This window comes from Streptomyces sp. JLYT201 (assembly GCF_059448825.1).
Genome location: NZ_CM182551.1, coordinates 4,510,249 through 4,567,919 on the forward strand (window position 1 = coordinate 4,510,249; position 57,671 = coordinate 4,567,919).

The 57,671-nt window shown below is 74.4% G+C and carries 45 protein-coding genes and 1 tRNA gene (2 of these 46 only partly in view); 12 read left to right on the plus strand and 34 right to left on the minus strand.

Annotation, left to right across the window (positions count from 1 at the left end; translation table 11 throughout):
• Positions 1-918, minus strand: partial view of a DedA family protein gene (locus AC5WAM_RS18445; protein ID WP_495523184.1) — the 5' portion only. Its footprint begins 327 nt before the window's first position; the window shows 918 of its 1,245 coding nt (coding positions 1-918); its start codon is at positions 916-918; the stop codon falls past the left edge of the window.
• A gap of 183 nt (positions 919-1,101) precedes the next feature.
• Positions 1,102-1,869, minus strand: a complete 768-nt coding sequence (locus AC5WAM_RS18450; protein WP_366792228.1) for a MerR family transcriptional regulator — start codon at positions 1,867-1,869, stop codon at positions 1,102-1,104.
• 167 nt (positions 1,870-2,036) lie between these two features.
• Between AC5WAM_RS18450 and gad the strand changes: the two genes are divergently transcribed.
• The gene (gene gad, locus AC5WAM_RS18455) at positions 2,037-3,449 is read left to right on the plus strand and encodes a glutamate decarboxylase (RefSeq protein WP_495523185.1); all 1,413 of its coding nucleotides are present in this window, start codon (positions 2,037-2,039) and stop codon (positions 3,447-3,449) included.
• 192 nt (positions 3,450-3,641) lie between these two features.
• On the opposite strand, the gene AC5WAM_RS18460 is transcribed toward gad, so the two are convergent.
• The 6 genes from AC5WAM_RS18460 to AC5WAM_RS18485 form a co-directional block, all read right to left on the minus strand.
• A complete protein-coding gene (locus AC5WAM_RS18460) occupies positions 3,642-4,487 on the minus strand; it encodes an ABC transporter permease (protein ID WP_495523186.1) in 846 nt (281 codons plus the stop codon).
• Positions 4,484-5,446 carry an ATP-binding cassette domain-containing protein gene (locus AC5WAM_RS18465; protein ID WP_495523187.1) on the minus strand — a complete coding sequence of 321 codons (963 nt, stop codon included), beginning with the start codon at positions 5,444-5,446 and terminating at the stop codon, positions 4,484-4,486. Before AC5WAM_RS18465 ends, AC5WAM_RS18460 begins: the two co-directional genes overlap by 4 nt.
• 139 nt (positions 5,447-5,585) lie before the next feature.
• A complete protein-coding gene (locus AC5WAM_RS18470; RefSeq protein ID WP_495523188.1) occupies positions 5,586-6,233 on the minus strand; it encodes a PadR family transcriptional regulator in 648 nt (215 codons plus the stop codon).
• A 67-nt stretch (positions 6,234-6,300) separates the two neighbouring features.
• Positions 6,301-6,849, minus strand: coding sequence for a DinB family protein (locus AC5WAM_RS18475; RefSeq protein WP_495523189.1), 549 nt, complete (start codon positions 6,847-6,849; stop codon positions 6,301-6,303).
• A gap of 169 nt (positions 6,850-7,018) precedes the next feature.
• Positions 7,019-8,476 carry an aldehyde dehydrogenase family protein gene (locus tag AC5WAM_RS18480; RefSeq protein WP_495523190.1) on the minus strand — a complete coding sequence of 486 codons (1,458 nt, stop codon included), beginning with the start codon at positions 8,474-8,476 and terminating at the stop codon, positions 7,019-7,021.
• 61 nt (positions 8,477-8,537) lie between these two features.
• Positions 8,538-9,449, minus strand: a complete 912-nt coding sequence (locus AC5WAM_RS18485) for a Sco1979 family transcriptional regulator (RefSeq protein WP_495523191.1) — start codon at positions 9,447-9,449, stop codon at positions 8,538-8,540.
• A 316-nt stretch (positions 9,450-9,765) separates the two neighbouring features.
• Here AC5WAM_RS18485 and AC5WAM_RS18490 point away from each other — a divergent pair, with 316 nt between their 5' ends.
• Positions 9,766-10,281, plus strand: a complete 516-nt coding sequence (locus tag AC5WAM_RS18490; protein WP_138961084.1) for an ATP-binding protein — start codon at positions 9,766-9,768, stop codon at positions 10,279-10,281.
• A 201-nt stretch (positions 10,282-10,482) separates the two neighbouring features.
• On the opposite strand, the gene AC5WAM_RS18495 is transcribed toward AC5WAM_RS18490, so the two are convergent.
• The 5 genes from AC5WAM_RS18495 to rpmG all read right to left on the minus strand — a co-directional run bounded on the left by AC5WAM_RS18495 (position 10,483) and on the right by rpmG (position 13,233).
• The gene (locus tag AC5WAM_RS18495; RefSeq protein WP_171075823.1) at positions 10,483-10,722 is read right to left on the minus strand and encodes a DUF397 domain-containing protein; all 240 of its coding nucleotides are present in this window, start codon (positions 10,720-10,722) and stop codon (positions 10,483-10,485) included.
• A gap of 342 nt (positions 10,723-11,064) precedes the next feature.
• Complete coding sequence (locus AC5WAM_RS18500; protein WP_495523192.1) at positions 11,065-11,400, minus strand: ArsR/SmtB family transcription factor; 336 nt, start codon at positions 11,398-11,400, stop codon at positions 11,065-11,067.
• Positions 11,401-11,642: 242 nt separating this feature from the next.
• Entirely contained in the window at positions 11,643-12,785 is a 1,143-nt protein-coding gene (locus AC5WAM_RS18505; protein WP_495523193.1) for a CobW family GTP-binding protein, read from the minus strand.
• The gene (locus AC5WAM_RS18510; protein ID WP_172386092.1) at positions 12,785-13,063 is read right to left on the minus strand and encodes a type B 50S ribosomal protein L31; all 279 of its coding nucleotides are present in this window, start codon (positions 13,061-13,063) and stop codon (positions 12,785-12,787) included. The genes AC5WAM_RS18505 and AC5WAM_RS18510 overlap by 1 nt, the downstream gene beginning before the upstream one ends.
• Positions 13,064-13,068: 5 nt before the next feature.
• Positions 13,069-13,233, minus strand: coding sequence for a 50S ribosomal protein L33 (rpmG, locus tag AC5WAM_RS18515; protein WP_030361075.1), 165 nt, complete (start codon positions 13,231-13,233; stop codon positions 13,069-13,071).
• Positions 13,234-13,305: 72 nt separating this feature from the next.
• Between rpmG and rpmB the strand changes: the two genes are divergently transcribed.
• Positions 13,306-13,542, plus strand: a complete 237-nt coding sequence (rpmB, locus tag AC5WAM_RS18520) for a 50S ribosomal protein L28 (RefSeq protein WP_366792218.1) — start codon at positions 13,306-13,308, stop codon at positions 13,540-13,542.
• On the plus strand, positions 13,542-13,847 hold the full coding sequence (rpsN, locus tag AC5WAM_RS18525; RefSeq protein ID WP_366792217.1) for a 30S ribosomal protein S14: 306 nt from the start codon (positions 13,542-13,544) through the stop codon (positions 13,845-13,847). Before rpmB ends, rpsN begins: the two co-directional genes overlap by 1 nt.
• A 133-nt stretch (positions 13,848-13,980) precedes the next feature.
• Here rpsN and AC5WAM_RS18530 read toward each other — a convergent pair whose 3' ends face one another.
• From AC5WAM_RS18530 to AC5WAM_RS18540, 3 genes are all read right to left on the minus strand, one after another.
• Positions 13,981-16,101 (minus strand): FUSC family protein, encoded by a 2,121-nt coding sequence (locus AC5WAM_RS18530; RefSeq protein ID WP_495523194.1) that lies wholly within the window; start codon positions 16,099-16,101, stop codon positions 13,981-13,983.
• Between the two features lie 218 nt (positions 16,102-16,319).
• Positions 16,320-16,697: a MerR family transcriptional regulator gene (locus AC5WAM_RS18535; protein ID WP_366792214.1), complete on the minus strand. Its 378-nt coding sequence runs from the start codon at positions 16,695-16,697 to the stop codon at positions 16,320-16,322.
• A gap of 1 nt (position 16,698) precedes the next feature.
• Positions 16,699-17,955: a DUF2786 domain-containing protein gene (locus tag AC5WAM_RS18540; protein WP_495523195.1), complete on the minus strand. Its 1,257-nt coding sequence runs from the start codon at positions 17,953-17,955 to the stop codon at positions 16,699-16,701.
• An 84-nt stretch (positions 17,956-18,039) separates the two neighbouring features.
• Between AC5WAM_RS18540 and AC5WAM_RS18545 the strand changes: the two genes are divergently transcribed.
• Complete coding sequence (locus AC5WAM_RS18545; protein ID WP_495523196.1) at positions 18,040-20,232, plus strand: FtsX-like permease family protein; 2,193 nt, start codon at positions 18,040-18,042, stop codon at positions 20,230-20,232.
• Between the two features lie 162 nt (positions 20,233-20,394).
• Here AC5WAM_RS18545 and AC5WAM_RS18550 read toward each other — a convergent pair whose 3' ends face one another.
• Positions 20,395-21,234: a nitrilase-related carbon-nitrogen hydrolase gene (locus AC5WAM_RS18550; protein WP_366792209.1), complete on the minus strand. Its 840-nt coding sequence runs from the start codon at positions 21,232-21,234 to the stop codon at positions 20,395-20,397.
• A gap of 119 nt (positions 21,235-21,353) precedes the next feature.
• Between AC5WAM_RS18550 and AC5WAM_RS18555 the strand changes: the two genes are divergently transcribed.
• Positions 21,354-23,057: a bifunctional 3'-5' exonuclease/DNA polymerase gene (locus tag AC5WAM_RS18555; protein ID WP_366792208.1), complete on the plus strand. Its 1,704-nt coding sequence runs from the start codon at positions 21,354-21,356 to the stop codon at positions 23,055-23,057.
• Between the two features lie 50 nt (positions 23,058-23,107).
• On the opposite strand, the gene AC5WAM_RS18560 is transcribed toward AC5WAM_RS18555, so the two are convergent.
• From AC5WAM_RS18560 to AC5WAM_RS18580, 5 genes are all read right to left on the minus strand, one after another.
• A complete protein-coding gene (locus tag AC5WAM_RS18560; RefSeq protein ID WP_495523197.1) occupies positions 23,108-26,119 on the minus strand; it encodes an AfsR/SARP family transcriptional regulator in 3,012 nt (1,003 codons plus the stop codon).
• Between the two features lie 811 nt (positions 26,120-26,930).
• Complete coding sequence (locus AC5WAM_RS18565) at positions 26,931-28,886, minus strand: sensor histidine kinase (protein ID WP_495523198.1); 1,956 nt, start codon at positions 28,884-28,886, stop codon at positions 26,931-26,933.
• Between the two features lie 64 nt (positions 28,887-28,950).
• Entirely contained in the window at positions 28,951-29,769 is an 819-nt protein-coding gene (locus AC5WAM_RS18570) for a response regulator transcription factor (protein ID WP_366792205.1), read from the minus strand.
• Positions 29,770-29,933: 164 nt separating this feature from the next.
• A complete protein-coding gene (locus AC5WAM_RS18575; RefSeq protein WP_495523199.1) occupies positions 29,934-30,320 on the minus strand; it encodes a hypothetical protein in 387 nt (128 codons plus the stop codon).
• Positions 30,310-33,804, minus strand: coding sequence for an ATP-binding protein (locus AC5WAM_RS18580; protein WP_495523200.1), 3,495 nt, complete (start codon positions 33,802-33,804; stop codon positions 30,310-30,312). The genes AC5WAM_RS18575 and AC5WAM_RS18580 overlap by 11 nt, the downstream gene beginning before the upstream one ends.
• A 139-nt stretch (positions 33,805-33,943) precedes the next feature.
• Between AC5WAM_RS18580 and AC5WAM_RS18585 the strand changes: the two genes are divergently transcribed.
• The 4 genes from AC5WAM_RS18585 to AC5WAM_RS18600 all read left to right on the plus strand — a co-directional run bounded on the left by AC5WAM_RS18585 (position 33,944) and on the right by AC5WAM_RS18600 (position 38,599).
• On the plus strand, positions 33,944-34,879 hold the full coding sequence (locus AC5WAM_RS18585; protein ID WP_495523201.1) for an alpha/beta fold hydrolase: 936 nt from the start codon (positions 33,944-33,946) through the stop codon (positions 34,877-34,879).
• A 177-nt stretch (positions 34,880-35,056) separates the two neighbouring features.
• Positions 35,057-36,310, plus strand: coding sequence for a sensor histidine kinase (locus AC5WAM_RS18590; protein WP_366792201.1), 1,254 nt, complete (start codon positions 35,057-35,059; stop codon positions 36,308-36,310).
• Positions 36,274-36,918, plus strand: coding sequence for a LuxR C-terminal-related transcriptional regulator (locus AC5WAM_RS18595; RefSeq protein ID WP_366792200.1), 645 nt, complete (start codon positions 36,274-36,276; stop codon positions 36,916-36,918). The genes AC5WAM_RS18590 and AC5WAM_RS18595 overlap by 37 nt, the downstream gene beginning before the upstream one ends.
• A 466-nt stretch (positions 36,919-37,384) precedes the next feature.
• The gene (locus AC5WAM_RS18600; RefSeq protein ID WP_495523202.1) at positions 37,385-38,599 is read left to right on the plus strand and encodes an RICIN domain-containing protein; all 1,215 of its coding nucleotides are present in this window, start codon (positions 37,385-37,387) and stop codon (positions 38,597-38,599) included.
• Here AC5WAM_RS18600 and AC5WAM_RS18605 read toward each other — a convergent pair.
• Both AC5WAM_RS18605 and AC5WAM_RS18610 read right to left on the minus strand, forming a co-directional pair.
• On the minus strand, positions 38,569-39,273 hold the full coding sequence (locus tag AC5WAM_RS18605) for a class I SAM-dependent DNA methyltransferase (protein WP_366792198.1): 705 nt from the start codon (positions 39,271-39,273) through the stop codon (positions 38,569-38,571). The two genes, AC5WAM_RS18600 and AC5WAM_RS18605, sit on opposite strands and share 31 nt — an antisense overlap.
• A gap of 56 nt (positions 39,274-39,329) precedes the next feature.
• Entirely contained in the window at positions 39,330-40,094 is a 765-nt protein-coding gene (locus AC5WAM_RS18610; RefSeq protein ID WP_495523203.1) for a hypothetical protein, read from the minus strand.
• A gap of 129 nt (positions 40,095-40,223) precedes the next feature.
• On the opposite strand from AC5WAM_RS18610, the gene AC5WAM_RS18615 reads away from it, so the two are divergent.
• On the plus strand, positions 40,224-41,069 hold the full coding sequence (locus tag AC5WAM_RS18615) for a TetR/AcrR family transcriptional regulator (RefSeq protein WP_495523204.1): 846 nt from the start codon (positions 40,224-40,226) through the stop codon (positions 41,067-41,069).
• A 69-nt stretch (positions 41,070-41,138) separates the two neighbouring features.
• Here AC5WAM_RS18615 and AC5WAM_RS18620 read toward each other — a convergent pair whose 3' ends face one another.
• The 9 genes from AC5WAM_RS18620 to AC5WAM_RS18660 form a co-directional block, all read right to left on the minus strand.
• A complete protein-coding gene (locus tag AC5WAM_RS18620) occupies positions 41,139-42,710 on the minus strand; it encodes an AMP-binding protein (RefSeq protein ID WP_495523205.1) in 1,572 nt (523 codons plus the stop codon).
• Positions 42,711-42,930: 220 nt separating this feature from the next.
• A tRNA-Thr gene (locus AC5WAM_RS18625) sits at positions 42,931-43,007 on the minus strand.
• Between the two features lie 109 nt (positions 43,008-43,116).
• A complete protein-coding gene (locus tag AC5WAM_RS18630) occupies positions 43,117-44,724 on the minus strand; it encodes an alpha/beta hydrolase (RefSeq protein ID WP_495523206.1) in 1,608 nt (535 codons plus the stop codon).
• Positions 44,725-45,089: 365 nt separating this feature from the next.
• Complete coding sequence (locus AC5WAM_RS18635) at positions 45,090-46,295, minus strand: DNA polymerase III subunit delta' (protein ID WP_138961059.1); 1,206 nt, start codon at positions 46,293-46,295, stop codon at positions 45,090-45,092.
• Between the two features lie 249 nt (positions 46,296-46,544).
• The gene (gene tmk, locus AC5WAM_RS18640) at positions 46,545-49,886 is read right to left on the minus strand and encodes a dTMP kinase (RefSeq protein ID WP_495523207.1); all 3,342 of its coding nucleotides are present in this window, start codon (positions 49,884-49,886) and stop codon (positions 46,545-46,547) included.
• A 153-nt stretch (positions 49,887-50,039) separates the two neighbouring features.
• The gene (gene topA / locus AC5WAM_RS18645; protein WP_366792190.1) at positions 50,040-52,862 is read right to left on the minus strand and encodes a type I DNA topoisomerase; all 2,823 of its coding nucleotides are present in this window, start codon (positions 52,860-52,862) and stop codon (positions 50,040-50,042) included.
• A 430-nt stretch (positions 52,863-53,292) separates the two neighbouring features.
• Positions 53,293-53,490: a hypothetical protein gene (locus tag AC5WAM_RS18650; protein ID WP_138961056.1), complete on the minus strand. Its 198-nt coding sequence runs from the start codon at positions 53,488-53,490 to the stop codon at positions 53,293-53,295.
• A gap of 385 nt (positions 53,491-53,875) precedes the next feature.
• Positions 53,876-55,384, minus strand: a complete 1,509-nt coding sequence (locus AC5WAM_RS18655) for a DUF7059 domain-containing protein (RefSeq protein WP_366792232.1) — start codon at positions 55,382-55,384, stop codon at positions 53,876-53,878.
• A gap of 32 nt (positions 55,385-55,416) precedes the next feature.
• The gene (locus tag AC5WAM_RS18660) at positions 55,417-56,016 is read right to left on the minus strand and encodes a TetR/AcrR family transcriptional regulator (protein ID WP_366792189.1); all 600 of its coding nucleotides are present in this window, start codon (positions 56,014-56,016) and stop codon (positions 55,417-55,419) included.
• 197 nt (positions 56,017-56,213) lie between these two features.
• On the opposite strand from AC5WAM_RS18660, the gene AC5WAM_RS18665 reads away from it, so the two are divergent.
• Positions 56,214-57,041, plus strand: a complete 828-nt coding sequence (locus AC5WAM_RS18665) for a class I SAM-dependent methyltransferase (RefSeq protein ID WP_495523208.1) — start codon at positions 56,214-56,216, stop codon at positions 57,039-57,041.
• Positions 57,042-57,252: 211 nt separating this feature from the next.
• On the opposite strand, the gene AC5WAM_RS18670 is transcribed toward AC5WAM_RS18665, so the two are convergent.
• Positions 57,253-57,671, minus strand: the 3' portion of a protein-coding gene (locus tag AC5WAM_RS18670) for a small secreted protein (protein ID WP_366792187.1). It continues 166 nt past the right edge of the window; 419 of the gene's 585 nt are visible here — the last part of the coding sequence; its start codon lies off the right edge, out of view; its stop codon occupies positions 57,253-57,255.

The following is a 57,671-nucleotide window of genomic DNA, read 5'->3' on the forward strand; positions in this document are numbered from 1 at the left end:
GCCGTACTGCTGGTGCTGGGGCTGCTGGCCGGAGTGCTGGCCGGGGTGCTGGTACTGCTGCTGGTACTGGCCGCCGGGGTACTGGGGCTGCTGGGCCTGGTACTGGGACTGGTCGGGGTACTGGCCCGGGTACGAGGACTGCTGGTGCTGGTGCTGCTGGTGCTGCTGCGACTGCTGGCCCGGGTACTGCGGCTGCTGCGGCTGGTACTGGCGCGCGGCCTCGGGGGTGCTCGCGGAGGTGTCGTCCTGGGCCGCCGGGGAGGCCGGGGCCGCTGCCGGGGCCTGGGCGGCCGCCTTCTTCTTCTGCGAGCGGGCCCGCAGGAACTCGATGATGATCGGGACCACCGAGATGAGGACGATCAGGATGAGGATCGCCTCGATGTTCTTGTGCACGAACTCGTGCTTGCCCAGCCACGCGCCGAGCAGCGTGACCCCCGCGCCCCACAGGATGCCGCCGATGACGTTGAACGTGATGAACGAGCGGTAGCGCATGCCGCTGACGCCCGCGATGATCGGCGTGAACGTGCGCACGATCGGCACGAAGCGGGCCAGGACCAGGGACTTCGGACCGTGCTTCTCGAAGAACTCGTGGGCCTTGACCACGTTCTCCTGTTTGAAGAGCTTGGAGTCCGGGCGGTTGAACAGGGACGGGCCGACCTTCTTGCCGAAGAGATAGCCGGCCTGGTCACCGGCGATCGCGGCGATGCAGATCAGGATGCAGGCCAGCCACAGCGGAGTGTCCAGCTTGTCCGTCGTGATCAGCAGGCCCGTGGTGAACAGGAGCGAGTCGCCCGGCAGGAAGAAGCCGATGAGCAGCCCCGACTCGGCGAACACGATGAGGAGCAGGCCCCACAGACCGAACTGGTTCAGCAGGTAGTCCGGATCCAACCAGGTTGGTCCGAGCGCAAGCGTCTGCACGGTTCCGGGCTCCTGTGGGTGTGAGGGGTATGGAGGAGGGGGTGCGGGGCGGGCCGTGCGTGGTGATGGCTTCGGCCACGCCGCTCAAAGCTATCAACGCGGGCCGGGAGCGACAGGTTCCACCGCTCGAATCCCGCTGGGCGCACGGCCCGCACACTCCTCGCCCCTCGGCCCCCGCGCCCCTCAGGCGCGCTGTCCGTGCCGCTCCGCGTTCGCCGCGATCGCGTCGCGCAGGTAGACCGCGAGACCCGGCCGGATCGCCTCGTACGTGGCCGTGAAGCGCGGGTCGTCCACGTACATGGCGCCCAGGCACGCGTGCATCTCGTGCGAGCAGTCGTAGTAGCTGTCGCTGATCAGCAGCCGGTGGTCCTCGGCCACGTCCATGGCCTGTGTGGACGCGGCGGGCGTGCCGGCGCCGAGGAGGTCCGCCATGCGCGCGTGCAGGGCGTCCATGCTGTCGTTGATCCGCTTCCAGTCCTCCTTCGTGTACGCGGCCGTGCGGCGGCGCGATTCGGCGTACGCCTCCGTGGCGCCCCAGCGCTCCTTGACCTCGTCCTCGTACTGGTCGGGATCGAAGTCTCCGAAGACCTCGAACTTCTCCTCGGGCGTGAGGTTGATCCCCATGCGTCTCGCCTCCATGGCGGTCTCGACAGCGGCGGCCATCTCCTGGAGCTTGGTGATGCGCTCGGTGAGCAGCCCGTGCTGGCGCCGCAGCTGTTCCTGCGGGTCGGCGTCGGGGTCGTCGAGCAGCGCGGCGACCTCGTCCAGCGGGAAGCCCAGCTCGCGGTAGAACCGGATCTGCTGGAGCCGGTCGAGGTCGGCGTCGCTGTAGCGCCGGTGGCCCGCGTGGCTGCGCTCTCCGGGCACGAGCAGGCCGATCTCGTCGTAGTGGTGCAGGGTGCGCACCGTGACCTTGGCGACGGCCGCCACCTGTCCGACGGAGTAGCTCACCGCTGTCTCCTTTCCTTCTGACACCGACCAGCCTGGATCCTCACGTCGCGTGAGGTGCAAGCCCAGGATGCCTCCGGATGTTGCGCCCGTTCTGTCCGCTTACAGTGGCGGCAAGGGCCGGGGTGGGCGTGGAGGAGCCCGGAAGCCGACCTCCGGGAGGCACCGCCATGCCGCTGCACCGTGGCGCCGACGAGGGCGACGCGCGCCCGCTGTCCGTGAACCCGTTCTTCGGCGAGGCGAACCCCGTAGGGGGCATGACCGAGGCCCCGCCCAAGCACCGCCTCCCCCAGGACCCGCTGCCGCCCTCCACGGCGTACCAGCTGGTCCACGACGAGCTGATGCTCGACGGCAACGCGCGGCTCAACCTCGCCACCTTCGTCACCACCTGGATGGAGCCGCAGGCGAGCGTGCTCATGGCGGAGTGCCGGGACAAGAACATGATCGACAAGGACGAGTACCCGCGCACCGCCGAGCTGGAGCGGCGCTGTGTGGCGATGCTCGCCGACCTGTGGAACGCGCCGGACCCGGCGGCCGCCGTGGGCTGTTCGACGACCGGGTCCAGCGAGGCGTGCATGCTCGCGGGCATGGCGCTCAAGCGGCGCTGGATGCGGCGCAACGCCGACCGGTACCCGTCCCGGGCGGCCCGGCCCAACCTCGTCATGGGCGTGAACGTGCAGGTGTGCTGGGAGAAGTTCTGCACCTTCTGGGAAGTGGAGGCGCGGCAGGTGCCCATGGAGGGCGACCGCTACCACCTCTCCCCCGAGGCCGCGGCCGCGCTCTGCGACGAGAACACGATCGGGGTCGTCGCCGTCATGGGGTCCACGTTCGACGGCTCGTACGAGCCCGTGGCGGACGTCTGCGCGGCCCTCGACGCACTCCAGGAACGCACCGGGCTCGACGTCCCCGTGCACGTGGACGGGGCCTCCGGGGCGATGGTCGCGCCCTTCCTCGACGAGGACCTGGTGTGGGACTTCCGGCTGCCGCGCGTGGCGTCGATCAACACCTCCGGGCACAAGTACGGGCTCGTCTACCCCGGGGTCGGCTGGGCGCTGTGGCGCACGCCCGCCGAGCTGCCGGAGGAGCTGGTCTTCCGTGTGAACTATCTGGGCGGTGACATGCCGACCTTCGCGCTGAACTTCTCCCGGCCCGGGGCGCAGGTCGTCGCGCAGTACTACACGTTCCTGCGGCTCGGCCGTGCCGGGTACCGGGCGGTGCAGCAGGCCTCGCGGGACGTGGCCCGGGGGCTCGCCGGGCGGATCGAGGACCTCGGGGACTTCCGGCTCCTCACGCGCGGGGACGAGCTGCCGGTGTTCGCCTTCACGACCTCGGACGACGTGCGCGCGTACGACGTCTTCGACGTGGCCCGGCGGTTGCGGGAGCGGGGGTGGCTGGTGCCCGCCTACACCTTTCCCGCGCACCGGGAGGACCTGGCGGTGCTGCGGGTGGTGTGCCGCAACGGGTTCTCCGCGGACCTGGCGGGGCTCCTCCTGGAGGACCTGGGGCGTTTGCTGCCGGGCCTGCGGCAGCAGGCGGGGCCGCTGACTCGGGACCGGGGCGGGGCTACGGGGTTCCACCACTGAGGTGCCCTCGCGGTGGCGCCCCAGACCCGCCCCTTCCCGAACAAGGGGGCTCCGCCCCCTTGGACCCCCTTATTGGCGCTCCGCGCCTCGTCCTCAAACGCCGGACGGGCTACAAGTAGCCCCTCCGGCGTTTGAGGAGCGGGGGTCTGGGGGCGGAGCCCCCAGGGGGCGCCACCCGCGAGGGCACACCGATCAGCGGCTCAGCGCTCCGAAGCGGCGTACCGCCAAGGGGAGGAACACCGCCACCAGGGCCAGGGGGGAGAGGAGCGCCAGGAGTTCGGCGTGGGTGGTGGCCCAGGAGGGGGCGGTGGCGGCGGGGGCGTTGCCGAACAGGTCGCGGGCCGCCGTGGCGGTCGCCGACATCGGGTTCCACTCCACCGCCGCGCCCAGCCAGTCCGGCATGGACCCCGGCACGGTGAACGCGTTGGAGAAGAACCCGACCGGCCAGACCAGGATCTGCACGGCCGCCACCAGCTCCGGCCTGCCCGCGACCATCGCCAGGTAGATGCCGAGCCACAGCATCGCGAACCGCAGCAGGAGCAGCAGCCCCACCGCGCCCGCCACCCCGCCGAGGGACCCGTGCCAGCGCCAGCCGATGGCGAGGCCGACGCCCATCATGACGAGCAGGGAGGCGAAGGACTGGAGCATGTCCGCGACGGAACGGCCCACCAGGACCGCGCCGTTGGTCATCGGCATGGAGCGGAAGCGGTCCACCACGCCCTTGTTGAGGTCCCCGGTGACCGCGACCATCGTGGCGTCCAGGCCGAACACCATGGTCAGCGCGAACATGCCGGGGACGAGGAACTCTACGTAGTCCCCTTCGACGCCCTTCCCGCCGCCGATCAGGTAGTTGAACATCAGCAGCAGCATGACCGGGAAGGCCAGCCCGACGACGACCTGCACGGGCTGGCGCGCCCAGTGGGCGAGCTCGCGCCGGGTCATGGTCCAGGAGTCGGCGACGGCCCAGCCGACGGCCGTGCCCGCCCCCGCGCCCGGCCGCGTGCTCGTGCTCGTGCTCGTGCTCGTGCTCGTGCTCATACGGTCTCCTTCGCGCGGTCGTCCGCCTCGGCGCGTCCCGTCAGGCGCAGGAACACCTCGTCCAGGGTCGGCCTGCGCACCGCGATGTCCTCCGCCTCGATGCCCTCCTCCTGGAGCGCCCTTACGACCCGCGTCAGGGCCTCCATACGGTCCGCGACGGGCACGCTGGCCAGGCGGCGGTCGGCGTCGACCGTGACGTCGCCCGGGTCGCCGGGGAGCAGCCGGGCCGCCCGCACCAGCTGGGCGCCGTCGCGGACGACGACGTCGATGCGGTCGCCGCCCAGGCGCGCCTTCAGCTCGTCCGCCGTGCCCTCGGCGATCACCCTGCCGCTGTCGATCAGGGAGATGCGGTCGGCGAGCTGGTCGGCCTCCTCCAGGTACTGGGTCGTCAGGAGCACCGTCGTGCCGCCGCCCACCAGGGAGCGCACGGCGTCCCACACCTCCGCGCGGCCGCGCGGGTCCAGGCCCGTCGTCGGCTCGTCGAGGAACAACACCTCCGGCTCCGTGATCAGCGACGCCGCGAGGTCGAGGCGGCGCCGCATGCCGCCGCTGTACCGCTTGACCGCCTTGCCGCCCGTGCCGTCGAGGCCGAAGCGGACGAGGAGTTCGTCGGCCCGCGCGCCCGCGCGCCGCACGCCCAGGTGGTAGAGCCGCCCGAACATCTCCAGGTTCTGCCGGCCGCTCAGCTCCTCGTCGAGCGCCGCGTGCTGGCCGAGCAGGCCGATGCGGCGGCGCACCTCCCCGGCCTCGCGCCGCGCGTCGCACCCGGCGATCTCCACACGGCCCTCGTCGGCCGTGAGCAGCGTGGACATGATGCGTACCGCCGTGGTCTTGCCCGCGCCGTTGGGGCCGAGCACGCCGTGCACCGTGCCGCGCCCCGCCACCAGGTCGAGCCCGTCCAGGGCCCGCTTCTCGCCGTACCGCTTCCGTACGCCGTCCAGGACGATCGCGTCCGTCATCCGACTCCTTCCGGGCTCCGCTCGCTCCACCTAGTCAAGTTTGACTAGGTGGCGGCAGAGGAAGCTACTCCCCTGGAGTTGGATTAGTCAAACTTGATTACGTGGCCAGGGAGGGAGAGCCGCTGCGGGCCGCTCCCGGCTAGTGACGGTCTCCGGGGTGCTTCTCCCCCGTCGCGAACGGGTTCTCCTCGCCCTCCGCGAGCACCCCGACGAACGGCTCCCCCTCGCCCGCGAAGGCGTACGCGCCGTTCTCGATCCGCTCGATGAGGCCCTTGGTCCACTCCGCGCCCGCGTCGGCCGAGTGGACCCAGAGGTTCATGATCTCGCCGATGTGGCCGAGCTGCCCGGGGCCGTCCGCGGGCGTGTAGTACTCCGTGACGCCGTGGCGCCAGTCCTCGATGGCGCGCACCCGCTCCTTGAGGAGCGAGACGACCTCCTCGCGCGGCAGGAAGACCATGAAGCCGACGGCCGCCGAGAGCACGTCGGACTTCTGGTCGTGCGCGACGGCGGTCAGGGCCTCACGGAGAAGGGCCAGGAACTCCTCGGCGCCCTTCTCCGTGACCTCGTACTCGGTGCGGGGCGGGCCGCCCGCCGTGGACGGCGCGGTCTCGTGCTCGTGCAGCAGTCCCTGCTTGGTCAGCTGCCGCAGCGCGTGGTAGATCGACCCGGGCTTGGCGTTGGACCACTCGTGGGCGCCCCAGTACTCCAGGTCGTTGCGCACCTGGTAGCCGTGCGCCCGTCCGTGCTGGCGGACCGCCCCGAGGACGAGCATCCGGATCGCCGACATTCACCGCACCCTTCGGCTTGCAGTCATCAACTTTGACTAGGGTACGGCCCGAGAGGCCCATGACGTCTCAGCCCCAGGACTGGCCCGACTCCAGCGCCACCAGCTCGAAGGCGGTCTTGCCGTCCAGGCTCTCCCGGATGATGTCCGCGTGGCCCGCGTGGCGGCCGATCTCCTCGACGAGGTGCAGCAGCAGCCAGCGCATCGACACCGCGCCGTCCTTGGGGAACCACGGCGCCTCGGGCAGCGGGAAGGTGTCGTTCAGGCTCGGCACGGACCGGACGAACTCCTCGGTCTCCGCGGCCACTTCGGCCCAGAAGGCAAGGGTGCCGGCCAGCGTCTCGCCCTCGGCGAGCCGGAAGCTCTCGCCCCAGGTCTCCTGGGTCCGCTGGCGCTCGTTGGGCTTCTGCTGGGCCATGCGCAGCCAGTTCAGCTCGGTCTCGGCGACGTGCTTGACCAGGCCCCCGAGGGTCAGCTCACTGGCGGTCGGGCGGCTGGTCGCCTGCGTGTCGTCCAGGCCGAGCACCGAGCGGCGCAGACCGCCGCGCTGGGCCTCGACGAAGGCCAGGAGCGCGCCGCGCTCGTCGCCGTGGGCTTCCGCGTTGACGTGAGTGGGCATGGGGTCCGCCTCTCCCGAAGGGTGCTCGCCGGGCTTTCCGACACCTCATACGCTACGGACCCTTGCGGACAACTACTGTCCTCAAGGGTCCGGAGGCTTCAGGTGTCGGAGCGCGCCCCGCGGGGCGGCGGAAGGCGCGGGAACGCCGCTCAGAACTCGGGAACGCCGCTCAGAAGGGGAAGCGCGAGCGGCCGTGCTGGACCGAGACCCACTTCAGCGCGGTGAAGGCCTCGACGGTCGACTCGCCGTTCAGACGCCCGACGCCCGAGTGCTTCTCGCCGCCGAACGGCACGATCGGCTCGTCGTGGACGGTGCCGTCGTTGATGTGGATCATGCCGGTGCGGATGCGCTGGGCGATGCGGACGCCGCGCTCGGTGTCGCCGGTGTGGATCGCGCCGCTCAGGCCGTACGGCGTCTCGTTGGCGATGCGGACGGCCTCCTCCTCGCCGTCGAACGGCAGGATGATCGCGACCGGGCCGAAGACCTCCTGGCGCAGCACCGGGGAGTCGTCGGGGAGGTCCGTGAGGACGGAGGGGGACACGAGGTTGCCGTCGGTGGTGCCGTGCAGCAGGGCCGTGGCGCCCGCCTGGACGGTCTGCGCGACCAGCGAGGAAACGCCTTCCGCCTGCGAGGAGTTGATGAGCGGGCCGATGTGCGTCGCCGGGTCCGCGGGGTCGCCGACCTTCAGGGCCTTGACCTTGGCGACGAACTTCTCGGTGAACTCGTCCCGCAGCGAGCGGTCCACCAGGATGCGGTTCGCGGCCATGCACACCTGTCCCTGGTGCACGAAGCGGCTGAACACGGCGGCGTCGACCGCGTAGTCGACGTCCGCGTCGTCCAGGACGATCAGCGCGCTGTTGCCGCCCAGTTCGAGGATGCAGCGCTTGAAGGTCTGGGCGCAGACCGTGGCGACGTGGCGGCCCACGGCGTCGGAGCCGGTGAAGGAGATGACGCCGGGCACCGGGTGTTCGAGAAGGGCGTCGCCGATCTCGGCGATGTCCGTGATCACCACGTTCAGGACGCCCGGGGGGAGCCCGGCCTCCTCGAAGATCTTGGCGACCAGGCTGCCGCCGAGGACCGGCGCGTTCTGGTGCGGCTTGAGGAGGACGGCGTTGCCGAGCGCGATGGCCGGGGCGACCGACTTCAGCGAGAGCAGGAAGGGGAAGTTGAAGGGGCTGATGACGCCGACGACGCCGACCGGGACGCGGTAGAGGCGGTTCTCCTTGGTGTCGTCCGGCGAGGGGAGTATCCGGCCCTGCGGGGCGAGCGCCAGGTGCACCGCCTCGCGCAGGAACTCCTTGGCCAGGTGCAGCTCGAAGCCCGCCTTGACGAGGGTGCCGCCGAGCTCCGCGACGATCGCCTCGGTGATCTCGGCCTCGCGCTCCTCGACTATGCGCAGGGCCCGCTCGAAGACCGTGCGGCGCGTGTAGGGGTTGGTCGCACCCCAGGACTCCTGCGCACGCTGGGCGGCGCGGTAGGCCTGGTCGATCTCTTCGGCCGTGGCGACCGTGATCGACGCGAGCTTCTCCCCGTCGTACGGGTTGAAGTCGATGATGTCCCAGGAACCTGAGCCGGCCTTCCACTCACCGTCGATGTACTGGTGAGCCAGATCGGTGAAGAAGGACATGAGTCGGGACCCCTTGCCGCGGATGAGCAGACACCTGAATTCCAGTCATACTACTGACGATTCAGGTCAGTTGGAGTAGACCACGGAGAAGGTCGCGGCTGTCGGCCGGATTCGGACAGTCCTCCTGGAGCTCGGCCATCGCCCGCTCGTACTGGGCCACTTCTTCCCGCTTGTCCAGATAGAGGGCGCCGGTCAGCTGCTCCAGATAGACGACGTCCGAAAGATCGGACTCCGGGAAGCTCAACATCGTGAACGCGCCGCTCTCGCCCGCGTGCCCGCCGAAGGTGAAGGGCATGACCTGCAGCGTCACGTTCGGCCGCTCGGAGATGTCGATCAGGTGCTGGATCTGACCCCGCATCACTTCCCGGTCGCCGTACGGCCGTCGCAGCGCGGCCTCGTCGAGGACGCACTTGAACTGCGGTGCGCGCTCGGACACGAGCAGCTTCTGCCGCTCAAGCCTCAGGGCCACCCGGCGGTCGACGTCGGCCTGGCTCACTTTGGCCGGGCGGCCGGTGCGTCCCGGGCCTGCGGCCTTGCCCGCGGCGACCTTCATGCCGCGCTCGACGACGGCGTGGGCGTACGCCTCCGTCTGCAACAGGCCGTTGATGAACTGGACTTCGTAGACGCGGATGAGGGACGCGGCGCCCTCCAGGCCGATATATGTCTGGAACCAGCCCGGCAGGACGTCGGAGTAACTGTGCCACCAGCCGGTCAGGTTGGCCTCCTTGGCGAGCGAGAGGAGCGCGGAGCGCTCGGCCTCGTCGACGACGCCGTAGAGCGTGAGGAGGTCTTCCACGTCCCTGGACTTGAAGCTCACCCTGCCCAACTCCATGCGGCTGATCTTCGATTCGGACGCGCGGATCGAGTAACCGGCCGCTTCGCGGGTGATGCCGCGTGCCTCCCTCAGGCGCCTCAGTTGCGAGCCCAGCAGGATGCGCCGTACCACCGAGCCGCTCGACTCCCCAGCGGTCACTTCGCTCAGTCCTCCCCAAGGTGTTGAGACTCGCAGTCTGCCATTAAACGCTTCGGGCGGTACTCGTTCGGTTACGGAAAGGGAAAGCGTAAGGCAGGTCTCCGCAAGAAACCGTAGGAAGAAATAGGCAAGAAGCGCCCTAGGAGCGGTCAAGTCCGGCGCGTGCACGTGCATCTGCCCTTGCATCTGCTGTACGCATTCGGAACCATGGTCGGCGCGCCACTTCTGTGCCGCTGCTCCACCGACCAGCTGTACCGACCGCGCCACCGTTCGATCGCTTTGTACCGCGAGCCGCGAAAACCGGGGAGTGCCTCGCATGGGGACGAATGGATCAACCATGCTCGAGCCATTACGGCAGGGCCTTCCTCCGCTCGATCCCTCCGCGGTCTCCAGCGCCGCCTCCTGCGCCCTCCCCGCCCGCTACGAAGCCGTGGGCAGCGCACGCCAGTTCACCCGCAAGACGCTCGCGTCCTGGGAGCTCGACGACCGCTTCGACGACATCGCGCTCGTGGTCTCCGAACTCGTCACCAACGCCCTGAGACACGCGCTTCCCGGTGACCGGACGCACGCCGAGGTGCACTGCGTCGTCGGCGAGGACTCGCCGGTGCGGCTGCACATGATGCGGTGGACCTCACGCCTGGTGTGCGCGGTGCGGGATCCCAGCGACGACGGTCCGGTCGCGCGCGAGGCCGGTGACGCCATCGACGACTTCGCGTCGGAGTCGGGCCGCGGGCTCTTCCTGGTGGACTCGTTCAGCGACGGCTGGGGCTGGCACCCGCTCGCGGGCGCGCTGAGCGGCAAGGTGGTGTGGGCGCTGTTCCAACTGGCCTGACGGCCCGGCCCCGCCGTGGGCCGGGCGGCCTTCCGGCCGGCCGGAACAGCCCTGCCCCCGTCTCCCGCGGGTGTTCACTCCCCGCGTCCCCGTGAACGATCGCCTTCCGTCGCGGTTTCCCCCACGGACGATCGTTTCTGCCGGCCCTGTTTGCCTTGCTCCCGCTTGCGCGCTCCTCGTCGACCCGTCGGATCGAAGTGGTCAGCCGCCGAGCAGATGGTCGAACTCGCCGTCCTTCATGCCGAGCAGCATGGCCTCGATCTCGGCGCGCGTGTAGACGAGCGCGGGCCCGTCCGGAAAGCGCGAGTTGCGGACGGCGACGTCGCCGCCCGGCAGCTTCGCGAACTCCACGCAGGAACCCTGCGAGTTGCTGTGCCTGCTCTTCTGCCAGACCACCCCGTGAAGATCCGTGGCCGCCATGCCGTTGAACACGTGGTGCACAGGTCGCTCCCCGGTGGTGCCGTGGCTGTTGTTGTAGCCGTCAACTGTCCCGGATCATAGCTGTGTTCATGTGCCGATGCATGGGCAGATGCACGTGCACGCGGCGTGGTGAGCTGGTTACAGCTCCCTCGCCACCACGTCGAACCCCGCATGACATGCGAACGCCAGCCCCCGTCCATGATCTTCCGCGCTCCCTTCCGCGCGGGGTTGGCCGAATCCGATGACCTCGTACATGAGGAACAGACGCGCGCGGAGGCCTTCTGGTGGCAGGTGAATTTTCCGGCGGCGCACGGCGAGGGGCGGTACGGCTGCTCCGGCGGCGCCCGGCGGCGCGCGGTACGGCTACTCCGGGGCCTCGCTCGTGCGCTCGCACGTGCGTTGACACGTGCGTTCGCGCCAGAGGCGTTCGTACGGTCCCAGCCAGTCGCGCACCTCGGCGAGGCGGAATGCCTCGATCCGGTAGATGCGCTGGCGGCCCGCGCGCTCCCCGGAGACGAGACCGGCCTCCCGCAGCACCTTCAGGTGCTCCGAGAGGCTGGGCCTGCGCATGTCGAAGTGCGAAGCGAGGGCCTGTACGGGCTGCGGGCCCCGGTCGCGCAGCAGGCGCAGGACCTCGCGGCGGGTGCCGTTGGCCAGCGCGGCGAACAGCCGGTCCTCGCGTTCGCCGGTGCTGACCATGATGGGCGCCGCCTCTCCTCGACCTCGGGGCCCGCGGGTCTGCCCGGTGACAGGGGGGCCGTCCGGGGGGACGAACAAGATCCGTCGTGGGGTTCCCGGCGGGGGCGGGGCCCTGGCCGGACGGAAGCGCGAGCGCTGCGCGTGCGCCCCCTTGGTGGCTTCGGGCGCCCTGGACCCCGGGGAGCCTGGTTGGCTCGGGCCCGGTCGAACGGCTGAGCGCCCACAGCCAAGACGGGACGGACTCACACCCCCAGGAACGGGTCGAAGACCGGGGGCAGGGTTTTCCAGGCCGTGCGGCCTGCCGCGTACTCCTCGTCCGTGAGGAGGCAGGACTCCAGGACCTGGGTGAGGGCGTCGCGGTCGAGGCCCGGCGAGGTGAACACGAGGTGCTGGCAGCAGTCGCCGTGCTCCGGGTGCCAGTCGAGCGCGGCGGCCGCGCGGCGCACCGGCGGGACCAGGTCCCAGGCGGCGTCCGGCAGGGACGCCAGCCACGGCCCCGCGCTCTCGACGCACAGCGCGCCGCCCGCCGCGTCCCAGGCGAGCAGCGTGTCCGGCCGGTCCGCGAGCCAGAACCGGCCCCGGCTGCGGGCGGCCGCGCAGGTGAGGTCCTCCAGGGCCGCGTACAGGCGCTCGGGGTGGAAGGGCCTGCGGCGGTGCCACACGAGCGTGGCGACGCCGTCGCCGTCGGCCTCGGCGGGCAGCAGCGCGCACGCCGGGTGCTGCGCGGCGGCGGCCGCCTCCACGTCGAAGCCCGCGAGCGCGGCGCCCGCCAGGTCGCCGTGGCCGATGGGGACCTGGCGGGCCGTCGGGTGGAGCTGGGCGAGGAGCGCGCGGTCCTCGGCGTCGGCGTCCGCCGTGTCCAGGACGGCGAGGACCGGCGGGTACTCCAGCTGGCGCGCCCAGGTGTCGGCGACGGTGCGCCGGTCGCCGGGGGCCGCGGCGAGCCCCGCGTCCGCCAGGTCGTCGCCGTTCGCGAGGCAGGGCAGGAGCAGGGCCGGGTCGACGGCCGTGATGACGCCGCTCAGGCGCAGCGCCCGCGAGCCGTGCCCGGCGATGACCTCGGCCATCGCCTTCGGTTCGACGGAGTCCCAGAGTTCGACGACCGCGAGCCGGGTGAGCCCGCCCGCGGCGAGCCGCTCCAGCTCCGGCACGAGGTCCTCGCGCAGGGCGCAGCAGGCGCAGTCGTTGACGAGGGGGGTCTCGCCGGTGGAGAGGACGCCGGTGGCGTCGCGCACGGTCCGTACGACCCGGCCGGTGGTGGCGGTGGAGAGGTCGTGGTGCAGGGCCACGCTGTCGGGGACGGTGGCCAGGAGCCGCGCCACGGCCGCGGCCCGGGCCTGCGCGTGCAGTCCCCCGACGAGGGCGACGGCCATGGCGGCGCCCATCAACGGGCCCCGGTGCCGGGCGCCGGGGCCGGGCGGGCGGCCCCGTAGCGCCGCTCGAAGCGTTCCACGCGGCCCGCCGTGTCGAGGACGCGCTGCTGGCCCGTGTAGAAGGGGTGGCTCGCGGAGGAGACCTCGACGTCGATGACGGGGTACGTGCGGCCGTCCTCCCAGTCGACCGTCTTGTCGCTGGTGGCCGTCGAGCGGGTGAGGAAGGCGAAGCCCGCGGCCTTGTCGCGGAAGACGACGGGCCCGTACGGCGGGTGGATTCCGGGTCGCACGCGGATCAGCGCTCCTCTCGGAAGTCGACGTGGCGGCCTGCCACGGGGTCGTACTTGCGCAGGGTCAGGCGGTCGGGGTCGTTACGGCGGTTCTTGCGGGTCACGTACGTGTAGCCGGTGCCGGCGGTGGACCGGAGCTTGATGACGGGGCGGAGTTCGTTGCGAGCCATGAGGGCTAGTATATGAAAATGGTTCCCGTTTCCAAATGGCCGGGGCCGCGACCGAACGAGAGGTGCGTCACCTTGTCCGCCCACTGCCAGCTGACCGGCGCGAAGCCCGGCTTCGGCAAGAACGTCTCCCACTCCCACCGGCGCACTTCGCGCCGCTTCGACCCGAACGTCCAGAGCAAGCGCTACTGGCTGCCGAGCGAGAGCCGGTACGTGCGCCTGCGGCTCAGCGCCAAGGGCATCAAGACCGTCGACGTGATCGGCGTCGAGGCCGCCGTCGCCCGGATCCGGGCGCGCGGGGTGAAGGTCTGATGGCCAAGAAGAGCAAGGTCGCGAAGAACGAGAAGCGCCGCGCGGTCGTCGCCCGGTACGCCGCGCGGCGGGCCGAGTTGAAGGAACTGCTGCGCAGCCCGTCCACGCCGGACGCCGAACGGCTCGCGGCCCGGCGGGAACTGGCGCGCCAACCGCGCGACGCCAGTGCCACGCGCGTCCGCAACCGCGACGGCGTGGACGGGCGGCCGCGCGGGTACGTGCGGGCGTTCGGGCTCTCCCGGGTGCGGCTGCGGGAGCAGGCGCACGCCGGATTCCTGCCCGGCGTGCGCAAGTCCTCCTGGTAGCCCGGCCGCTCAGCGGTCTTGTGGCAGTGTGGTGCGGTTCGGCAGGGCCCCGAAGGGGCGCGGGGAACTGCGCGACCAGCCACGACGGTCCCGCAGGCGATCGACGGCCATCGCGGCAATTCCGGCGAAGCGCTTAGCGGCCCCCGCTGTCCGTACCGTCCACCAGCATCGGCGGCGGCGTGGTGTCCAGGGCCTCGGAGAGGTCGTCGAGGGCCTGGAGGAGCAGGCCCGTGCCGCGGCGCACGACGCGGTCCGGGACGCCCTCGCCGTCCCAGGCGTCCAGGGCCTCGCGCACCGGGCCCCAGTCGGGGACGCGGCGCTCGCGCACGGCCCGCGCGCCCTGGGCGGTCGCGGTGCGCAGGGCGTCCGCGAAGCGGGCGGCGGCCGGGACAGGGGGCGCGCCGCGCTCCGGCAGGTGCGCCTCCATCAGCATGGCCACGCGGCCGATCTGCACCAGGGCCAGCTCGGCGTCCTGGGCGGCGGCGCGGGACAGGCCGCGGTGGCGCACGGGCTCCCGCTGGGCCCGCTCGACCGCCTCCTGCCAGGCGACGCGGGCGTCGCGGGCGGCGAGCAGGGTCTCGCGGACGTCCGGGCAGGACTTGCCCGCGGGTTCGGCGTAGTGACCGACGACGGCGGCGGCGTACCGGCCGTCCGCCGCCAGCCAGTCCGCGAGGCGGGTGCGCAGGCGCGGGGTCTCCCAGGCCGGGTAGAAGGCGTACGCGAGCATCGCGAGGGCGCCGCCGAGCAGCGTCAGGAAGACGCGCTCCGGGACCGTCTGCGTCCACTCCTCGCCGCCCATGCCGAGCAGGAACACCACGTACGCGGCGACGCAGGCCTGGGCGGCGAACTGGCCCGTGCGCATCAGCAGGTACATGAGCCCCGCGCAGGTGACGGCGAGGGCCGCGGAGAGCCGGGTGCCGGGGTGGACGAGCTGGACCAGGCCCGTGGCCAGGGCCACGCCGACGAGGGTGCCCGCGAAGCGGGCGACGGCGCGGGAGTACGTCTGGGAGAAGTCCGGGCGCATCACCATGACCGAGGCCATGGGGGCCCAGTAGGCGTGGCCCAGGGGGAGGTGGGTGCCCAGGGCGTAGCCGGCGGCGGTGACCGTGGTGACGCGGAGGGCGTGGCGGGTGACGGGGGAGTCGCGCTTGCGCAGTTCCGTGCGCATGGCCCTGGCCGCCGCGGGGACCAGGGCGGCCAGGCCCGGGCGGAGGAGGTTCTTGGCGCTCGCCCTGGCGTCGCGGTCGTCCGGAGCCGCAGGAGCGGCCGCGCGGCCGCCCGCCACCTCCACCACGTCCTTGAGCAGGGCTCCGAGGCGGGTCGCCGCCCTGTGGGGCGGGCCCTGGAGGATGGCGCCCGTGTCGGGGGTCCGGAAGGCGGCGACGGCGGGGGCCGGGAGGCGGACGGGGGTGCCGTGGCGGATGGCTCGGGCGGCGGCGTCGAGGATGTCGGCCGCGGCGGCGAGGAGCTCCCGGGCGCGGGCCCGTTCGGGGCCCTCCTCGGGGACGCCCATGGCCGGGTCGGCGAGCGAGGCGAGCACCGGGCGGATGCGTTCGGCGAGGCCACGGGCGCCGTGGAGCTCGGCGGGGCGGGTGCGGGCCTGGCGCGGAGTGATCGTCGCGGCGTCGCGGGCCGCCATCAGCGGGACCGGGTCGAAGGGGGCCGCCGGGTCGTGGCGCAGCCGGCGGGCGTAGTCGGCCTCCGCGGCCAGGGCGTCGGCCAGGGCGTCGCGGTGGGCGCCCCAGCGGCGCACCGGGAAGACGACCACCAGGGCCGCCTGGACGAGGCCGCCGACGACCATCATCGCCGCGTGGCCCGCGGCCGCCGCGATCGAGGTGGGGAGGGTGATGGTCACCAGCATGATCGCGACGTTGGAGGTGGCGATGAGGCCGATCGTGGGGCCCGCCGCCCAGCTCAGGCCCGCGAGGAAGGTCCACAGGGCGAGCAGGGCGAGGAACAGCGGCTGGTGGGAGCCCGTCACGTAGCCGAGGAAGGTGGAGACGGCGAGGCTCGTGCCGGAGGCGACGGCCAGCTCGGGGCGCGGGCGCCAGCTGCGCTGGAAGGTGGCGATGGCCGCCTGGTACGCGCCGAACGCGGAGCTGGCGGCGACGGCGGGGCCGAAGAGGGTGAGGCTCGCGCCGATGACGAGGGCGAGGCCGGTGGCTCCGCGGAGGGCCACGAGGGGTTCCAGGCGGCGGCGCTCCACGGACAGGCCCGTGTGGGCGGTTTGTCTCAGGGCTCGCCACCAGGTCACTCCGTGATGGTACGCAGGGGTTTGGGGGTTTTGGGGTGGGGCCTGGGGGCTGGGGGTGCCGTGACGGGGCTGGGGTGGTGGGGCGGGTGGGGTTCGCGTCGCGCGGCGGGCCGCCCTGTGCCCGCCCGTTCCGCCCCCTGGGCGGACCAGCCGCCCACAGGGCCGGGGGGCGCGGCCACAGGGCGGGGGGCGCGGCCACAGGGCCGGGGGGCGTGGGGTCAGGCCGGTTGTTCCGCGCGGGTTTCTCGTACTGCTGCCAGGTATTCCGCGATCGCGTCCCGGTTGCGGGTCAGGCATTCGACGCGTTCCGTCATGCGGTCGCGTTCGTGCTCCAGGGTGGCGAGCATCTCCGGCGTCGCGTCGGGGAAGTGGATGATCCGGGGCTTGTTCAGGCAGGGCAGGATCTGCTTGATGATGCGGGTGGGCAGCCCGGCCTCCAGGAGGCCGCGGATCTGCAGGACGCGGTCGACGTAGAACTCGTCGTAGTCGCGGTAGCCGTTGGGGGCCCGATCGGCGACGATCAGGCCCTGTTCCTCGTAGTAGCGCAGCAGTCGGCGGGACGTGTTCGTGCGTTCCGCCAGTTCTCCGATGCGCATGTCAATCCCTCTTGTCCGTAAGGGTGTCCGGAAGCCTCACACGTGCGTGAAGGTTAGCGCCCGCCGCCGCGGCCGCGCCCTCGGCCCAGCCCGCGCCGTCGTGCACGCCCCGCACGCGGGTCGTGGTGGTCTCGGGGAACATCCGCTCGGTGTGGTCGGTGACGGAGACGTCCCGGGCCGCGAGCACCGGGAGGAGCGCGCCGTCCCCGCCCTCGTGCGTGACGGGCGCGGCCGCGGCCTCCAGACGGGCGCCGACGCGGTGGGCGTACGCCATCCAGAAGGCCTGGCGGAAGGTCTTGGTGCGGTTGCGGCCGCCCGCGCGCTGGCCCGCCTCGGCGGTGGTCATGGCCGCCGTGCCCTGGACCAGGAGGGAGGAGTACAGCAACGCGACGACGTCCAGGTCGGGTTCGAAGCCGACGACGGTGGAGAAGGCGAAGGCCTCGTTCCACACGGCGCGGCAGCGGTTCGCGGTGGCGACGGCGTCGAGGAGGATCGCCTTCGCGGTCTCGTACGGGGCGTCGACGCCGACGCGGCAGGCGCCGGGCGTGCCGGTGGCGTGCGTGCGCGCGGCGAGCAGCGCCTCGTCGACGCTGTACCGGGCCGTCAGCTCCTGCGCCTTCGCGGTCAGGGCCTCCGCCTCCTGCGGGAACGTGGTCGCCTCGGCCTTGGCGAGCAGGGCGCGGATCCGGGTCAGGGCGCGGGGCTCGCCGTGCGCGGGCGGGGCGTCGAGCGGGCCGCGGGTGCCCGGGGGCGGGCCGACCGGCTCGATGGCGGGCAGGCGCAGGAGGAGGCGGTAGAGGGTGAGCAGGGCGGTGGCGCGCGTGAAGCGGTCCGGGGCGGGCCACGGGGCGAGCGCGTCGAGGTCGGCGAGCTGGCCGGGCCAGCGGGCGGGCAGCTCCTCGGGGGCGTAGCGGCGGGCCTCGGCGCGGATCAGCTCGGCGGCGAGGCGTACGTGGTCCTCGTCCAGGTCGCGGCGCACGAGCCGGACGACGTCGGCGGGCTGCCAGCCGCGCTCCCAGGCGCGGCGGACGAACTCCTCGCCGCGGCGGGCCACTTCGGCGTCGGCGGCGGGGGCGGCGGCGAGCAGGGAGGCGGCGGTGTCGAGGGCGTCGTCGACGTGCCGCGCCGCGGCGGGACCGCGGCCGCGGCGCCCCCGGCGGCCACGGCCGCCCGTGCGGTCATCGGGCCCGGCGGTTCCGTAGGGGGGCGTGTGCGCGTACAGGGCCGCCGCGAACGCCTTGTCGATCACCGAGTCCATACCCCTAAGGGTAGGTCTGGCCCTACCTCCGATCCGCCCGCCAGGGGGCGTGAGGCGGGCGGCCGGGGGCGGTTCGCTTGGGGCATGATCCTTGCTTCGCTCCGTTTCCGCTGGGCCGGGTTCCTCGGGGCCTTCGTCGCCGTCGCCCTCGGGGTGGCCCTGACCGCCGCGATGGGGGTGGGGCTCGCCGCGAGCGCGGGGGGCGTGGAGCGGGAGCCGCAGCGGTTCGCGGGGTCGCCCGTGGTCGTGGCGGGGCGGGACACGCTGAGCGTGCCGGTGCGGCGGGGGCCGCGGACCGACCGCGTCGACGAGCGGCTCGCTCATCCACACCCTGTGGACAGGGAGCTGCTCGCAGACCTGCGGCGGCTCGGCCCGGTGCGGGTCGGTGGCGGGCCGGACGCCGTCGGGGTGAGCGCGCCCGTCGGCGCGGTGCGGGCCGCCGTGGCCGCGTCCGGCACCGGGGCCCGGGTGCTCACCGGCGCGGACCGCGCCCGCGTCGACCCGGGCGCGGAGCGCGACGGGCGGGCGCTGGTGGCCGTGAACGCGTTCCTCGGCACGGCGGGCGGCGTCGCCGTGTTCGTCTCGGCGTTCGTGACCGCGTCCACATGCGCGTTCGTGGTGGCGCTGCGCCGCCGCGAGCTGGGGCTGCTGCGGGCGGCCGGGGCGAGCCGGGGCCAGGTGCGGCGCTGGCTGCTCGGCGAGGCCCTGGTGGTCGGGGCCCTGGCCGCCGCCACCGGCTGCGCGCTCGGGGCCCGGGGCGCCCCGCACCTGGCGCGGGCCCTGGTGGACGCGGAGGTCGCACCGCCGTGGTTCACGGTGGCCGAAGGCCTGCGCTGGACCTGGTGGCCGTATCAACTCGCCTTCTGGACCGGGCTCCTCGTCGCCCTGGCCGGGGCCTGGAGCGCGGCGCGGCGCGCGGCCCGGGTCAGCCCCGTGGAGGCGCTGCGCGAGGCGTCGCTCGACACCGGGGTGATGCCGCCGGGCCGCCGCGTCGCGGGGGCCGCGCTGCTCACGGGGGCGCTGGGGCTGCTCCTGTGGACGCTGTGGTCGGACCCTTCGGACCTGCTCAAGCGCAAGACGTACACCACCTTGCCGATGCTCCTGGCCACGGCGGTCGCCGCGCTCGCGCCGCTGCTCGTGCGGCGCGTGGTGGCCCTCTTCCCCTGTCCCGCCGCCGCGGGGGGCGGGCGGGTCCGGCGGGCGGCCGCCCTCGCCCGGATCGTCCGCGCCAGCAGCGGTGCCGGGGTGCGCCGCACGGCCGCCGTCGCCGCGCCCGTCCTCGTCACGGTCGCGCTGGCGGGCTGTCTGTTCGGCTCCGCCGGGACGGTCGGCGCGGCGAAGGCGGCGGAGGCCCGGCAGCGCACCGCCGCCGACCTCGTCGTCACCGGTGAGGGGCTGCGCCCCGTGGGTCCGGTCGCGGGGGCCGTCGTCGCGGCGTCCGCCGCCACCGCCGTGTTCGTGCCCGAGGACGACGGGTCGGCGGTGGTCAGGGCCGAGGCGCGGGCGGTGGCCGACCCGGCGGCGTTCGCGGCGGTGTCCCGGCTGCCGGTGGTGGCGGGCGACGTGCGCGACCTCGACGACCGGTCGATCGTCGTCGACGAGGAGTGGCAGCGGCACCGCGTCGGCGAGCGGGTGCCGGTGTGGCTCGGCGACGGGCGGCGGGCCCGGCTGCGGATCGTGGCGGTCCTCGCGCGCGGCACCGGCGACAACGGGGCGTACGTGACCGCCGCGAACGCGGCGGCCGCGCCCGTGGACCGCCTCGACGTCCGGCTCGGCGCCGGGGCCGACCGGGCCGCCGTGACGCGGGCGCTGCGCGCGAGCGGCGGCGAAGTGCGGCCGGTCGACGACTGGCTCGCCGCCGCGTACCCGGGGATGCGGCACCAGACCCGGCTCGGCCTCCTGCTGCTGCTCGGGCTCTGCCTCACATACGCGGCGATCTCCCTGGTCTCCACGCTGCTGATGACCGCGCCGGTACGGGCCCCCGAGCTGCGGTCCCTGCGTCTGGCGGGGGCGACGACCGGACAGCTGCGGCTCGTCGCGGCCGGGGAGGCGGTCCTCGCGGTGGCGGTGGGCGCGGTGCTCGGGCTCGCGGTGACCGCCGTCGGCCTCGGCGTCCTCGCGGTGGCTCTTGCCCTCCTTTCGGTGCCGGGCCCCGGGCTTCTGGGGGTGGTGGTTCCCTGGTCGGCGATGGGCTGGTGCGCGGGGGTGTGCGGGGCGGTGGCCGTGGCGGCGGGGGTGGCGGGGGCGTGGCGGGTGACCCGGGCCTCGGACGGCTGAATCGCTGCGGGGCACCTGCCCACAGCGGGCGGACGGCGGCTGCCCACAGCGGAATGGCCCGAACGCCGGGCGCGCGGCTGCCCACGGCCCGAGCCGGAGACTTTCAGCCCGTCCGGCGTTTGAGGACGAGGCGCGGAGCGCCGATGACCGCAGGGCCCCTGCCTAGGAGTCGCCGCCCTCGTCGATGAGGCGGCGGACCTCGCGGTCGATGAGCCCGAGGCGGGCCTCCGCGACCAGGGGGACCGCGCGGCGCTGGCGCCGGGCCTCGTGCAGGTCGATGTCGACGGTGACCAGGCCCGGCTCCCACTTGGGCGCCTGCGCGACCACCGTGCCGCGCGGGTCCACGACCCGCGAACCGCCCCAGAACGTGGCCCCGTTCTCGTTGCCGACGCGGTTCACGAACACCACCCAGCACTGGAGCATGCGGGCCGTGTACGACAGCAGGGTGTCCCAGTACAGGCCCGTGTCCATCGCCTCCGGGTCGAGGCTCGCCGCGCTGTTCGTGGGGACGACGATGACCTCGGCGCCGTCCTGCACCGCGAGCCACGGAAGCACCGGCTGCCAGGCGTCGTTGCAGATCAGCGTGGCCGCGCGGCCGTGCCCGCCGGGCAGGTCGTAGGCGCGCAGATGCTGGCCGGGGCTGACGTGCTTGCGCTCCTCCCAGGCCAGGTAGTTCGGCAGGTACAGCTTGCGGTGCGCGTGCCGCAGGGCGCCCGCCGCGTAGTAGCCCGACGTGTTGTACGCGCGCAGGCTGGTGTGCTCGTGCAGACCGACCAGGACGTCCGGGCCGAGCAGGGACAGGCCGAGCAGGCGCGGGTCGTCGGCGGGCAGCGAGGTGTCCCGCTTCAGGGCGCCCAGGTGGTAGCCGTGCAGGCTCAGCTCGGGGAACACCACGAGGTCGGCGGACTGGGCCCGCGCCTGGGCCACGCACTCGCGGGCGACCTCCAGGTTCTCGTCCACCTCGCCGAGCACGCAGTCGGTCTGGGCCAGGGCGACGCGCATGGCACCGAGCGTGGCAGGGGCGGCCGGGGGCGGCACGCGGGGTGGGCCATGCGGGGTGCGGCCGGGCGGCCGCCCAGGTCCGGGGCCCGATTGTCAGTGGCGGGTGCGATCGTCGAGGCGTGGAAGCGCAACGGTGGGCCATCGCGGAGGACGGGCCGGGGGTGCTCGTGGCACAGCTCGGGGACGACGGGCTGCCCGTCGGGCCCGCCGTGCGGGAGGACGACCTCGCCGGGGCGGTGCGGCGGCGCCCCGGGGTCGGACGCTGGGTGTGGCGGTCCACCGCCGACGTCTATCCCCGGCTGCTCGCGGCGGGCGTCCGGGTCGAGCGCTGCTATGACGTGGAGGCCGCGGAGGCGCTGCTGCTCGGGCACGAGGGGCGGCTCGGCGAGCCCCGTTCGGCGGCGGCCGCCTGGGCGCGGGGCAGGCGAAGACCCGTGCCCCCGGACCCCCCGCCCCGCGCCGCGGTGCCCGGCGCGCAGGACTCCCTCTTCGAACCGTCCGCGTCCGCGCCGCTGCCCTTCGACGCCCTCCTGGAGGTGTACGCGAAGCAGCTCGAACGGCACGGGACCACCGCGCACCCGGGGCGGATGCGGCTGCTCACGGCCGCCGAGTCGGCGGGCATGCTCGTGGCCGCGGAGATGAACGGGGCCGGGCTGCCGTGGCGCGCGGACGTCCACCGCGACGTCCTCACCGAGCTGCTCGGCGAGCGGTACGGCGGCGGGGGCGAGCCCCGGCGCCTGGCCGAGCTGGCCGACGAGGTGTCGGCGGCCTTCGGGCACCGGGTCCGTCCGGACCTGCCCGCGGACGTGGTCAGGGCGTTCGCGCGGGCCGGTGTCAAGGTCCGCTCGACCCGGCGCTGGGAGCTGGAGGAGATCGACCACCCCGCCGTGCGCCCGCTCCTGGAGTACAAGTCGCTGTACCGCGTGTGGACCGCCCACGGCTGGTCCTGGCTCCAGGACTGGGTGCGCGACGGCCGCTTCCGCCCCGAGTACACCCCGGGCGGCACCGTCACCGGCCGCTGGACCACGAACGGCGGCGGCGCCCTGCAGATCCCCAAGGTCATCCGCCGCGCGGTGGTCGCGGACCCGGGCTGGCGGCTCGTCGTCGCCGACGCCGACCAGCTGGAGCCGCGCGTGCTTGCCGCCATCTCGCGCGACCGGGGCCTGATGGACGTGGCGGGCAGCCCCGACGACCTGTACACGCGCCTGTCGGACCGGGCGTTCTCCGGCGACCGCGAGCACGCCAAGCTGGCACTGCTCGGCGCGGTCTACGGCCAGACCTCCGGCGACGGCCTGAAGAACCTGGCGGCGCTGCGCCGCCGCTTCCCGCAGGCCGTCGCGTACGTCGACGACGCGGCGCGCGCGGGCGAGGAGGGCCGTCTCGTCCGGACCTGGCTGGGCCGGACCAGCCCGCCCGCGGCCGGCTCGGGCGAGGACGCCCTCGGCGAGGCGGGCCTGCCGCAGGAGGACGCCGCCGAGCCCGATGACACCTCCCGGGAGGGCGGGTTCACCCCCGGGTACGCCTCCACCGACGCCCGTGCCCGCGGCCGCTTCACACGGAACTTCGTGGTGCAGGGAAGCGCCTCCGAATGGGCCCTGCTCATGCTCGCCGCGCTGCGCAGGGCCACCGCGCACCTCCGCGCCGAGCTGGTCTTCTTCCAGCACGACGAGGTGATCGTGCACTGCCCGGCCGAGGAGGCGGAGGAGGTCGCGGCGGCCGTGCGGGAGGCCGGGGACCTGGCGGGGCGGATCGCGTTCGGCGAGACCCCGGTGCGGTTTCCGTTCACCACTCGGGTCGTACGGTGCTACGCCGATGCCAAGTGAAGCGTGCGGCCACGCTTCGGACCGGGCCCTTTCGCGCTGCGCGCTCGTCCTCAAACGCCGGACGGGCTCGATGATCCGCCGGTGAGTTCGCGCAGTTCCGTCACCACTTTGGGGCTCGCCCCGTCCAGGGACTCCAGGGCGGTGAGGGCCGAGCGCCACTGCTCGTGGGCCTCTTGGGTGCGGCCCCGGGCGTGCAGGAGCAGGCCGTGCTGGTGGCGGGCCAGGCCGGTCATGTGGGTGTCGCCGCGGTGGGCGGCGCGCTCCAGGAGGAGGGCGCAGGCGCGGTCCGCCTCCGCGGTACGGCCGAGGGCGCGCAGGGCGCGGACCAGGCCGAGGCGGGTGTGGGACTCGCCGTGCCAGTCCTCGTACTCGCCGTGCACGCGCAGGCTGACCTCGAAGTGGCCGAGGGCGGCGGCCGGTTCGCCGAGGGCGAGGTGGGCGTAGCCGATGTTGCAGTGCGCGGACTGGCGGACGACGGCGTGGCCGATGCGTTCGCCGATGGCGAGGCTGCGCTCGTGGTGGACGATGGCGAGCCGGGCGTCGCTGTGCTCGTGGAGGTTGCCGAGGTGGCTGAACGTGATGGCCTCGCTGAGCGGGTCGTCCAGGGAGCGGGCGAGGTCCAGGGCCCGGGTCAGGGCGTCCACGGCCTCCGCGCGGCGGCCGAGGCCGTCGAGCAGCAGGCCCCGGTGGTTCAGGCCGCGGCGCACGCAGGACGCGCGGCCGATGCCGCGCCACAGGGCGAGCGCCTCGTCGTTGAGGGCCAGGGCCTCGCCCGCGCGGCCCGTCATGAAGCGGTGGCCCGCGAGGTCGGTGAGGGCCTGTGCCGTCACGGCCGGGTCGCCGTGCAGCCGCGCGGTGTCCACGGCGATCGCGGCGAGGGTGCCCCACTCGGTGAGGCGGCCGCGGCGCTGGAGGTACGGGTGGAGGTTCCGCACCAGGGCCGGTACGAGCCCGGAGGCGTCGCCGGTGTGCCGTTCGGCGAGGGCGACGACGTTGTCCAGCTCCTCGTCGGCCCAGGCGAACGCGGCGTCGAGGGAGCCGAAGCACTCCAGGTCGTCGGGCGCCGGGTCGCCGGGGGCGGGGGTGGCGGGTGCGGGCACGGCGAGGCGGTCCTCGCGGTCCCGGCTCTCCGGGGCGATCGCGAGCAGCGCCGCGCGGGCGGTGTCGCCGTACCAGCGCAGGGCCGTCGCGCCGAAGGCGTCCGCGGGGCGGGGCGCGCGGTGGGCGCGGGCGAAGTCCCGTACGAGGTCGTGCGGGGCGTAGCGGCCGTACGCGGTCTCTTCGAGGAGGGCGACGTCGACGAGGCGGTCCAGGGCGGCCTGGGCCCGCCAGCGCGGCGCGCCGAGCAGCCGGGCGAGGAGCGGCGCGCCGTACATGGGCAGGTCGAGCGCGCCGATGACGCCGAGGGCGCGGGCGGCGTCGCGGTCGCTCTCGCGGTCGGAGGTGCGCAGCGCCTCCAGGGCGACGTCGAGGGAGCGCCGCACGCTCAAGTCGTCGTACTCCAGGTGCCGCAGGCGGCCCTCGCAGTCCGTCAGGAGGCCCGCGAGGGCGTCCGGGGTGAGCGCGCGGCGGGCGGCGAGCCGGGCCGCGACGATCCGCAGCGCGAGCGGGAGGCGGCCCGTGAGCCGCACCAGCGGATGCCCCGCGCCGAGGTCGTCCCGCCCCGACGCGGCGCGCAACAGCGCGGTGCTGGCCTCGGCGGACAGCGGGGGCAGCGGGAAGCGGGCGGCGCCGTCGAGCGCGGTGAGCGGGGAGCGGCTGGTCACGAGGGTGCCGCAGCCCGCGCCGCCGGGCAGCAGCGGCCGTACCTGCGCGGCGCTCGCGGCCCCGTCGAGGACGAGGAGCGTACGGGTGGGGGCGAGGAGCGAGCGCAGCAGTGCCGCCGCCGCGTCCGGGTCGTCGGAGGCGTGCCGGGCCTCGGCACCGAGGTCGCGGAGCAGCGCGGCGAGGGCCTGGCCCGGGGTGAGCGGGGCGACGCCGGGGGTGGCCCCGTGCAGGTTGACGTAGAGCTGGCCGTCGGGGAAGCGCTCCCGCAGGCCGTGCGCGACGTGCAGGGCGAGGGCGCTCTTGCCCACGCCCGCCATGCCCGAGAGCACGACCACGGGCGGGGCGCCCGCACCGCCGTCCGTGAGCCGTTCACGCAGCTCACGGGCTGTCTCCTCCCGGCCGGTGAAGCGCGAGGGCGCGGGCGGGAGCTGGGCGGGGCGGGGCGCGCGGCCCGGCGGCGACGTGGTGGGGCGGCCCCCGGCGAGGACGGCGCGGGCCGGCCGCGCGGCGGGGGCGGCGGGGGCTCCTGGGGCTCCGGGGCTGCTGAGGACCTCCCGGTGGGCCGCGCGGACGCCGTCGCCCGGCTCGACGCCGAGCTCCTCGACCAGTCTGCGGCGCAGTGCGCGGTGCACGGCCAGGGCCTCCGCCTGGCGGCCGGTGCGGTGCAGCAGGAGCATCAGCTGGCGGTGGAACGCCTCGCGGAGCGGATGCTCGGTGACGAGGGACGTCAACTCCGGTACGAGGGAGGCGAGTTCGGCCCCTCGCTCGGGGGTGCGCTCCAGGGCCGCGTCGTAGCGCCACTCCAGGACGAGCAGACGGGCCTCCTCCAGGCGCTGCACCAGGGCGTCACCCGCGGTGGTCGTGGAGAGCCCGGAGAGCGGGGCGCCGCGCCACAGGCACAGGGCGGCCGCGGCCTCGGCCTCGACGGTGTCCCAGTCGCGGGCGGCGTGGGCCGCGCGGGCCGCGGCGGCGTGCCGTTCGAAGACGCGGACGTCGAGTTCGCCGTCGGCCACGAGCAGCCGGTAGCCCGGCGGTACGGCGTGCAGCCGGGCGGGGTCGTCGAGCAGGCGGCGCAGCCGGGTGACGTGGTTCTGCAGCGAGGCGCGGGCGGAGGCGGGCGGCGCGTCGCCCCACAGCGCCTGGGTGAGCGCGTCGGCGGAGACCGCGCGGCCCGGTGCGAGCAGCAGCGCGGTCAGCAGGGCGCGGGCCTTGGGGCTGCGGAGCGGGCGGGGTTCGCCCGCGGCGTCGTACACCGCGGGCACGCCGAGGAGCCCGAACCGCAGCTCGCCTGCCATGCGTGCCCTACTCCCCCAGTGGTGCCCGCAGCCCCCGTTGGCTGTCACGACCACGCCAAAACGGGGGCCGTTGGGCACATGTTAGCCATCTGTTGGCGAGGCCTGATCTGATCCCTGCATCGGACCTGGCCCCGACGGTGCATGCGCTTGGCGCGTGGCTCGGGGGAGTGTCGCCGCCGCGGCCGGGTCCGCCCAAACCAGGGCCTCCCCCTCGGCCTCACCCGCCGGGGCCGAGCCCCACAGCCACCCCCGTGGCGCAGCTGGGCCCCTCCCCCACCCGCCCTCACCTCCCGGCCCCGGCCCGGAACACCGCGACGGGCTCCGCCACTCGGCCCGGGCCGAACCACCGCGCTGACGCGCTCGTCCTCAATCGCCGGACGGGCTTGATGGGTCACGCTGCCGCACTCGTCCGCACACACCGGACCGGTGTGATCCGCCGGGCTGCCGCCCTCCCCCCCGACACGCCGGACCGGCTGAATCCGCCGACTCCACGCAGCTGTTCGTCCGCCCGCACGCTGTGCGCGATCGCGGCCTGCCCGGTGGTGTCGTCTGCCGCTCACTGGCTGGTTTTCCCCGCCCACCCGCCCCCCTTTTTTTGGGGGGAACGACGGCGGGAAAGCCGCTAGGTCGGGGCCCGGCCTGGCCGCCAGGGAGAAACGGGTGGGCGGGCGGGAGAAAACCGCCGCGGTAGCGGCGGGGACAGGCGACGACGGTGGGGGAGCCGCTAGGTCGGGGCCCGGCCCGGTCGCCGGGGCAGGAACGGGTGGGCGGGTGGGAGAGACCGCCGCGGTAGCGGCGGGGTGGGGTGGGGTCAGGTGATGGGGAGGTGGAGGGTGAAGGTGGTGCCCCGCCCGGGGGTGCTGGCGGCGGAGACCGTACCGCCGTGCGCCCGCACCAGGTCACGAACGATGGCAAGCCCCAGCCCACTGCCCCCCGTGGCCCGCGTACGCGACTTGTCGGCGCGCCAGAACCGGTCGAAGACGTGCGGAAGATCCGCCGCGGAGATTCCGGTCCCCGTGTCCGCGACCTCGATGTCCACCTGCCCGGCGACGACCCGGGAGGTGACGGTGACGCTGCCCCCGGCGGGCGTGTGCCGTACCGCGTTGGAGACGAGGTTCCCGATGGCCTGCCGCAGCCGCAGCGGGTCGGCGGTCAGCCACGGGTCGCCCTCCGCGCGGGCGAGGAGACGTACGCCCGCCGCGTCCGCCCGCGCTTGGTGCGCGGCCACGACCTGCTCGGCGAGGTCGGCGGCGCAGGCGGGCTCCCGGTGCAGCCGCAGCGTCCCGGCGTCGGCGGCGGCGAGGTCCTGGAGGTCGTTGACGATGTGCTGGAGCAGCAGTGCCTCCTCCAGGAGCGAGGTGACGAGCTCGGGATCGGTGGCGACGACCCCGTCCTCGGCGGCCTCCAGCCACCCCCGGATGTTCGACAGGGGGGTGCGCAGCTCGTGCGCGACGTCGCTGACCATGGCCTTGCGCTGCTCCTCCAGGGCTTTGCGGTGCGCCGCCATGTCGTTGAAGGCGGCCGCGAGCTGGCTGATCTCGCCCGCCGAACGGGCGGGCACCGGCTCGGTGGCCTCGCCGGTCTTCATGCGCTGCGTGGCCGTGGTGAGCGCGCGCAGCGGCCGGGTGAGCCGGGTCGCGGCGAAGGCGGTGACGGCGACGGTCAGGGCGAGCACGACCGCGGCGAGCCCGACGAGCCGCGTGGTGTTGGCGCGGGAGAGCCGGAAGCCGCTCGCGGAGGGGCGGCTGCCGTCGGGGCTGGTGATGAAGAGCAGCGCGGGCGAGGAGACGTACGGGCCGAGCTGCTCGCGGCGCGCGCTGTCCACGCAGTTGGCGGCGAGCGCCGCGACGGGGTCGTTGGCGGTCGAGCCGGGCCCGCTGACGGACGGCGCGGGGGCCGGGACCACACCGCCGACGGCTTCCTTGGGGGGCTCGACCGGCGACTTCACGTCGCCGCGCGAGGGCTCGGTCGCGTACAGCCAGGGGGAGCCGCCGCGTGACACGGTCAGGCCGAGCTTCACGGGCTTGCTGCCCTTGCGGCGCATGCACGCGCCGGCCAGCTTGCTGACCTTGTCGAGGGCCTTGCGCTCGGTGGCCGTCGGCTCGTTCAGGGCGATGGCGCCGCACCGGTATTCCATGAAGTCGCTGTTCTCGCCCGCCATCTCCAGATAGGGGCGGCCGCTCGGCCCCTCCACGCTCTTCACCGTCGTACCGGCGTCCTGGGCGCACCCGACGACCTTCTCCGCGAGGGCCCGCAGGTCGGCCCGCTCGTTCTCGGGGAGCCGGAAGGGGCCCACGGCGCGCGGGTCGATGCGGTCGACGGCGCCCGTACCGGTGTCGATGCCGGCGTCGCCGCCGAGGCCGGTCGGCGTGTCGGCGTCGCGCCCCGCGGCCAGCGTCGAGTCCACGGCCAGCGGGTCGACGACCGCCGACGCCCGCGCGGGCAGCCGGGAGCCGGGCACGCCGCCCTTGCCGCTCGCTGCCGAGTCGGCGATGACCTCGCGGTCCTGGGTGGTCAGGGCGATGCGCCGCCCCGTCTCCTGGGAGAGCTCGCGCACCGTGCGGCCCGCGCCGCGCCAGTTGGGCGTGCCCGCGGCGAGGCCGAGGAGCCGGTCGTAGATCCGCGCGTCGTCGGCGAGCACCTGGCCCTGTTCCTGCCGGATGGCCCCGGACGTGGTCTGCGCGGCGAGCCAGGCGGTGGCGGCGATGGACAGCACGGAGACGAGGACGGACACCGCGAGCAGCCGTGTGAGCAGGCTCTTGCGCACGGGTACGCGGGTACGGACCGGGGCGTCGCCCGGCGGCCTTGCCCCGCGCTTCCCGGCCCCGCCCCTACGCCTCACGACGGCCCGCCGACCCGTCGCCGCCCCGGCCCGGGGGAGCCGTCCGGCCGGAGGGGGCGGCGCCCGGGTCCCGGTACGCGACGAGCTTGTACCCCACCCCGAAGACCGTGACGAGGCGGCGCGGGGTGCGCGGATTGGCCTCGATCTTCTTGCGCAGGTTCAGTATGTGGACGTCCACGGTGCGGACGGATATGTACCCCGACGAGCCGTGGATCCGGTCGAGCAGCTGGGGGCGCGTGAACACCCGCTCCGGCTCCGCCGCCATGGCCGCGAGCAGCTCGAACTCGCCGGGCGTGCACTCCACGCGCTGCCCGTCCACGGTCACTTCGTGCCGCAGCGCGTCCACGACGAGGCCGCCCGCGCGCAGCACCCGCGCGTCCGCCTCGGGCGCCGGGCTGTGCGCGGCCCCGCTGGCGCGGCGCAGCAGGGTGCGGACGCGGGCCATCAGCTCGCGGGGGCTGTAGGGCTTGGTGAGGTAGTCGTCGGCGCCGAGGTCGAGGCCGAGCAGCAGGTCGTCCTCGGTGGAGCGGGCGGTGAGCATGAGGATGGGCAGCGTTCCGGTGCCGCGCCCGGCCGCCTCGGTGCCGGGCGGCGGTGCCGCGCGCAGCACGCGGGTCACGCCGAGCCCGTCGATCTCCGGCATCATCACGTCGAGGATCAGCAGGTCGGGGTCGTGCAGCCGGACCCGCTCCAGGGCGGTGCGCCCGTCGTGGGCCACGCCGACGGTGTGTCCCTCACGCTCCAGATAGCGGCGGATGAGGTCGGCCTGCTTCTCGTCGTCCTCCGCGACCAGGACAAATGCGCACATGCGCCGAGCATAGGTGGCCGCCACACGATTCCGGCCGCCGCGTCCGCGCCCTGACAGGATCCTCATAACCCGCAGGCGCGCGGTACGACGGCTCAACCGTGCGGTCGTACGGCGGCTCGGCCGTGCGGTCGTACAGCGGCTCAGCCCTGCGGTCGTACGGCGGCTCAGCCGTGCGGTACGACGACGACCTGGACGTCGTCCTCGTAGATCACCCGCCCCGGATCGTCGGACCGCACCTCGCGGCACGGCACTCCGTGCGCGGCGAGCAGTTCCAGATAGCCGGGGATCCGCTCGATGAGGTGGGTGGCGGTGGTCTTGAACCAGGAGACGGCGCCGGGGTACCGCTCGGGGTCGTAGAAGGACGCGTCGGGCGTCGGGTACGCGGTGTCGTACCAGTCGTTGCCCGCGCGCCAGAAGCGCTGCTGCGCCTCGGTCAGGCGCCCGGCCCGCGCGAGCCCGTTGGCGAGGGCGAACACGCCGGGGAAGTGGCCGCGTTCGTGGCGCTGCGGCGACTCGAAGCGTAGGTACGCGTACGTCTCTTCAGAGGTCACCGCCGCATCCTCGCACCGCCGCGAGCGCGGCCCGGGCGGTGGCCGCCCAGTGCGGGGCCCCGGCGCGTTCGGCGACGGCGAGGGCGGTGCGGTAGTGGGCGGCGGCGGGGCGCCCCAGGGCCACGGCCAGGTCCCCGAGCTCCTGGGCGACGGGCCCGAGCGCGACGAGGCCGCTGCCCGCGCCCGCCAGCTCGTCCCCGGCGGGCAGCAACCGGCGGTACGCGTCCGCCATGGCCGCCGCGTCCCCGGAGCGCACGGCGGCGCGGGCGTCCAGGCACAGCCGCACGTCGAGGAGCTGTCCCGCGTCGGGCACCTCGGCGTAGGGCACCTCGGCGTCCGGCACCTCGGCGTCCGCCCCCGAGCCCAGGGACCACAGGGCCAGGCGCAGCAGCTCGTCCTCCGGCATGCCGCTCATCCCGCTGCCGCGCAGCCGCCCGGCGGCGCTGCGGTACGCGGCCTCCGCCTCCTCCGCGCGCCCGGCGACGGCGGCGCGCAGGGCGGCGTACCAGGACGTGAACACGCCCACGAGCGGCAGGCCGTACCGCTCGGCGAGCCGGTCCGCGGCGGCCGCGGCGGCGTCGGCGCGGGCGAACTCGGCGCGGGCGCCGTGCGCCTGGATCAGCATGAGGTGGCCGAGGACCTCGAAGCCCGCGAGCCCGTGGCGGGCGGCGAGGGCGACCAGCTCCGCCCCGATGCGGGCGCGCTCGCGGGCGAGTCCGGGGCGGTGGAAGGTGTGCAGGAAGCGTCCGTTGAGGGCGTACGCGAGCAACGCGGCGCCCTGCTCGGGGCGTTCGCCCCCGGCCTCGGCCCCGGCCCCGGCGGCCAGGTCCCGCGCGAGCCCCTCCGCCGCGCGGGCCGCGGCGGCGCCCGCCCCCGTGGTGTCCCCGCGCGTCTCCATGGCGATGGCGCTCAGGAGGCGGCAGCGGGTGACCCGGCGGGCCCGCGTCCCGTCGTCGGGCAGCGCGTCGAGGGCGCGCCGGGCGGCGGCCACGACGTGGCGGGACAGCTCCTCGTCGTCGTTGCGGGCCCAGATGCCGGGCACGTCGAAGGCGCCGATGACGCGTGCCGTGAGGGCCGGGTTGCCGTCGGCCTCGGCGGCGGCGAGCGCCTCGGCCCGGTACCGCCGGGCCTGAGCGAGGCCGCCGGTGACGGCGAGGCCGCGAACGAGGCCCATGAGCAGGGTGAGGCGCTCGGCGGGGTCCCCCTCCGCCGCCCCGCGGTCGTACGCGTCGAGGGCCGCGCCCCACAGCCGCCGGGCCCGGTGCGGCGCACCCGCGGCCTCGGCGCGGCGGGCCGCGCGGCTCGCGTGGGTGACGGCGCGGGCGGCCGTGGCGCGCGTGCCCGCGCTGAGGTAGTGGTGGGCGAGGGCGTCGTCGGTGGCGACGGCGTCGGGGCGCAGCCGCTCCAGGGTCTCGGCGACCGCCGTGTGCAGCCGGGCCCGGCGCGGCCGCGACAGGTCGCCGTACACCGTCTCGTGGACCAGCGCGTGGGCGAACCGCACCTGTTCCGCAGTCTTTTCGGGCGCGGCGAGGAACCCGGCCGAGGCCGCCGCCTCCACCGCGTCCAGGACGACCTCCTCGTCACCGGCGAGCGCGCACAGCAGGTCCAGGTCGGCCTCCGCCCCGACGACCGCGGCGAGCCGCAGCACCGTGCGCGCCTCCTGCCCGAGCGTGTCGAGGCGGGCGCGGACGAGGTCCCGTACGCCGGCGGGCACCCCGGAGAGGGCCGCGGCGCCGTCGGTGGCGTAGAGCCGGGCCAGTTCGCGGACGAAGAAGGGGTTGCCGCCGGTGCGGCGGCGCACGGCGCGGGCGGTCGCGGCGTCGACGTCCCGCCCGGAGACGGCCGCCACCAGGTCCCGTACGGGGCCCTCGGCGAGCCCGCCCACGCGCACCCGCACCGGCTCGGCCCGCGCCGCCCGCCCCAGGAACGCGCCGAGCGGGGGCGGGACTTCGGTGTCGCGGTACGTGCCGAGGACGAGCACGGGCGCGGCGGGCGGCGCCGTCGCGAGCCCGGCCAGCAGGTCGAGGGACTCCTCGTCGGCCCCGTGCAGATCGTCGAGGACGAGCAGCAGCGGCCGCCCGCGCGCGGCCAGGGCGGCGAGCCGGTCCCCCACCCACCGGCGCCGCCGCAGCCGGAGCGCGACGGGGTCGCCGCCCCCGGGCCCGTCGGGGGCGGCATCCAACTCCCCTACGGGAAGGCCGAGTTCCGCCAGAGCCTCCGTCCAGGGCCACCCCGCCGGGGCAGCCGCACCCTCCGGCACCCGCCCCCAGGCCGCCGTCCAGCCCGCCGCGCCGAGGCGTCCCGCGAGGTCCCCGGCCAGCGCGGTCTTGCCCGCGCCCGCCTCGCCGGAGAGCAGGGCGAGGGTGAACCGGCCCGCGCGCAGGGCAGTGTGCGCGGCGGCTTCGAGGGCGGCGGTCTCGGCGCCCCGGCCGAGCAGGACGGCGGCGCTCGCCGCACGCGGGGCCGTCGCGTCGCGCGGGGCCGTCGCGTCCCGTAGGCCCGGCGCGTCCCGTAGGGCCGGCGTCGTCACGCCCCGTAGGGCCGTCGCGTCCCTTAGGGCCGGGGCCATCACGTCCCGTAGGGCCGAAGCTCGCGCATCCCGTACGACCGGAGCCCTCGCATCCCCTACGCCGACAGCCGTGGTGTCCGGGCCTCCCCCGGGCCCGGCCGCCGCCTGCGCCAGGATCTCCGCCTCCGCGCGCCGCAGCCCCTCCCCCGGGTCCACGCCCAGCTCCTGCGCGAGCGTCGCGCGCGCCCGGCGCAGCGCGGCCAGGGCGTCCCCCTGGCGCCCCGCCCGGTACAGGGCGAGGGCCAGCAGCTCCCACGCCTCCTCCCGCCAGGGGTGGGCCTCGGCGTGGGACTCCAGGTCCAGGACCGCCTCGGCGGCCCGGCCGACGGCGAGGGCGAGGCGGGCGCGGCGCTCCACGGCGAGCAGGCGAAGGCCGTCCAGGCGGGCCACCTCCGCGCGGGCCCAGTCGGCTTCGGCCCACTCGGCGTAGGCGGGGCCCCGCCACAGGGCGAGCGCGTCGTCCAGGGCGGTGAGCGCGGCCTCGGGCACCGGGCCGCCGTCGTCGAGGAGGCGGCCCGCGTCCCGTACGGCCGCCTCGAACCGCCAGGCGTCCACCGCGTCCGGCCCGGCGAGCAGCGCGTAGCCCGGTCCCGCCGTGACCAGGAGGCGGGCGGGCGCCCGCCGGGCCCGCCCCGGTTCGAGGGCCTTGCGCAGCGCCCCCACGAACGTGCGGATCGTGCCGACGGCGGTCGGCGGCGGCTCGTCCCACAGGTCGTCGACGAGCCAGCTCACGGGGACGGTCCTGCGCCGGGCGACGATCAGCCGGGCGAGCACGGCGCGGTGCCGCGGGCCCTTCAGCCCGAGGGCGCGCCCCTGGCCGTCCCGGGCGCCGAACGGCCCGAGCACCTGGAACGCCACGGCGTCGGGCACGGATCCCGGCACCGCCTCCGACGTCGCCCTTTCCTCCTCCGGCACCCCTTCAACGTACCCGCAGGGGCCGGACGGCTCAGCGCGCGCCGGCGCGGCCCCGGAACCAGACCCCTCACCGGCCCCCGCCCCCCTCCCCGGATCCCTCGCTGATCCAGTGCTGATTCGCGCCCCGCACGCTGACCGCATGACATCCAGCACCCGCGACACGTACCGCGACGCCGCACCCACCGGGCCCGGCCCCCGCATCGAAGGCTTCGCCGAGCACCGCGTACCGGTCGCCGACGGCGTCCACCTGAGCGCGGCCGTCGGCGGCGCCCCGGCAGGGCCGGCCGTCGTCCTCCTGCACGGCTTCCCGCAGACCCGCCTCATGTGGCGCCACGTGGCGGCGGACCTCGCGGCCGACCACGCCGTCATCGTCCCCGACCTGCGCGGCTACGGCGCCAGCGACAAACCGGCCGAGGCCGCCGACGGACAGACGTACGCCAAGCGCACCATGGCGGCGGACGTCGTGGAGCTGGCCCGCGCGCTCGGCCACGAGCGGTTCGCGCTCGCGGGCCACGACCGGGGCGCCCTCGTGGCGGTCCGGGCGGGGCTCGACCACCCGCAGGCGGTCACGCACCTCGCGTCCCTGGACGTGGTGCCGACGCTCGACATGTGGGACGTGATGCGCGGCACGAGCGCGGCCGTCGGCTTCCACCTGTATCTGATGGCGCAGCCGCCGGGGCTTCCGGAACGGATGATCGCGGCGGACCCGGACGGGTTCTTCGGACACTTCCTGGACCTGTGGGCCAAGGACCCGCGGGCGCTGCCCGCCGACGTACGGGCCGCGTACCTGACGGCGTGCCGGGAGGCCGTCCCCTCCATCGTGGCCGACTTCCGGGCGTCGTCCTTCGCGGACGTCGAGCACGACGCGGCCGACCGCGCCGCCGGGCGGCGGCTGCGGATGCCGGTGACGGTCCTCCAGCAGGACTGGGGCGCGGCGCTCGGCTTCGACGCGGCGGGCCTGTGGCGCGCGTGGGCGCCGGACCTCGTGCACCGGACGGTGCCCTGCGGCCACTTCATGGCGGAGGAGTCCCCGGCGACGGTCACGGAGGCGATCCGCGCCCTGCTGCTGCGCTGAGCGGTCCCGCACGGGCTCGCGGCCCCGGCCCCGCCCCGGCCGCGGGCCCGGCCCCGACTCCGGCCCCGGCTCGGCCCCGACTCCGGCCCCAGCCCCGGCTCCGGCTCCGGCTCCGGCTCCGAAGAGGGGAGTTTTCACCACCGACTCCGGGCCGCCCCGCCTTCGATAATGGCCGCCATGACCCCCATAGGCCTCACCGGCTTCCGCCGCTCCCTGACCCTGTGGCGCCTGTCGCTGCGCGCCTTCTGCCTGTCGCTGTGGCTCGGCGTCGTGTACGCCACGCTCACCACCGGGCTCGGCCCGCGGCTGCTCCCCGGCGCCGTGCGGGCCACCCGTGCGCTCGCCGACCGCCAGCGGGCGCTGGCGAAGGAGTGGTCGGACGTCGACGTCCCCGTGGCGTACGCGAGGGCGGAGACCGCCGCGGACCTGCGCGCCCAGCTGCTCGACCGGGGCAGCCAGGTCCGCCGGGACTGGCGCTGGGTCACCGTGGACCCGTACGTGGGCGGGGTACTGGCCTTCGTACCGACGCTGTTCCTGCTCAGCGGGGTGTGGGGGATGTGCACCGCCGTGTTCGGACCGCGTCTCGCGGACGACTGGGGCAGCCTCTGGTACCTCTTCGTCCCGGTCTACGACACGGCCACGGCGGTCCTCGCGGGCGCGCTGGCCGCGCTCGCCTTCCCCCTGGCCCTGTTCTGGGCGGGCCCGTACGTCGTCCGGCGGCACGCCCGCTATCTGCGCGTGCTGCTCGCGCCCGACGAGGCCGAGCTGCTCGCGGCCCGCGTCGAGCACCTGCGGACGACCCGGTCCGACGCCGCCGACACGCAGCTGGCCGAGATCCGCCGCATCGAGCGGGACCTCCACGACGGCGCGCAGGCCCGCCTGGTCGCGATGGGCATGACCCTCGACGCCGCCGAGCACCTCCTGGAGTCCAACCCCGACGCCGTGCGCGAACTGCTCGCGGAGGCCCGGCAGTCCTCCACGGCCGCCCTCAAGGAGCTGCGCGACCTGGTCAAGGGCATCCACCCGCCGATCCTCGCCGACCGGGGCCTCGCCGATGCCGTACGCTCCCTGGCGATGATCAGCCCGTTGCGGACCGAGGTGGCGGCCGACCTGCCCGCCCGCCCCGAACCCCCGGTCGAGTCCGCCGTCTACTTCGCGGTCTCCGAGCTGCTCGCCAACGCCGCCAAGCACTCCGGGGCCGGGCGCGCCTGGATCGACCTGCGGTACGAGGACGGCTCCCTGCGGGTCACGGTCACCGACGACGGCCACGGCGGCGCGGACCCCGCCCGCGGCACCGGCCTGTGCGGCATCGAGCGCCGCCTCGCCCACTTCGACGGCGTCCTCGCGGTGAGCAGCCCCGTCGGCGGCCCCACCCTGATGACCCTGGAGGTCCCGTGCGCGTTGTCCTCGCCGAAGACCACTTCCTGCTGAGGGACGGCGTCGCCCGCCTCCTGCGGGCCTTCGGCCACGAGGTCGTCGCCGCCGTCGACAACGGCCCCGACCTGCTCGGCGCGCTCACCGGGCTGCGGCCCGACGTGGCGGTGGTGGACGTCCGCCTCCCGCCCACGTTCTCCGACGAAGGCCTGCGGGCCGCCGTCGCCGCCCGCACCGAGGTCCCGGGCCTTCCGGTGCTGCTCCTCTCCCAGTACGTGGAGCCGTTGTACGCACACGAGTTGCTGACCACCGGCTCCGAGGGGGTCGGCTACGTCCTGAAGGAACGGGTGTCCAACGGCGCCGAGTTCGTCGCGACGATCGAACGCGTCGCGGGCGGCGGCACCGCGATGGACCCCGAGGTCGTGGCCGAGCTCGTCACGGGCAGGTCCCGCGACGAGCCCTTCGGCACGCTCACGCCGCGCGAGCGCGAGGTCCTGGAGCACCTGGCCCAGGGCCTGTCCAACGCGGGCATCGCGGCGGCCCTGTTCATCACGGAGAAGGCCGTCGCCAAACACATCGGCAACATCTTCACCAAGCTGACCCTGCCCCCCTCAGAAACAGCCAACCGCCGCGTGCTGGCCGTCCTGGCCTACCTGAACCGCTGACGCGTCCTTCGCGGGGCGCCCCAGACCCGCCCCTTCCCGAACCAGGGGCTGCCGCCCCTGGCACCCCGCCCTCGATCGCGCTGCGCGCTCGTCCTCGAACGCCGGACGGGCTGGATGGTTGCCGGTGCGGACGGGATCTCGTCTGCGGCTCGGATCTCGTGTGCGGGCCGGACCGATCCGCGGTCCGCGGACGAGATGCGGCCCGCACCGAGAACTTCCAGCCCGTCCGGCGTTTGAGGACGAGGCGCGGAGCGCCGAAAACGGGGGGCACAGGGGGCGGAGCCCCCCGGATCGGGAAGGGGCGGGTCAGGGGCGCCCCGCGAGGGACGGGCGGCACCTCGTTGCAGGGTCAATAACGTCCGAAACCATGCCGTATCGGGATCATGGCCCCCGCTCCTAGGCTGACCCACGCACCCTGCCCGACGCACCAGCCCTACGTACCAGCCCTACGTACCAGGAGGCCGACGTGGCAGCGTTATCCGAGGGCATCTACCTCATCAAGAACGAGGCGAGCGGGATGTACGCGACCGTGCAGCCCGGCGCCGGGGCGAAGCAGAGCGCCAAGGTCGTGCTGGAGGACCTGCACGGCGAAGGCGCGGCACGGCACGGCCAGCTGTGGCACGCCCGGCCGCACAGCGCGCGCGAGGGCGCGTGGACGCTGCGGAACGTGCACAGCACGTACTTGATGGACGTCATGGCGGGCCGCGGCCGCGCGGGCGCGGCGGTGCAGCAGTGCGCCGCGGAGTCGCGCGACGACCTGCTGGCCTCGCAGCTGTGGCGCCCCCGGCAGCTCGACGAGGACGTGTACGCGCTGACGAACGGCTACAGCGGCAAGGCGCTCGCCGTGAAGGGCAACAGCCACGAGGCGAACGCGCCCCTGGAGCAGGCGGACCCGGCCCTCGGCGAGGACCTCGGCACACAGGCGTGGCGCCTGGAACGGGTGCCCCCGCGCGGCGAGTCGAAGGGCTTCGACGCCCTGACCGCCTCCGTCGTCTCCGGCCACGGCGGCCCCATCGGCGCCACCCTCAGCGGCCTGACGGGACTCGCCAAGGGCGTCCTGGACGCGGGCGGCGGCGTCTTCGAGACGATGGCGAAGGTCGTGACCGACCCCAAGGCGCCCTACCTGCGGTTCGACGGCTTCCGCGGGGACGAGTTCATCCGCTTCTCGCAGCGCCACGGCATCGAGGCGGGCCCGAAGAAGATCAGCGAGCACTTCACCCGGCCGCCCCGGGGCTTCCGCACCGACTACGAGGACGTCCTGACCGCGCGCAAGGGCAGCGGCCACACCCACGCGGCCCTCATCCGCGACGAACTCCTGGAGTTCTCCGAGCGGTCGGCGAGCGACACGCCGCGGATCCTGCCGCGGGAGCTGCGCGAGCAGCTGCCGGTGAAGGCGGCCACCGTCGCCGACGCCAAGGGCGAGACGGTGGCGTTCTTCACCGGCGAGAGGATCGTGGTCACCGACGGCTCCCTGCGCCCCACCGGCGAACTCCACCTGCCGCACGCGCCGGACGCCTTCCGCACGGACCTCGACACCGCCACCGCCGTCTCCGTCGACGACGAGATGCACTACTTCCTCGTCAGGGGCGAGGAGTTCGTCATCGTGAGCGAGGGCAAGCTCGTGCAGGGCCCGGCCAGGCTGACCGACGCCTACTCCTTCCTGACCGGGGTGTGGATGTAGGGCTCGCGGGCGGCGAGCACGTACGCCTGCGGGGTCCGCTCCCCCTCGTACGGCTCGCGGACCAGCTGTCCGGTCGGGACGAGACCGGCCTCCCTCAGCTGGTCCGCGATCCGCTCGGGCCGCCAGCGGTGGAAGTCGAGGTCCACCGCGTGCCCGAACGCCTCGTCGTAGTGGCGGGGTTCGTCACCGACCTGGAAGCCGAGCAGGAGCGGGGCGCCCGGGGCGAGCACGCGGTGGAACTCGGCGAAGACGCCGGGCAGTTCGCGCGGCGGCACGTGGATCGTCGAGTACCACGCGACCACCCCGCCCGCCGCCCCGTCCGGCAGGTCGAGCGCGGTCATCGAGCCCTCGTCGAACCGCAGGTGGGGGTAGGTGGCACGGGCGAGCGCCAGCATGCCCGGCGACAGGTCGATCCCCCGCGTCGCCACCCCCAGGCCGTCCAGGTACGCGCTCACCTTCCCGGTCCCGCACCCCACGTCGACGACCTCCCCCTTCACCAGCTCGGCGAAGGCGGTGAGCATGGCGCGGGACAGCGGACAGGAGTCCAGCGCGTCGCGCCACTCCTCGTGGACGACGTCGGCGATGGCGTCGTAGGAGGTACGGGTCCTGGCGAGGTACGCGGCTTCGGTCGTGTCGGTCACGGCGGCTTCGGTCGTGTCAGTCACATGGGTCACGGGAACGGACCGTAGCCGCCCCCACTGACAACGCGGGCCCTCGCCGGGACCGGCGCTCACACCTCCTGCGGAGCAGCCGTCGGCAGCGGCAGCGGCGGCGACATCGGGTACGCCGAGGGCGCGCCGCCCGCGCGCCGCGACCTCGGCAGCCACAGCGAGAGCACCGCGCTGGTCCGGTCGAAGACGGGCTCGGTGCGCAGCGCGGCGGGCAGCAGCGGGGCGAGCCAGGAGTCGCCCGCGAGCTCGTCGGCCTCCGCGGCGATCGTGTGCAGGCCGATCAGCCGGTGCTCCGGCTGGTGCAGGAGCCAGGCGCCGCCCAGGCCCCGCGCCTCGGCCTCGTCGCGCACGCGCCCCCAGACGCGGTCGAGCGCGGCCTCGGCGTCGCCCTCGTACCGCAGCCGCTCGAAGCGGCTGACGCGGTGCGCGTCGAGCGGCCGGAAGTTGTGCGCCCCGGCGACCCGCCATATGTACCGCTCGACGTTCAGGAAGAACGGGCGGCTCCAGAACTTCACCCCCGGCTCGAACTCCAGCTCCTGGCTGGTGAAGCGCTCGTAGTCGAGCACGTCGGCCCACGTCTCGAAGAGATAGCGGCCGCCGGTGAAGTGCTGCCCGCCGAAGGCGTCGAACCGGCTCGGCATGTACTTCGCGTACATGCCGGGCCGCGCGTCCATCACGCGCCGCTCGATCTCCTGCTTGTCGACGATCTCCTGGACGCCGACGCCGTCCGCGAGCGGGAAGTCCGAGGTGAACGCGGCCTCCATGGAGAGGGGCCCGACGTCGTAGCCCTTGATCGGACCGGGTCCGTACGCATGCGTGGTCATGACACTCCTTGGTGCGGGGTGGGTGGCGCCCGGCGCGGGTCGCGCCGCCGCCGTACGCCATGACCGTATGCCGAACACCGACCAAACTCCAAACACTGTTCAATCTTTGTCCGCCGTACCATGGTGCGCATGACCACCCCGAAGGAAGGCGCGAGCAGACGCGCGCGCCACCGCGCCCAGACCACCGCCGAGATCAAGGCCACCGCGCTGAAACACCTGGTGGAGGCCGGTAGCGAGGCCGTCGCACTGCGCGGGATCGCACGGGACATGGGCATGGCGCCCGGCACGTTCTACAGCTACTTCGACACCCGCGAGGCCCTCCTCGCGGCGCTCGCGGCCGACGCGTACCGGGCCCTCGCCGCGCATCTGCGCACGGCCCGCGACGGCGCGCGGGAGCCCGCGGACCGCGCCCTGGCGCACGGCCTCGCCTACCGCGCGTGGGCCCTCGCGCACCCGCAGGAGTTCCGCCTGCTCTTCAGCGGCCGCAGCCCGCACGCGCGGACCCAGGACAGCACCGAGGCGGAGTACGAACTGTGCCTGGGCATAGTGGAGATCGCGGCGACGGCGCGACACGCCGACGATGGGGCGCCGCGGCCCGACGCCCGATCCACAACCGTACGGCCGGGCGCCGGTCCCACGACCACACGGCCGGGCACCGAACCCACGACCGCACGGCCGGGCACCGGACCCACGACCACACGGCCGGGCACCGGACCCACGACCGCACGGCCGGGCACCGAGCACGAATCCCCGTACTCCTGGGGCGACTTCGACCCGGTCTTCACGGAGGTGGCGCGTGCGGCCTTCCCGGCGCTCACCCCCGCGACGCTGGCCCGCTCCCTGCGCCTGTGGGGCCGGCTGCACGGCCTGGTCACCCTGGAGATCGACGGCCTGCTCCGCCCCCAGATCGCCGATCCGGAACAGCTGTACCGCGACGAACTCGCGGACGTCACCGCGTGGTTGAGGGAGGCCTGATCCGGGCCGGGCACTCGTGAGGCGGATCTCCCGCCGAGAGGCCTGGCCCGGGGGGGCTGAACGGGGGGACTACGCGCCCGTGATGCGGATCTCCCGCCGCAGCACCTTCCCGGCCTCCGACCGGGGCACCTCCGCGCGCAGCTCGATCACCCGCGGCACCTTGAACCCCGCGAGCGCGCCCCGGCAGTGCGCGACGAGCCGCTCCACGAGCCCGTCGGCGGCGGCCGCGCCCGCCTCGGGCCGCACGACGGCGCCGACCCGCTGCCCCCACTCCTCGTCCGGCACGCCCACGACGGCCGCGTCGGCGACCTCGGGGTGCGCGAGCAGCACGGCCTCGACCTCGGCCGGGTACACGTTCACGCCCCCGGAGACGATGAGGTCGGTGCGCCGGTCGCGCAGGTAGAGCCAGCCGTCGGCGTCCAGGTACCCGTGGTCACCCGCGGTGAAGTACCCGTCGCGCATGGCCTGTTGGGTCTTCTCGACGTCGTGGTGGTACTCGAAGGGGATCACCGGCCGGAAGAACACCCCGCCGGTCTCGCCCGCGGGCAGCGGCCGCCCGTCCTCGTCGAGGACGCGGACGTCGACGTCGGCCATCGGCAGGCCGACCGTGCCGGGCCTGGCCAGCCAGTCCGCGCTGTCCACGGCGGTCACCCCGCCCTCCGTGGCCGCGTAGAACTCGTACAGGACGGGCCCGAACCAGTCGATGGCGCGCCGCTTCACGTCCGGTGGGCAGGGCGCGGCCCCGTGCACCACGGCGCGCAGGCTCGACGTGTCGTACCGCTCGCGGACGGCGGCGGGCAGCCGCAGCAGGCGGTGCAGGACGGTGGGCACGGTGAACAGGAAGTCGACGGCGTGCCGGTCGACGAGCCGCAGCCAGTCCTCCGTGCGCGGGCGCTCCGCGAGGACGACGGTGTGGCCGAGCTGGAGCGCCATGTTCGCGAACAGGCCGGGCGCCGCGTGGTACAGCGGCGCCGCGCACAACTGCGTGAAGGGTCCGGGGCCGACGCCGCACCGGGCCATGAAGTCCAGCTCGTACGGGCTCGGGCCGGGGGGCGCCGCCGACAGCTGCCTGCGGACGGCCTTGGGCCGCCCGGTCGTGCCGGAGGTGTAGAGCATGACGCCGCCCGCGCGCGGCTCGGCCGGAGGCGTGGCGGGCTCGGCGGCGAGCAGTTCCTCGTACGCCACCCAGCCGGGCGCGGTACCGCCCCACACGACCCGCCGCTCTGCCGGCACCCCCGCGGCATCGAGCGCGGGCCCGGCGACCCCGACCAGCCCCACATCCACGACGACCGCTCGGGCCCCGCTGTCCACGAGCACGTGCTCCACCTCAGGCGTGGTGAAGTGATGGCTGAAGGGCGTGAAGTACAGCCCCGACTGCCCGGTGGCAAGGCGCAGTTCGAAGAAGGCCCGACTGTTGGGAAGCATGGCGGCGACGCACTCCCCCGCCCGCACCCCGAGCCGCGCAAGCGCCCGCGTGAGCCGATGCACCCGCCCCGCCAGCTCCGCATACGTCACCTCACCCCCCTCACCCTCAACCACCGCAACCCGCTCCGGCCAGGCCGCAACCACAGCCCCGAACCCGACGGGCGCCCCCTCCCCACACCCACCCACACCCATCTCCCCGCGCCCACCCACACCCATCTCCCCGTGCCCACCCACACCCATCCACGCCACCCCTCTCACCGTCCGCGCATCGTAGGCAGCCCCCCACCACCCCCGTACATAACGCCCCAGCACATGGATCCCCCCACGAATCTGTCCACTACACACAGCCCACCGCACCTCGCACCTGCGGTAGGGCCCACGCCCCTGGAGACACAGAAAGACCCCAGGCCGTGATCTACACGACCTGGGGTCCCAGTGGAGCCGCCTTCGGGATTCGAACCCGAGACCTACGCATTACGAGTGCGTTGCTCTGGCCATCTGAGCTAAGGCGGCGCGCGTCCCGCACCTATGGTGCGATCAGCAACGTCAGCAAGTCTACACAGTTTCCGGGGGTGCTCCGTACACCCCTCCGGGCGGGCGGCCGGAGGGGTGTGAGCTGGGGTTACGCGCAGCGCTTGGCGGTGCGGGGGGCGCGGCCCTCCAGGAGGTAGGTGTTGATCGTGTCGTCGACGCAGCGGCTGCCCCGGCCGTACGCCGTGTGGCCGTCGCCCTCGTAGGTGAGGAGGCGACCCGAGGAGAGCTGGGAGGCGAGGGCCTTGGCCCAGCGGTAGGGGGTGGCGGGGTCGCGGGTGGTGCCGGCGACGAGGATCGGGGCGGCGCCCTTCGCCTCGATGCGGTGGGGCTCGCCCGTGGCCCGCACGGGCCAGTACGCGCAGTTCAGGGCCGACCACGCGAGTCCCTCGCCGAACACGGGCGAGGCCTTGGCGAAGGCGGGGAGCGCGGCCTTCACCTCCTCGGGGGTGCGGAAGGACGGCGGGAGGTCCAGGCAGTTCACGGCGGCGTTGGCGTACATGAGGTTCGAGTACGCGCCGTCGCCGTCCCGCTCGTAATAGCTGTCGGAGAGGGCCAGCAGGGCCGAGCCGTCGCGGTCGCGCATCGCCGCGTCGAGGGCGTCGCGCAGCTGGGGCCAGGCCGACTCGTCGTACATCGCGGCGATCACGCCCGTGGTGGCGAGTGCCTCGCCGAGCGCGCGGCCACCGGCCGGGCCCGGGTCGCCCGCGGGGAGCGGGGCGCGGTCGAGGTCCGCGAAGAAGCCCTTCAGACGGCGGCCCGCGTCCGCGGGGCTCTTGCGGCCGAGGGGGCAGTCCGCCCGCCGCACGCAGTCCTTCGCGAACGACTGGAAGGCCGTCTCGAAGCCCGCCGTCTGGTCCTCGTTCATCCGGCGGGCCGAGAGCGACGGGTCCATCGCCCCGTCCAGGACCAGGCGGCCCACCCGGTCGGGGAACAGCCCTGCGTACGTCGCGCCGAGGAACGTGCCGTACGACGCCCCGACGTACGTCAGCTTCTTGTCGCCGAGGGCCGCCCGCAGGACGTCCATGTCCCGGGCCGTCTCGACCGTGGAGACGTGCTTCAGGAGGCCGCCCGCACGCCGCTCGCAGCCCGCCGTGAACTTCCGGTAGGACGCGGTGAGCCCCTTCGTCTCAGCCGCGTCGTCCGGGGTCACGTCCGTCTGCGTGTACGCGTCCATCTCGCGGTCGCTCAGGCACGTGACCGGCTCACTGCGGGCCACGCCGCGCGGGTCGACGGCCACCATGTCGTAGCGGGCGCGGATCTTGCCGGGGTAGCCGAGCGCCGCGTACGACTGGAGGTAGTCGATCGCCGAGCCGCCGGGGCCGCCCGGGTTGACCAGGAGCGAGCCGAGGCGGTCACCCGCTTTGCCCGTCGCCCGCTTGCGGGACACGGCCAGGCGCAGGTCACCCGCGTCCGGGGCGGCGTAGTCGCGCGGCACGCGCAGCGTCGCGCACTCGAAGTCGGGCACTCCGCAGGCGCGCCAGCGCGGCTTCTGGTCGTAGTACGACGTCAGGTGCTCCGGTGTGGCCCGGGGCAGCGCGGCCAGAGCGACGTTCGCCGAGGGGTCTTCCGAACCGCCCGACGAGCAGCCGGGGATGAGCAGCGCGGCGGCCAGCAGCGCGAGGACGCCCCGGCGGGGGCGGGACGCCCTGGGGCGGCCTGGGGGACGGGGGCGTCGGGCGCGGCTGGTGGTTCCCATCCGGCGAGAGTAACGCTCCGGGGTCACACGATCACCATGCGTGCCCTTTTGGGTGACTTGGCTGCCGTACGCATCCCCGCGCCGGGGACCCGCGTCGGCGGCCGGTGTCCCGTCTCGGTGGTCGGTGTCCCGTCTCGGTGGTCGGTGTCCCGTCTCGGTGGTCGGCGTCGGTGGCCAGTGCCTCGTGCCGGTGGCCGGTGCCGAGGGCCCGGGCCGGTGGCCGGTGCCCCATGCCCGTGGCCGGGGACCCGCGCTGGTGATCGGCGCCCCATGCCGGTAGCCGGTGCCCCGTGTCGGCGGACGGCGGCCCCTGTCGGTGACCCGTCAGTGCCCCGTGCCGGTCCCCCGCCCGTCCTCCCCCGCGCTCACCCCGCCCGCAGCGCCACCGTCATCGCCTCCACCGCGAGCAGCGGTGCCACATTGCGGTCCAGCGCCGTGCGGCAGGCGCCGATCGCCTCGATGCGGCGCAGCGTGGACTCCGGCGTGGTGCCGCGCGCCATGCGCTCCAGCATGTCCTGCACCTCCGTGTTGGCCAGCGGCACGCGGGAGCCCAACTGGAGCGCGAGGACGTCCCGGTAGACCCCGGTCAGGTCGATCAGGGCCAGGTCGAGGCTGTCGCGCTGCGTGCGGGTCCTGCGGCGCTTCTGCTTGTCCTCCAGCTCCTTCATGGCGCCCGCCGTGCCGCGCGGCATCCGGCCGCCCTGGGCCGCGCCGAGCGCCGCCTTCAGCTCCTCGGTCTCCTTGGCGTCGACGTCCTCGGCGACCTGCTTGGCCTCCTCGGCGGCCGTGTCGATCAGCTCCTGCGCGGCCCGCAGACAGCCGCCGATGTCCTCGACCCGCAGCGGCAGCTTGAGCACGGCGGCCCGGCGCTGCCGCGCGCGCTCGTCCGTCGCCAGGCGGCGGGCCCGGCCGATGTGCCCCTGGGTGGCGCGGGCGGCGGCCGCGGCGGCGGCGGGCTCGATGCCGTCGCGGCGTACGAGCATGTCGGCGACCGCGTCCACCGACGGCGTACGCAGCGTCAGGTGGCGGCAGCGGGAGCGGATGGTGGGCAGCACGTCCTCCAGGGAGGGCGCGCAGAGCAGCCACACGGTGCGGGGGGCGGGCTCCTCCACGGCCTTCAGGAGGACGTTGCCCGCGCCTTCGGTGAGGCGGTCGGCGTCCTCCAGGACAATGACCTGCCAGCGGCCTCCGGCGGGCGAGAGCTGGGCGCGGCGGACCAGCTCACGGGTCTCCTTGACGCCGATGGACAGGAGGTCGGTGCGGATGACCTCCACGTCCGCGTGGGTGCCGATCAGGCTCGTGTGGCAGCCGTCGCAGAAGCCGCAGCCGGGCTCGCCGCCGAGCGCGCGGTCGGGGCTCACGCACTGCAGGGCGGCGGCGAAGGCGCGCGCGGCGTCGGCGCGGCCGGAGCCGGGCGGGCCCGTGAACAGCCAGGCGTGCGTCATCTTCGAGGCCTCGGGCGCGGGGGCGCCGGTGGCGGCCGCGGTGACCAGGGTGTCGGCGTCACGCGCGGCGGCCGCGAGCTGGACGCTCACCTTCTCCTGGCCCACCAGGTCGTCCCATACCGGCACGGGTCACCGCCTTCGCCTAGCTGTCGTACGGACGCGACCGCCCAGGGACGCAACCGCCCACGGACGCGACCGCCGCACACCGTCACTGCCGCATACACGTCACCGTCGTACGCACGCAGCACGCCGCACATCACATCGCGCACTTCACGTCACGCACAGCACGTCGCACTGTCGCAATTCATTGTGGGGCACGGCACTGACAATCCCGACCGCGCGCCCGCTGACCTGCGCTTCCGCGCTGTCGTACGGTCAACGGCGGCGGCGCCTGCCCCGGTCCTCCGGCTCGTCCTCGTGCGACCCGAGGAGTTCGTCCGCGAGCGACGGCAGGTCGTCCATCGGCGTCTCCTCCGCCCACTCGGAGCGCTGGCGGCGCGGGGTGCCGTTCTCGTCGACCTGCGGCAGCTCGCGCGTCCGGTCGTTCGGGCCGAGGTCGTCGTGCGCGGCAGGCCGCGTGGCGGGCTGGGCGCGCTCGTCGCGGAAGTAGCCGGGCGGCACCCGGTCCGCCACGTCGTCCCGTACGGCCACGTCGTCCCGTACGGCCGGGAGGACGGTCGTCTCGTCCGCCGAGCCGTCCACGGTCACCTGCGGAAGGACGGTCGTCTCATCGGCGGCGCCGTCCACGCTCATCTTCGGGAGCACGGTCGTCTCATCGGCCGCGCCCTTCGTGGCCTGCGGCAGCTTCGCCGTCTCGTCGGCGGCGCCGACCGCCTTCGGGTCCACGACCGGCGTCGCCACGGTGATCTCGTTGTCCGGTGAGGTCGGCCGGTCGTCGGACGAAGACTGCCCGGACGAGGGCTGCTCGGCTGAGGGCTGCTCGGCCGCAGGCCGCTTGGGCGAGGCCGAGGCCGAGGCCGAAGGGGCCTGCCCCGCCCCAGCGGGCTTCTTGTCCAGCGAGGCCCCCGCCTCCGCAGAGCGAGCCGCCGAGCCCCGGCCCTGAACGGGCGGTGCCTCCGACGGCGAGGCCGTCACCGTCGCGGACGCAGCGGCGGACGCCGCCGCCTCCGCGAGCCGCCGCGCCTCCTCGGCACGCCGCAGCGCCTCCTCCGCCTTGCGCTGCTTCTCCAGACGCCGGGCCTCCGCCTCGGCGCGCAGCCGGGCCTCTTCCTCGGCCTTGCGCCGGGCCTCTTCCTCGGCTCGCCGGCGCGCTTCCTCCTCGGCCTTGCGGGCCGCTTCTTCCTCGGCGCGCCGCCGCGCCTCCTCCTCGGCCTTGCGGCGGGCCTCCTCGGCGCGCTGCCGGGCCTCCTCCGCCTGGCGTTCGGCCTCGCGGCGCTGGGCCTCCTCCAGCTCGCGCCGCTTGCGCTCCTCCTCCTCGGCGCGCAGCTTGGCGAGCTGCTCCTGGCGCTCGCGCTCCTTGCGCTCCTCCTCGGCCTTGCGGGCCGCTTCTTCCTCGGCGCGCCGCCGGGCCTCCTCCTCGGCCTTGCGGCGGGCCTCTTCCTGGGCCTTGATCTCGGCCTCGGAGAGCGGCAGGACGACGTCGAGCCGGTGCCGGATGACCGTCGTGACGGCCTCCGGTTCCTGGGCGGCGTCGACGACCAGATAGCGGCCGGGGTCGGCGGCGGCCAGCGTGAGGAAGCCGGACCGCACGCGCGCGTGGAACTCGGCGGGCTCGGACTCCAGGCGGTCGGGTGCCTCGGTGAAGCGCTCGCGCGCGGCCTCGGGCGCCACGTCGAGCAGGACGGTGAGGTGCGGGACGAGGCCGCCGGTGGCCCAGCGGTTGATGCGGGCCACCTCGGTCGGGGACAGGTCGCGGCCCGCGCCCTGGTAGGCCACGGACGAGTCGATGTACCGGTCGGAGATCACCACGGCTCCGCGCGCGAGGGCGGGCCGTACGACGGTGTCGACGTGCTCGGCGCGGTCGGCGGCGTACAGGAGCGCCTCGGCGCGGTGCGAGAGACCGGCCGACGACACGTCGAGCAGGATCGACCGCAGCCGCTTGCCGACGGGCGTGGCACCCGGCTCGCGCGTGACGACGACCTCGTGGCCCTTGGCCCGGATCCAGTCGGCGAGCGCCTCGGCCTGGGTGGACTTCCCGGCGCCGTCGCCGCCCTCCAGGGCGATGAAGAAGCCGGAGTCGGCGGGCGTCTGCACCGGGTCGTCGCCGCCGCGCAGCGCGTCCCGCAGGTCGTGCCGGAGCGGTACGCCCTGCCGGTCGTCGACCTTGGCGAGGACGAGTGCGGCCACCGGCAGGAGCAGCGCGCCGACCAGCATCAGCGTGAAGGAGGCGCCCCCGTGGTCGAACACGAACTTGCCGTTGACCATGCGGTGCGGCCCGATGACGGCGGCGAGCAGCGGCGCCACGAGCACGGCGAGCGCCACGAAGAGGCGTACGGCCGCCTGGAGGTGCTCGGTGGTGCGGGCCCTGCGGTAGTCCTCGACCTCCTGGTCGAGGAGCGCGTGCCCGGTGTTGGCGGCGACGCCCGCGGCGACGCCCGCGAGCAGCAGGATCAGCAGGACGCTCGTCAGGTCCGGCACGAGCCCGGCGGCCAGGAGGGCGACGCCGGTCACGGCGATGGCGAGGGCGAACAGCCGGCGGCGCGACAGTGAGGGCAGCAGCGCGGGCGCCAGGCGGATGCCCGCGACCGTGCCGCCGGTCAGCGCGAAGACGAACAGGCCGTACGTGACGGGCCCGCCCTGGAGGTCCTTGGCGTGCAGCACGGCGACCGCGACAGCCGCGGCGACCGCCCCGGCGACGGCGGTGCAGGCGGCGACGAGCAGCGGGATGGCTCCGGTGCGGCCCTTGTCGGTGCCGCTTCCGGTACGGGGCCTGCGCAGGCCCTCCAGGGGGCTGCGCGGGCGGGGCGTCTGCGTGCCGGGCAGCCGGATGGCGTACACGACGGAGGCGGACGCGGCGAAGAGCCCGGCGGCGACGAACGAGGCGAGCCCCGCCTGGTGCCGCTCGAACCAGTCGACGCCCGAGCCGAGCACGTTGCTGACGAGCCCGACCGCGACGAGGGCGACGGCGGCCAGGGGCAGCGCCGCGAATCCCGTGCGCAGGGACAGGCGGCGCAGCGCGTCCAGGTGGTCGGGCAGCGGGCGCACGGCGGCGCCCTCCGGCGGCGGGTTGGGCAGCAGGGCGGGCGCGGCGCTCTCGCGGGCGACGGTCCAGAAGCGCTCGCTGACGCCGACGACGAAGGACGTGACCAGGAGCAGCGCGAGCGCGTTGTCCGGCGTCCAGACGCTCCACAGGGGCGCGCAGACGAGGAGCGCGGCCCGCACGCCGTCGGCGCCGATCATGGTCCAGCGGCGGTCGAGGGGCCCGTCGGGCGAGGTGAGGGTCGTCAGCGGCCCGAGCAGGACCGCCCCGAAGAGCAGCGTCGCCAGGACGCGGGCCCCGAAGACGGCGGTCACGGCGATCGCGACGCCGCGGTAGCCGCCGCCGAAGGCTCCTTCGGCGATGGCCGACTGGAGCCCGAGGACGACGAGGACGAGCAGCGCCAGGCCGTCGCCGACGCTCCCGACGAGGTGCGCGCTCCACAACCGCTTCAGCTGCGGTACGCGCAACAGGGCACGCACCGCGCGCTCGCGGGAATCCGCGGCCAGGGAGTCGTCGGGAACCGTGGTCATGGCGGGTGGCTGTTCGGCACGCGTCATCCGTCCAGCCTATCTGGAGGCGGGCCGTCACAGCGGCGACGCCCGAACATACGGGCGTCGCCCACGGGGAGTACCGGTGGGGCGCCGGGGCGCTCGGTACGACGCGAGCCCCTGGCCGCGAACGGACAGGGGCTCGGCAGGAGGGGCCGACGGTCAGTCGGTGGTCTCCGCGGCGGCCGTCTTCTTGGCGACGGCCTTCTTCGTAGTCGTCGTCTTCTTGGCGGCCGTCTTCTTAGCCGTCGTTTTCTTGGCAGCGGTCTTCTTGGCCGCCGTCTTCTTGGCGGGGGCCTTCTTCACGGCCTTCTTGGCGGTCTTCTTCGCGGGGCCCTTGGCCCGCTTCTCCGCGAGCAGCTCGAAGCCGCGCTCGGGGGTGATGTCCTCCACGGAGTCGGCCGCCCGCAGCGTCGCGTTGGTCTCGCCGTCCGTCACGTACGGGCCGAAGCGGCCGTCCTTGACGACGACCGGCTTGCCGCTGACCGGGTCCTCGCCGAGCTCCTTGAGCGGCGGCTTGGCGGCGGCGCGGCCGCGCTGCTTGGGCTTGGAGTAGATCTCCAGGGCCTCGTCGAGGGTGATGGTGAAGAGCTGGTCCTCGGTCTCCAGGGAGCGCGAGTCGGTGCCCTTCTTCAGATACGGGCCGTAGCGGCCGTTCTGCGCGGTGATCTCGACGCCCTCGGCGTCGGTGCCGACGACGCGCGGCAGCGACATCAGCTTGAGCGCGTCGGCGAGCGTCACCGTGTCCAGGGACATCGTCTTGAAGAGCGAGGCCGTGCGCGGCTTGACCGCGTTCTTGCCGGTCTTCGGAGTGCCCTCGGGGAGCACCTCGGTGACGTACGGGCCGTAGCGGCCGTCCTTGGCGACGATCTCGCGGCCCGTCTCCGGGTCGGTGCCGAGCTGGAAGTCGCCGCTCGGCTTGGCGAGCAGCTCCTCCGCGTACTCGACGGTCAGCTCGTCGGGCGCCAGGTCGTCCGGGATGTCGGCGCGCTGGTGGTTCTCGGAGTCCTTCTCGCCGCGCTCGATGTACGGGCCGTAGCGGCCGACGCGCAGCACGATGCCGTTGTCGACGGGGAAGGACGACACCTCGCGGGCGTCGATCGCACCCAGGTCGGTGACGAGCTCCTTGAGGCCGCCGAGGTGGTCCCCGTCGCCGTTCCCGGCGTCCGCGGCGCCGCCCGTGCCCTCGCCCTCGCCGAAGTAGAACCGGCGCAGCCACGGCACGGCCTGCGCCTCGCCGCGCGCGATGCGGTCGAGGTCGTCCTCCATGCGGGCGGTGAAGTCGTAGTCGACGAGCCGCCCGAAGTGCTTCTCCAGGAGGTTCACCACGGCGAAGGACAGGAAGGACGGCACCAGGGCCGTGCCCTTCTTGAAGACGTAGCCGCGGTCGAGGATCGTGCCGATGATCGACGCGTACGTCGACGGGCGGCCGATCTCGCGCTCTTCGAGCTCCTTGACCAGGGAGGCCTCGGTGTAGCGGGCCGGGGGCTTGGTGGCGTGGCCGTCGACGGACATGTCGTCGGCGGACAGCGCGTCGCCCTGGGAGACCTGCGGGAGGCGGCGCTCGCGGTCGTCCAGCTCGGCGTTCGGGTCGTCGGCGCCCTCGACGTACGCCTTGAGGAAGCCGTGGAAGGTGATGGTCTTGCCGGACGCGCTGAACTCGGCGTCCCGGCCGTCGGCGGCCCGGCCGCCGATCTTCACGGTGACCGAGTTGCCCGTCGCGTCCTTCATCTGGGAGGCGACGGTCCGCTTCCAGATCAGCTCGTAGAGCCGGAACTGGTCGCCGGTCAGACCGGTCTCGGCGGGCGTGCGGAAACGATCACCCGACGGGCGGATCGCCTCGTGCGCCTCCTGCGCGTTCTTGACCTTCCCGGCGTACGTGCGCGGCTTGTCCGGCAGGTAGTCGCCGCCGTACAGCTGCGTGACCTGTGCGCGGGCCGCCGTGACCGCCGTGTCGGACAGGGTCGTGGAGTCCGTACGCATATAGGTGATGAAGCCGTTCTCGTACAGCTTCTGGGCCACCTGCATGGTGGCCTTCGCGCCGAAGCCGAGCTTGCGCGAGGCCTCCTGCTGCATCGTCGTCGTACGGAACGGTGCGTACGGGGAGCGGCGGTAGGGCTTGGACTCGACGGAGCGGACCGCGAAGTCCGTGTGCTCCAGGGCGGCGGCGAGGGCGCGGGCGTTGGCCTCGTCCAGGTGCAGCGTGTTCTGGCTCTTCAGCTGCCCGAGGGAGTCGAAGTCGCGGCCCTGGGCGACGCGCTTGCCGTCGACCGTCGTCAGCCGGGCCACCAGCTGCGAGGGGTCGCTCGGGTCGCCGGCGCGGCCGGTGCCGAAGGTGCCGGTCAGGTCCCAGTACTCGGCGGAGCGGAAGGCGATGCGCTCGCGCTCGCGCTCGACGACGAGCCGGGTCGCCACGGACTGCACGCGGCCCGCAGAGAGCCGCGGCATGACCTTCTTCCAGAGCACCGGCGAGACCTCGTAGCCGTACAGGCGGTCGAGGATGCGGCGGGTCTCCTGGGCGTCGACCATGCGCTGGTTGAGCTCGCGCGGGTTGCGGACGGCGCCCTGGATCGCGTCCTTGGTGATCTCGTGGAACACCATGCGCTTGACCGGGACCTTGGGCTTCAGGACCTCGAGGAGGTGCCACGCGATGGCTTCGCCCTCGCGGTCCTCATCGGTGGCGAGGAAGAGTTCGTCGGACTCCTTGAGGAGGTCCTTGAGCTTCTTGACCTGGGCCTTCTTGTCGGCGTTGACGACATAGATGGGCTGGAAGTCGTGCTCGACGTCCACGCCGAGGCGGCGGACCTCGCCCGTGTACTTCTCGGGGACCTCCGCGGCGCCGTTGGGAAGGTCACGGATGTGCCCGACGCTCGCCTCGACGGTGTAGCCGGGGCCGAGGTAGCCCTTGATCGTCTTCGCCTTGGCAGGCGACTCGACGATGACGAGTCGGCGGCCGCCCTGTGCGGTCTCGCTGGTCGGGGACAACTTCGCTCTTCTCTCCGGTCGACGCTCGATTGGCAATGCGGTGCCCGGCGCCCCCTGGGGGGTCGCCGCGACTGCGCTTGCGGTTGCGCTGTCGCTGCGGAGTGTGACGGTACATCCCGCCCCCGTGTCAAACGGGAAAAGCCCGCAACGGCCACTCGAACGGTAACCCGACTACCGCCATTCCTGCCGCCTGGGCTGGCCCCGGGCCGGGAGCGGTGCTCTGCGCCGGGGCTCGCCGGGCCTCTCGGCCGCCCGGGTCTCCTGGACGGTCGCGGGCGGTGGCCGCCCGTCGGCGCCGCATGCCCGGCCGGAGGCCGAGGGAGGGCGACGGAGGCCGGTGCAGGCCGTTGAAGGCCGGTGCAGGCCGTTGGAGGGCGGGGTTCCAGGGGCGCGGCTCCCGGTTCCGGGCCCGGGGCGCCCCGGGCGGGCCTCACACGCGTGTGAAGGACCACACCGCCAAGGCCAGGGCGCCGAAGCCCGCGACGGCGGCGAGGGTCGCGGCGGCCGTCTGCTGCACGCCGTGCGCCACCGGGGCGCGGTGGGCGACCCGGGTGCCGGTCCACAGCAGCAGCGCCGCGCCGAACAGCGCGAACACCGCCCCGGCGAAGATCGCTGGTCCGCTCTCCATGGCCTGGCCTCCCCGTGCCGTCCCGTACGCGGCACCTCACGGGTGCCCCGGCTGCGGACGCTGGCACGCCCAGGCGGCGGAACCACGAAATCCGGGTGAACGAGGGGCGGCGGACCGGGGCGACATTGGCCGGTTCCCTACGCGGAAGGGCCGACTCCGGGCGGGTGCGGGGGTCGGCCCCACGGTGGTGACAGGGACTCGTCACGTTGTGTACGGGTGTCGCTCACGCCACGTACGTGACCGAGCGGGGCCGGTACGAGACGTGACCTCGGTCGGCCCGACCGCCCCGCCCCCGCGCTCGGCACTGCCGTCCCGCCCCCGATCGGCCCGACCGTTCCGACTCCGATCGGCACTGCGGTCCCGACCCGGATCGGCACGGCCGTCCTTACTGCCCCACCGGCTCCAGGAACCCCTGCTCCACCAGGAGCCGGATCTGGGCCGGGGTGCGGTCCCGGAGCGCCACCGGGTCCTCGCCCATCAGCTGGGCGATGGCGTCCAGGATGCGGCCCGCGCCGAGCGAGCCGTCACACACGCCGGCGAAGCCCGCGCCCACCGTGTCCACGCGGGTCGCCCGCCGCATGCCGCGGTGCTGGCGCAGCACGACGTGCTCCGGGTCCTCGGCGCCGGGCATGCCGACCTGCTCCTGCACCACTTCGGCGGCGAGCTTGAAGTGGTCGCCGAGCAGCGCGGCGTCGTCGTGGGCGCGCAGATAGTCCTGGCGGGCGAAGTGGGCCCGGACCGTGTCGCCGAGGGGCTGCTCGACGGGGTGCGGCCACTCCTCGATGGTCACGGACGGCTCCGCGGCACCGGACTTGCGCAGCGTGACCCAGCCGAAGCCGACGCCCTTGGTCCTGCGGGCCTCGAACTCGTCGAGCCAGGCGTCGTACAGCGCCGCGTACTCCACCGGGTCGGTGCGGTGGTCCCCGGCGTCGCGCAGCCACAGCTCCGCGTACTGCGTGATGTCCTGCACCTCGCGCTGCACGATCCACGCGTCACATCCGCGCGGCACCCAGGAGCGGACGCGCTCGGTCCACTCCTCGCCGTCCACGTGCTGCCAGTTGGCGAGGAACTGCGCGTACCCCCCGTCGTTCAGCCTGTCCCCCGCCTGCTGAACGATCGAGCGGCACAGATCGTCCCCGCCCATGCCGCCGTCGCGGTACGTGAGCCGCGCGCCAGGCGAGATCACGAACGGCGGGTTGGACACGATCAGGTCGTACGTCTCGCCCTCGACCGGCTGGTACAGCGAGCCCTCCCGCAGGTCCGCTTCCGGCGCCCCGGAGAGCGCGAGCGTGAGCCGGGTGATGTGCAGGGCACGGGGGTTGAGGTCGGTCGCGGTGACCCGGGTGGCGTGCTGGGCGGCGTGCAGCGCCTGGATGCCGGAGCCCGTACCGACGTCGAGGGCGCTGGCCACGGGCGTGCGCACGGTGATCCCGGCGAGCGTCGTGGAGGCCCCGCCGACACCGAGCACCACGCCCTCGTCGCGGCTGCCGATGCCCCCGGCCCCGCCGACCGCGCACCCCAGGTCCGAGACGATGAACCAGTCCTCGCCGTCGGGCCCCCCGTACGGGCGTACGTCGACGGTGGCCTTGAGGCCGCCGCCCTCACCCGCCGCCCGGTCCTCCGTGAGCCAACCGCTCTCCAGGAGAGGGCCGACCGGCAGGACGCGCTCCACGCGCGCGTGCGGCACGGAACGCTGCAACAAGAAGAGCCGTACGAGCGTCTCCAGGTCACCGTCGCCCCGGGTGGCCCGCAGCGCGGGCACGGTCTCGCTGCGCGCGAGCGCGGCGTACGCGGACGCTCCCAGGAGTTCGAGGAGTCCGTCCGCGGTGAAGTCGGCCCCCAGGAGGGCCTCCCTCAGGCGCGGGGTGACATCGGGACGGTCGGTCAAAGGCAGGCCATAACTCACGCCCACATTGTGACCCGTCCTCAGGCCAGCGGTCCGCGTACGACGCCCGCGACGACCGTCCGCACGACCTTCACGACGGCCTCGGCCTCCGGCGGGGCGCCCTTCCTGTCGGCGAACAGCAGGTGTCCCGCGCCGATCAGCGTGGGTGCGAGCGTGTCGACGTCGGCGTAGGCCGCGAGACGGCCCCGTTCGCGCTCGGCGCAGAGGTACGCGGCGACCATGGCGGTGGCCTCCGCGAGCACCGGGACCCCGGTGGGCCGCGTCCGCCGCAGCCGGGCGCGCAGCTCGTCCCGCGAGGTGACGAGGCCGACCACTGCCACGGCGACCGATCCGAACAGCTCCGTCAGGGCGTCGGCGAGGTTGCCGACGACGGTCCCGGTACCGGCGGACGCGCGCAGCTCCGCGGCCTGCCGGTCCACCCGGGCGACGCGGTCCAGGACCAGTTCGGCGAGGAAGGCGTCGAAGTCGGCGAAGTGCCGGTGCAGCACCCCCTTGGCACAGCCCGCCTCCGTGGTGACAGCCCGGCTGGTCAGCGCGCTCGGCCCGTCCCGGAGCAGGACGCGCTCGGCGGCGTCGAAGAGCTGCTCGCGCGCGTCGCGGATGGCTACTCCTGTGGGCACCGGGGCGCCCTCCTCTCCTTCTGCGGCCTTCTGCGGCCTTCTGCGACTGGCGGCCTTCTGCGACCTTCTGTGGCTCGCGGCCTTCTGTGGCTCGCGGCCGACGGTCTGTTGACGGCTCGTGACCGACGGGCCTGTTGACGGTTCGCGGGTCGACGGGCCCGTTGACGAGTGGGCGATCGCCCACTCATAGTGGGCACATGCCCACTTTACCGCCGGGGCCGTCGGAGCAGGGTCCTCCCCATGAGCCCCCACCCCATCAACACCGCGACGTGGCCGAGTCGTTCGGCATCGACGCCGCGCGCTACGACCGGGCCCGGCCCCACTACCCCCGGGCCCTGGTGGACCGCGTGGTCGCCGCGAGCCCGGGGCCGGACGTCGTCGACGTGGGCACGGGGACCGGCATCGCGGCCCGCCAGTTCCAGGCGGCCGGGTGCCGGGTGCTCGGGGTCGAGGTGGATCCGCGGATGGCGGCCCTGGCACGGCGGCGCGGCCTCACGGTGGAGGTGGCGGCGTTCGAGGAGTGGGACCCGGCGGGGCGGGCCTTCGACGCGGTCGTCTCCGGCCAGACCTGGCACTGGGTGGACCCGGTCGCGGGCGCGGCACGGGCGGCGCGGACGCTGCGGCCCGGCGGCCGCCTCGCGGTGTTCTGGAACGCGGGCGAGCCCCCGGCCGACCTGGCGCGGGCCTTCGCCGAGGTCTACCGCCGGCTGCTGCCCGACTCGCTCGCCGCCCGCCAGTGGACGACGCCCGCCGGGGACGCGTACGCGGCCCTCGCCCTGAGGGCCGCCGACGGAATGCGGGCGGCGGGCGCGTTCGGCACGCCGGAGCACTGGCGCTTCGCCTGGGAGCGCGACTACAGCCGCGACGAATGGCTGGACCAGGTGCCCACGACCGGCAGCCACACCGGCCTCCCGGCAGCCCTCCTGGAGGAGGTCCTCCAGGGCGTCGGAGCCGCCGTGGACGCGGCCGGGGGCGGCTTCACGATGCGGTACACGACGGTGGCGGCCACGGCGGCACGCGCATAGGCCCCGCAGGGGCATGCGAGAGGGGCGCCCCCTGTCAGGGAGCGCCCCTCCTCACGGATCCGGCCGACGGGCTGGCGGAAGCCTGACCGATGGGCCGTCGAAGCCTGAGCGACGGGCCGCCAGACCTCCGGCCGACAGGCCGTCAGGCGTCCGGCCGACGTGCCGCCAGACCTCCGGCCGACAGGCCGTCAGGCGTCCGGCCGACAGGCCGTCAGGAGGACGAAGGCGAGCTGCCCGCCTTGCAGCTGTCCTGCTCGCGCATGGCCTTGCCGACGTCCCCGGCCTCCAGCTGCTTCTGGGCCGTGTTCTCGCTCTTGCTGAGCTTGCCGAGGCCCTCGGCGACCTTCGCGAGGTCGTCCGCGAAGGCCGACTGGTTCTTCGTGTCGAGCTTGTCGGTCTGCGCCTTGAGGTCCGCGTACGACTTGGAGAGGCCGTCCAGCTCCTTCACGGCGGCGTTCAGCTTCTTCTCGCCGTCGTCGACCGGCGGCGCGCCCGCCTTCTTCAGGGCGGCGCTGCGCTCCTTGTAGGCGTCGGAGATGTCCTGGAACGCCTGCGAGTCGGTCTTCTTCACTTCCTCCGGCGAGCTGTTGTCCGCGGTCTGCTTCTTGATCGCCGCGTTGGCGTCCGCGA

Coding starts and splice junctions, on each gene's coding strand:
- rpmG (WP_030361075.1), bottom strand. CDS start 13,233: ATGGCTCGCAACGAACTCCGCCCCGTCATCAAGCTCCGGTCCACCGCC.
- AC5WAM_RS18465 (WP_495523187.1), bottom strand. CDS start 5,446: ATGACGGACGCGATCGTCCTGGACGGCGTACGGAAGCGGTACGGCGAG.
- AC5WAM_RS18620 (WP_495523205.1), bottom strand. CDS start 42,710: ATGGGTGTGGGTGGGCGCGGGGAGATGGGTGTGGGTGGGTGTGGGGAG.
- AC5WAM_RS18460 (WP_495523186.1), bottom strand. CDS start 4,487: ATGAGCACGAGCACGAGCACGAGCACGAGCACGAGCACGCGGCCGGGC.
- AC5WAM_RS18570 (WP_366792205.1), bottom strand. CDS start 29,769: ATGTGCGCATTTGTCCTGGTCGCGGAGGACGACGAGAAGCAGGCCGAC.
- AC5WAM_RS18480 (WP_495523190.1), bottom strand. CDS start 8,476: ATGTCCTTCTTCACCGATCTGGCTCACCAGTACATCGACGGTGAGTGG.
- AC5WAM_RS18500 (WP_495523192.1), bottom strand. CDS start 11,400: ATGGTCAGCACCGGCGAACGCGAGGACCGGCTGTTCGCCGCGCTGGCC.
- AC5WAM_RS18545 (WP_495523196.1), top strand. CDS start 18,040: ATGATCCTTGCTTCGCTCCGTTTCCGCTGGGCCGGGTTCCTCGGGGCC.
- AC5WAM_RS18475 (WP_495523189.1), bottom strand. CDS start 6,849: ATGCCCACTCACGTCAACGCGGAAGCCCACGGCGACGAGCGCGGCGCG.
- AC5WAM_RS18560 (WP_495523197.1), bottom strand. CDS start 26,119: ATGGCAGGCGAGCTGCGGTTCGGGCTCCTCGGCGTGCCCGCGGTGTAC.
- AC5WAM_RS18470 (WP_495523188.1), bottom strand. CDS start 6,233: ATGTCGGCGATCCGGATGCTCGTCCTCGGGGCGGTCCGCCAGCACGGA.
- gad (WP_495523185.1), top strand. CDS start 2,037: ATGCCGCTGCACCGTGGCGCCGACGAGGGCGACGCGCGCCCGCTGTCC.
- AC5WAM_RS18650 (WP_138961056.1), bottom strand. CDS start 53,490: ATGGAGAGCGGACCAGCGATCTTCGCCGGGGCGGTGTTCGCGCTGTTC.
- AC5WAM_RS18505 (WP_495523193.1), bottom strand. CDS start 12,785: ATGGGCGCCGCCATGGCCGTCGCCCTCGTCGGGGGACTGCACGCGCAG.
- rpsN (WP_366792217.1), top strand. CDS start 13,542: ATGGCCAAGAAGAGCAAGGTCGCGAAGAACGAGAAGCGCCGCGCGGTC.
- AC5WAM_RS18490 (WP_138961084.1), top strand. CDS start 9,766: ATGGGGACGAATGGATCAACCATGCTCGAGCCATTACGGCAGGGCCTT.
- AC5WAM_RS18550 (WP_366792209.1), bottom strand. CDS start 21,234: ATGCGCGTCGCCCTGGCCCAGACCGACTGCGTGCTCGGCGAGGTGGAC.
- AC5WAM_RS18610 (WP_495523203.1), bottom strand. CDS start 40,094: ATGACCACGCATGCGTACGGACCCGGTCCGATCAAGGGCTACGACGTC.
- AC5WAM_RS18535 (WP_366792214.1), bottom strand. CDS start 16,697: ATGCGCATCGGAGAACTGGCGGAACGCACGAACACGTCCCGCCGACTG.
- AC5WAM_RS18630 (WP_495523206.1), bottom strand. CDS start 44,724: ATGGGAACCACCAGCCGCGCCCGACGCCCCCGTCCCCCAGGCCGCCCC.
- AC5WAM_RS18585 (WP_495523201.1), top strand. CDS start 33,944: ATGACATCCAGCACCCGCGACACGTACCGCGACGCCGCACCCACCGGG.
- AC5WAM_RS18665 (WP_495523208.1), top strand. CDS start 56,214: ATGCCCACTTTACCGCCGGGGCCGTCGGAGCAGGGTCCTCCCCATGAG.
- AC5WAM_RS18540 (WP_495523195.1), bottom strand. CDS start 17,955: ATGGACTCGGTGATCGACAAGGCGTTCGCGGCGGCCCTGTACGCGCAC.
- AC5WAM_RS18615 (WP_495523204.1), top strand. CDS start 40,224: ATGACCACCCCGAAGGAAGGCGCGAGCAGACGCGCGCGCCACCGCGCC.
- tmk (WP_495523207.1), bottom strand. CDS start 49,886: ATGACGCGTGCCGAACAGCCACCCGCCATGACCACGGTTCCCGACGAC.
- AC5WAM_RS18590 (WP_366792201.1), top strand. CDS start 35,057: ATGACCCCCATAGGCCTCACCGGCTTCCGCCGCTCCCTGACCCTGTGG.